At 47.3% G+C, this 57,671-nt stretch carries 46 protein-coding genes (2 of these 46 only partly in view); 8 read left to right on the top strand and 38 right to left on the bottom strand.

Annotated features, from left to right (window positions below; translation table 11 throughout):
- The 3 genes from MKY97_RS14375 to MKY97_RS14365 all read right to left on the bottom strand — a co-directional run.
- Positions 1 to 1,348: the 5' portion of a beta-glucoside-specific PTS transporter subunit IIABC gene (locus MKY97_RS14375; protein ID WP_342556075.1), read on the bottom strand. 635 nt of this gene lie to the left of the window's left edge; the window shows 1,348 of its 1,983 coding nt (coding positions 1–1,348); it begins with the start codon at positions 1,346 to 1,348; its stop codon lies off the left edge, out of view.
- Between the two features lie 158 nt (positions 1,349 to 1,506).
- Entirely contained in the window at positions 1,507 to 2,355 is an 849-nt protein-coding gene (locus MKY97_RS14370) for a PRD domain-containing protein (RefSeq protein WP_342556074.1), read from the bottom strand.
- 238 nt (positions 2,356 to 2,593) lie between these two features.
- Positions 2,594 to 3,529 (bottom strand): ArsR family transcriptional regulator, encoded by a 936-nt coding sequence (locus MKY97_RS14365; RefSeq protein WP_342556073.1) that lies wholly within the window; start codon positions 3,527 to 3,529, stop codon positions 2,594 to 2,596.
- 277 nt (positions 3,530 to 3,806) lie between these two features.
- On the opposite strand from MKY97_RS14365, the gene MKY97_RS14360 reads away from it, so the two are divergent.
- On the top strand, positions 3,807 to 5,315 hold the full coding sequence (locus tag MKY97_RS14360) for an alpha-N-arabinofuranosidase (protein ID WP_342556072.1): 1,509 nt from the start codon (positions 3,807 to 3,809) through the stop codon (positions 5,313 to 5,315).
- Between the two features lie 585 nt (positions 5,316 to 5,900).
- On the opposite strand, the gene MKY97_RS14355 is transcribed toward MKY97_RS14360, so the two are convergent.
- From MKY97_RS14355 to MKY97_RS14335, 5 genes are all read right to left on the bottom strand, one after another.
- Entirely contained in the window at positions 5,901 to 6,491 is a 591-nt protein-coding gene (locus MKY97_RS14355; protein ID WP_342556071.1) for a hypothetical protein, read from the bottom strand.
- A 129-nt stretch (positions 6,492 to 6,620) separates the two neighbouring features.
- Positions 6,621 to 7,358: a GAP family protein gene (locus tag MKY97_RS14350; RefSeq protein WP_342556070.1), complete on the bottom strand. Its 738-nt coding sequence runs from the start codon at positions 7,356 to 7,358 to the stop codon at positions 6,621 to 6,623.
- Positions 7,359 to 7,431: 73 nt separating this feature from the next.
- Positions 7,432 to 7,908 (bottom strand): hypothetical protein, encoded by a 477-nt coding sequence (locus tag MKY97_RS14345; RefSeq protein ID WP_342556069.1) that lies wholly within the window; start codon positions 7,906 to 7,908, stop codon positions 7,432 to 7,434.
- Positions 7,895 to 8,842, bottom strand: a complete 948-nt coding sequence (locus MKY97_RS14340) for a MerR family transcriptional regulator (RefSeq protein WP_342556068.1) — start codon at positions 8,840 to 8,842, stop codon at positions 7,895 to 7,897. Before MKY97_RS14340 ends, MKY97_RS14345 begins: the two co-directional genes overlap by 14 nt.
- A 26-nt stretch (positions 8,843 to 8,868) precedes the next feature.
- Positions 8,869 to 9,345 carry a hypothetical protein gene (locus MKY97_RS14335; RefSeq protein WP_342556067.1) on the bottom strand — a complete coding sequence of 159 codons (477 nt, stop codon included), beginning with the start codon at positions 9,343 to 9,345 and terminating at the stop codon, positions 8,869 to 8,871.
- Positions 9,346 to 9,683: 338 nt separating this feature from the next.
- Here MKY97_RS14335 and MKY97_RS14330 point away from each other — a divergent pair, with 338 nt between their 5' ends.
- Positions 9,684 to 10,343 (top strand): TetR/AcrR family transcriptional regulator, encoded by a 660-nt coding sequence (locus tag MKY97_RS14330; RefSeq protein WP_342556066.1) that lies wholly within the window; start codon positions 9,684 to 9,686, stop codon positions 10,341 to 10,343.
- A gap of 110 nt (positions 10,344 to 10,453) precedes the next feature.
- Complete coding sequence (locus tag MKY97_RS14325) at positions 10,454 to 11,599, top strand: choline esterase (RefSeq protein WP_342556065.1); 1,146 nt, start codon at positions 10,454 to 10,456, stop codon at positions 11,597 to 11,599.
- Between the two features lie 132 nt (positions 11,600 to 11,731).
- Here MKY97_RS14325 and MKY97_RS14320 read toward each other — a convergent pair whose 3' ends face one another.
- The 7 genes from MKY97_RS14320 to MKY97_RS14290 all read right to left on the bottom strand — a co-directional run bounded on the left by MKY97_RS14320 (position 11,732) and on the right by MKY97_RS14290 (position 20,121).
- Positions 11,732 to 11,959: a hypothetical protein gene (locus MKY97_RS14320; protein WP_342556064.1), complete on the bottom strand. Its 228-nt coding sequence runs from the start codon at positions 11,957 to 11,959 to the stop codon at positions 11,732 to 11,734.
- Positions 11,960 to 12,143: 184 nt separating this feature from the next.
- Positions 12,144 to 12,938, bottom strand: coding sequence for a MerR family transcriptional regulator (locus MKY97_RS14315; RefSeq protein ID WP_342556063.1), 795 nt, complete (start codon positions 12,936 to 12,938; stop codon positions 12,144 to 12,146).
- Between the two features lie 191 nt (positions 12,939 to 13,129).
- Entirely contained in the window at positions 13,130 to 13,936 is an 807-nt protein-coding gene (locus MKY97_RS14310) for a type II CAAX endopeptidase family protein (RefSeq protein ID WP_342556062.1), read from the bottom strand.
- Positions 13,937 to 14,120: 184 nt separating this feature from the next.
- Positions 14,121 to 15,851, bottom strand: coding sequence for a thiol reductant ABC exporter subunit CydC (cydC, locus tag MKY97_RS14305; protein WP_342556061.1), 1,731 nt, complete (start codon positions 15,849 to 15,851; stop codon positions 14,121 to 14,123).
- Positions 15,848 to 17,626: a thiol reductant ABC exporter subunit CydD gene (gene cydD, locus MKY97_RS14300; RefSeq protein WP_342556334.1), complete on the bottom strand. Its 1,779-nt coding sequence runs from the start codon at positions 17,624 to 17,626 to the stop codon at positions 15,848 to 15,850. The genes cydC and cydD overlap by 4 nt, the downstream gene beginning before the upstream one ends.
- A 108-nt stretch (positions 17,627 to 17,734) precedes the next feature.
- Entirely contained in the window at positions 17,735 to 18,748 is a 1,014-nt protein-coding gene (locus tag MKY97_RS14295) for a cytochrome d ubiquinol oxidase subunit II (RefSeq protein WP_342556060.1), read from the bottom strand.
- Complete coding sequence (locus MKY97_RS14290) at positions 18,745 to 20,121, bottom strand: cytochrome ubiquinol oxidase subunit I (RefSeq protein WP_342556059.1); 1,377 nt, start codon at positions 20,119 to 20,121, stop codon at positions 18,745 to 18,747. Before MKY97_RS14290 ends, MKY97_RS14295 begins: the two co-directional genes overlap by 4 nt.
- Before the next feature lie 652 nt (positions 20,122 to 20,773).
- Between MKY97_RS14290 and MKY97_RS14285 the strand changes: the two genes are divergently transcribed.
- Positions 20,774 to 21,349, top strand: coding sequence for a GNAT family protein (locus tag MKY97_RS14285; protein ID WP_342556333.1), 576 nt, complete (start codon positions 20,774 to 20,776; stop codon positions 21,347 to 21,349).
- Between the two features lie 271 nt (positions 21,350 to 21,620).
- On the opposite strand, the gene MKY97_RS14280 is transcribed toward MKY97_RS14285, so the two are convergent.
- Positions 21,621 to 22,535, bottom strand: a complete 915-nt coding sequence (locus MKY97_RS14280; protein ID WP_342556058.1) for a DsbA family protein — start codon at positions 22,533 to 22,535, stop codon at positions 21,621 to 21,623.
- Positions 22,536 to 22,669: 134 nt separating this feature from the next.
- On the opposite strand from MKY97_RS14280, the gene MKY97_RS14275 reads away from it, so the two are divergent.
- Complete coding sequence (locus tag MKY97_RS14275; RefSeq protein WP_342556057.1) at positions 22,670 to 23,011, top strand: helix-turn-helix domain-containing protein; 342 nt, start codon at positions 22,670 to 22,672, stop codon at positions 23,009 to 23,011.
- On the opposite strand, the gene MKY97_RS14270 is transcribed toward MKY97_RS14275, so the two are convergent.
- On the bottom strand, positions 23,003 to 24,058 hold the full coding sequence (locus MKY97_RS14270; RefSeq protein WP_342556056.1) for an alkene reductase: 1,056 nt from the start codon (positions 24,056 to 24,058) through the stop codon (positions 23,003 to 23,005). The two genes, MKY97_RS14275 and MKY97_RS14270, sit on opposite strands and share 9 nt — an antisense overlap.
- A gap of 190 nt (positions 24,059 to 24,248) precedes the next feature.
- Here MKY97_RS14270 and MKY97_RS14265 point away from each other — a divergent pair, with 190 nt between their 5' ends.
- Entirely contained in the window at positions 24,249 to 25,112 is an 864-nt protein-coding gene (locus MKY97_RS14265; protein ID WP_342556055.1) for a LysR family transcriptional regulator, read from the top strand.
- Between the two features lie 46 nt (positions 25,113 to 25,158).
- Here the strand turns inward: MKY97_RS14265 and MKY97_RS14260 are convergent, their stop codons facing one another.
- From MKY97_RS14260 to codB, 7 genes are all read right to left on the bottom strand, one after another.
- Complete coding sequence (locus tag MKY97_RS14260) at positions 25,159 to 25,461, bottom strand: ClbS/DfsB family four-helix bundle protein (protein ID WP_342556054.1); 303 nt, start codon at positions 25,459 to 25,461, stop codon at positions 25,159 to 25,161.
- A gap of 64 nt (positions 25,462 to 25,525) precedes the next feature.
- The gene (locus MKY97_RS14255; protein ID WP_342556053.1) at positions 25,526 to 26,551 is read right to left on the bottom strand and encodes a hypothetical protein; all 1,026 of its coding nucleotides are present in this window, start codon (positions 26,549 to 26,551) and stop codon (positions 25,526 to 25,528) included.
- A complete protein-coding gene (locus MKY97_RS14250; RefSeq protein ID WP_342556052.1) occupies positions 26,548 to 26,733 on the bottom strand; it encodes a sigma factor-like helix-turn-helix DNA-binding protein in 186 nt (61 codons plus the stop codon). Before MKY97_RS14250 ends, MKY97_RS14255 begins: the two co-directional genes overlap by 4 nt.
- A gap of 3 nt (positions 26,734 to 26,736) precedes the next feature.
- Positions 26,737 to 27,042 carry a sigma-70 family RNA polymerase sigma factor gene (locus MKY97_RS14245; RefSeq protein WP_342556051.1) on the bottom strand — a complete coding sequence of 102 codons (306 nt, stop codon included), beginning with the start codon at positions 27,040 to 27,042 and terminating at the stop codon, positions 26,737 to 26,739.
- Positions 27,043 to 27,421: 379 nt separating this feature from the next.
- The gene (locus tag MKY97_RS14240; protein ID WP_342556050.1) at positions 27,422 to 28,486 is read right to left on the bottom strand and encodes a polysaccharide deacetylase family protein; all 1,065 of its coding nucleotides are present in this window, start codon (positions 28,484 to 28,486) and stop codon (positions 27,422 to 27,424) included.
- A gap of 419 nt (positions 28,487 to 28,905) precedes the next feature.
- Entirely contained in the window at positions 28,906 to 30,180 is a 1,275-nt protein-coding gene (locus tag MKY97_RS14235) for a cytosine deaminase (protein ID WP_342556049.1), read from the bottom strand.
- Complete coding sequence (codB, locus tag MKY97_RS14230; protein ID WP_342556048.1) at positions 30,149 to 31,426, bottom strand: cytosine permease; 1,278 nt, start codon at positions 31,424 to 31,426, stop codon at positions 30,149 to 30,151. Before codB ends, MKY97_RS14235 begins: the two co-directional genes overlap by 32 nt.
- 497 nt (positions 31,427 to 31,923) lie before the next feature.
- On the opposite strand from codB, the gene MKY97_RS14225 reads away from it, so the two are divergent.
- Together MKY97_RS14225 and MKY97_RS14220 are read left to right on the top strand one after the other, a co-directional pair.
- A complete protein-coding gene (locus tag MKY97_RS14225; protein WP_342556047.1) occupies positions 31,924 to 33,351 on the top strand; it encodes an N-acetylmuramoyl-L-alanine amidase family protein in 1,428 nt (475 codons plus the stop codon).
- A gap of 69 nt (positions 33,352 to 33,420) precedes the next feature.
- Complete coding sequence (locus tag MKY97_RS14220; protein ID WP_342556046.1) at positions 33,421 to 33,984, top strand: GerMN domain-containing protein; 564 nt, start codon at positions 33,421 to 33,423, stop codon at positions 33,982 to 33,984.
- Positions 33,985 to 34,158: 174 nt separating this feature from the next.
- On the opposite strand, the gene MKY97_RS14215 is transcribed toward MKY97_RS14220, so the two are convergent.
- The 14 genes from MKY97_RS14215 to MKY97_RS14150 form a co-directional block, all read right to left on the bottom strand.
- Positions 34,159 to 36,432, bottom strand: coding sequence for a glycoside hydrolase family 3 N-terminal domain-containing protein (locus MKY97_RS14215; protein ID WP_342556045.1), 2,274 nt, complete (start codon positions 36,430 to 36,432; stop codon positions 34,159 to 34,161).
- Positions 36,433 to 36,765: 333 nt separating this feature from the next.
- Entirely contained in the window at positions 36,766 to 37,293 is a 528-nt protein-coding gene (locus tag MKY97_RS14210; RefSeq protein WP_342556044.1) for a DUF3237 family protein, read from the bottom strand.
- A 160-nt stretch (positions 37,294 to 37,453) separates the two neighbouring features.
- Positions 37,454 to 38,428: a sensor domain-containing diguanylate cyclase gene (locus MKY97_RS14205; protein WP_342556043.1), complete on the bottom strand. Its 975-nt coding sequence runs from the start codon at positions 38,426 to 38,428 to the stop codon at positions 37,454 to 37,456.
- 2 nt (positions 38,429 to 38,430) lie between these two features.
- Positions 38,431 to 39,060, bottom strand: coding sequence for a chemotaxis protein CheC (locus tag MKY97_RS14200; protein ID WP_342556042.1), 630 nt, complete (start codon positions 39,058 to 39,060; stop codon positions 38,431 to 38,433).
- Positions 39,047 to 39,421: a response regulator gene (locus tag MKY97_RS14195; RefSeq protein WP_342556041.1), complete on the bottom strand. Its 375-nt coding sequence runs from the start codon at positions 39,419 to 39,421 to the stop codon at positions 39,047 to 39,049. Before MKY97_RS14195 ends, MKY97_RS14200 begins: the two co-directional genes overlap by 14 nt.
- Before the next feature lie 340 nt (positions 39,422 to 39,761).
- Positions 39,762 to 41,558 (bottom strand): L-fucose isomerase, encoded by a 1,797-nt coding sequence (locus tag MKY97_RS14190; RefSeq protein ID WP_342556040.1) that lies wholly within the window; start codon positions 41,556 to 41,558, stop codon positions 39,762 to 39,764.
- A 23-nt stretch (positions 41,559 to 41,581) separates the two neighbouring features.
- Positions 41,582 to 44,359, bottom strand: coding sequence for a family 78 glycoside hydrolase catalytic domain (locus MKY97_RS14185; RefSeq protein ID WP_342556039.1), 2,778 nt, complete (start codon positions 44,357 to 44,359; stop codon positions 41,582 to 41,584).
- A 50-nt stretch (positions 44,360 to 44,409) separates the two neighbouring features.
- Positions 44,410 to 47,463: a sugar-binding domain-containing protein gene (locus MKY97_RS14180; protein ID WP_342556038.1), complete on the bottom strand. Its 3,054-nt coding sequence runs from the start codon at positions 47,461 to 47,463 to the stop codon at positions 44,410 to 44,412.
- Positions 47,464 to 47,519: 56 nt separating this feature from the next.
- The gene (locus MKY97_RS14175; RefSeq protein WP_342556037.1) at positions 47,520 to 50,567 is read right to left on the bottom strand and encodes a family 78 glycoside hydrolase catalytic domain; all 3,048 of its coding nucleotides are present in this window, start codon (positions 50,565 to 50,567) and stop codon (positions 47,520 to 47,522) included.
- 129 nt (positions 50,568 to 50,696) lie between these two features.
- Positions 50,697 to 52,445, bottom strand: a complete 1,749-nt coding sequence (locus tag MKY97_RS14170) for an extracellular solute-binding protein (RefSeq protein ID WP_342556036.1) — start codon at positions 52,443 to 52,445, stop codon at positions 50,697 to 50,699.
- A gap of 97 nt (positions 52,446 to 52,542) precedes the next feature.
- Positions 52,543 to 53,463 carry a carbohydrate ABC transporter permease gene (locus tag MKY97_RS14165; protein WP_342556035.1) on the bottom strand — a complete coding sequence of 307 codons (921 nt, stop codon included), beginning with the start codon at positions 53,461 to 53,463 and terminating at the stop codon, positions 52,543 to 52,545.
- Between the two features lie 26 nt (positions 53,464 to 53,489).
- Complete coding sequence (locus MKY97_RS14160; protein ID WP_342556034.1) at positions 53,490 to 54,431, bottom strand: ABC transporter permease subunit; 942 nt, start codon at positions 54,429 to 54,431, stop codon at positions 53,490 to 53,492.
- A gap of 244 nt (positions 54,432 to 54,675) precedes the next feature.
- On the bottom strand, positions 54,676 to 56,499 hold the full coding sequence (locus MKY97_RS14155; RefSeq protein ID WP_342556033.1) for a sensor histidine kinase: 1,824 nt from the start codon (positions 56,497 to 56,499) through the stop codon (positions 54,676 to 54,678).
- A protein-coding gene (locus tag MKY97_RS14150; protein ID WP_342556032.1) for a response regulator crosses the window boundary here: on the bottom strand, positions 56,500 to 57,671 show its 3' portion. It continues 451 nt past the right edge of the window; the window shows 1,172 of its 1,623 coding nt (coding positions 452–1,623); its start codon lies beyond the right edge, outside the window; it ends in the stop codon at positions 56,500 to 56,502.

The following is a 57,671-nucleotide window of genomic DNA, read 5'->3' as shown; positions in this document are numbered from 1 at the left end:
ACTTGAGTAATAAGGTTACCGTAAAAGAAACGACAAAGCTGATGCCTACACCGATAAGCGCATACCAGAAATTGGACATCCCACCTCTTGGATCAATGTATAATGGCAGTGACAGCAGACCCGGAACGGCAAAACCGAAACATTTTAACCCTACCGCTGTAATAAATCCACCGCCGGCTGCTCCACCGATGATGGAAGCATAGAACGGTTTTTTGAGCTTCAGCGTTACACCGTACAGCGCCGGTTCCGTAATCCCCAGAAGAGCAGATATGCCGCTGGATAGCGCAATGGATTTCATCGATTTATCTTTTGTTTTCAGGAAAACCGCTGTGACTGCTCCGGCTTGACTCATATTGGCCACAAGATTGATCGGCAGCAGGAGGACATCATAACCGAGCTTGCTCAGATTCTGTAATGTTCCCGGGAAAAATGCATAATGCATACCCGTCATAACGATCACTGGCATAAGTCCGCCCAGCACGATTCCCGTTAATGGGCCCGAGTGAGCAAAGAGCCAGGATGTACCGATCTCCAGATAGATGCCAATGTAATTGCCAAGCGGCCCGATGGCGATTAACAGAATCGGAACGGTTATCACCAGCACGATCATTGAGGTAAATATCACTTTAACCGGACCAGGAATGAAACGATCCACCCAGCGATGTACATAACTAAGGAGCCATACACCAAGAATGATCGGGATCACGGACTGGGTATAATTGACGATCGACACTGGCAGAGATAGAAAACGAATCGGCTCCAGATGATTTTCCAGGTAAGCATTCAGAATGGTTGGATATAATAGTGTGCCTGCCAGGGTCAAGGCGATATATTCATTCACTTTAAATTTTCGTGCAGACGATACAGCCAGCAGGAAAGGTAAGAAATAAAAGGCTGCATTAGCGATTGACGCCAAAATCTGATATTCACCGCTGGTCTCCTGAATGGCTCCCAGGGTAACAAGCAATGCGAGAATCCCCTTCAACATTCCGGTACCTACAATCGCTGGAAGAATCGGGGTGAAAATACCCGAGATCGTGTCCAGTACGGCATTAAGACCTCTTGAACGCGGCGGTTCTGCTTCTCTCTCCGCTGCACCAGTTTGTTTCAACTGGTCCTCCAGCTCTTCATAGACGGCTGCAACCTTGTTGCCAATCACAACCTGGAACTGATCGTTTTGGAACTGTGCCCCAAGAACACCATCCAGTGCGCGAATCTGTTCAAGATGCACTTTCTTTTCTTCACACACATTAAAGCGCAATCGAGTGATACAATGCCAGGCTTGCGTAATATTTTCCCGCCCTCCTGTTAATCGGATAATCTCTTTGGACAACTCCCGGTGATCCATGCTGCTTCCTCCTTTTTTTGGCGAAAAAAAAAACCAAATGTAAACCCGGCCCGGCAAACTCGCGGGATCGGAAACATTTGGTGGTGCCTGATCGAATCAGTAACACTCCATATTCAATTCATACCGTGATGGTACGCTTCAAATGGGTTGTATTGAGGTCAACCCGCGTCGGTTCGGGATGTCACTCTCTCGATGTGAATCATGAGGTATACCATCTCATCGGGAGTAATTACAAATCCGCGCTGCTGTTCCATCGTTTCCTTAATCTTGAGCGCGCATTGGAAGCTGTCTGGATATCGTTCCGACAATACATCGTATAAAAACTGCTGATCCTTGAATGAGAGCACTTCCCGGTTCATTTGCCGAACGATAAAGTATCTCAGATGTGTGATAAACCTGGAAAAATCGGCAGACTCCTGATTCAGCGCCCTTCCAAAATGATCGGTCATGATCCCAAGAATGTCATTGATCATCTGTGTAATCTTGATCGTCTGGTTCATACTGCCCGAATCAAATTGTGAATTCACAAAATGAAGGGCGATTGAACTGGACTCTCCAGCGGGCAGTGTAACCAGAAAAGCTTCATTGATCCTGCGTACTGCCAATTCACCAGCACGGTATTCGGCAGGATACAGATGCCGGATATCCCAGTGAAGCGGATTTTGCATATCCACTCCTTTTTTGAAACGATCCAGAGCAAAGTGAATATGATCTGCGAGCGTTAACAAAATGGAGTCATTCAGTTTTTTTCCTATAATCTCCCTGCCTTCTTCAATAATCTGATCCGTGATATCGATGACTTGCAGCGGGATATCGCTGAGAAATTGTTCAACTCGCTGATATTTATCATTCGAGCCGATCCGGAACGTTTTCTGAATCTGGCTTTGCTCGATAGGCTGTCCCTTTACTTTTTTGAAGCCTACCCCTGTTCCGATGACAATGACTTCACAGCCTTCGGCATCCTCTGCCAGGGCGATGTTATTGTTTAACGATTTCTTGAACCTCATGATGTTCTCACCCCCCAATATGCAAAAAGCACCACCATGGTCCAATACACAAGCAGAGAACTTGTGATATCCAGACTGTGGTGGTGCCTGATCGAATCAGTGACACTCCTTATTTAGCTGTATTTTATACCAGCCATGTAATCGTTGTCAATACCATTACTCTGGAGAAATTATCTATTTCGTTTAACGTCTGGCCTTGAGCAGTGTCTATATATAGATTGATAACAGATGGCATATGTTATTCATCGGACTCGTTATTTTCCGGACCATCATAATAGTATCGGATCAAAATATCCTGATCATAGTTGCCGAAACCTTTGCCAAACAGCGTAAGTCCCCCGCGGCCTGCCGCGCTTTCTTCCGGCTTCAAACCAAATGTCCAATAAGCGGCTGCCTGCGGCTTCAGGTCCGAGATGGATGCATCCGAGATTCGCTGACCATCGATAAACGTCCCTCCCTTGTTAATGCGCAGCACCTTCAGCACGCCATACTGATTAACGTCTAACTTCCACCATAATGGCGTATGTTTACCTTTCCGATCACCGAAGTCACCTGGGCTTGTCCAAGTACCCAGGTCAATACCGTTAAGGGTGAACCGAATATCGGATGGCCAGTTTTCATTGACCTTGGGTGCTTCCGAACTGAGTTCGAGTGAAATCTCAATCTCCTGAAGGTGCTGATCGTTATGCAGATAATTGGGAATCTTATATTCAAGAAAACCTCGTGCCATCCACAGAATTCCCGCATTAACCCGGTCCGGGTCCATGAAACAGGCCGGGGTATCATATTGTCCAATCATCTGGGTTGTTGTTGCGATGCCGCAGGTCGGCCATGCTTCGTAATCGGTATACTGCCCAACGGGAATAGATACTTCATAGTAAGAAGCGTCCGCGGGCACGGATGGCGACAGTTGAATGGTCATGAACTCCTGTACGATAAAACAATATTTATAGGTCCCTCCATTCTCCCGCTTCATTCGGCTGCCCACAATGCCTGCCTTCTGCAGTTTACTGACATGTGTGCTTACAATAGCTTTACTCAGGTACAGCTCCTGGGCTAGAGCATTAATATGCATTTCCCTGTTCTTCAGGAGCAGCCGTACGATATTTAAACGGGCTTCACTTGCTAGTGCCTCGTAGACAAGCAGCGAAGATGCGTCTGTTCCAAGCATCATAGAATCCACTTCCTTGATTTATTTTCAATATCACATTTGGGACCCAGCCGCTGTCCTGCAGTGTGAATAGGAGCTTATATAGCCGATTTCAGGATTCGCTATTTTGCGAACTGTGTAAAATCAACTTGCTCTGTACAATCGCATTATGATACATATTAAATAACAAATCAATGTTTTGATTTTGCTTTTAAGCGAATTCAATTCAAATTGAAACGATGATATGCACCCCAAGAGCTATGACATGATACTGCAAACTAATCTTATGGAGGTTTTCAATATGCTTAAATCCAAAATGCTGATCGACAAAGACTTTCAAATTGCTGAAGTAGACCCGCGGGTGTATGGTTCTTTTATAGAACATCTGGGTCGTGCCGTTTATGGCGGTATTTATGATCCAGGACATCCAACAGCAAATGCACAAGGCTTCCGTCAAGATGCCATCGAAGCCATCAAAGCGCTGAACGTGCCCATTGTGAGGTATCCAGGTGGTAATTTCGTATCCGGTTACAATTGGGAAGATGGAGTAGGCCCGGTAGCTGAGCGTAAGCGCAGGCTTGAACTGGCTTGGTGGACGATTGAAACGAATGCGGTAGGTACCAATGAATTTGCAGATTGGGCCAAGCTGGCAGGTACTGAAGTAATGATGGCTGTTAACCTGGGAACCCGCGGTATTGATGCAGCCAGAAATCTGATTGAATACTGCAACCACCCGTCCGGTACTTATTGGAGTGATCTGCGTATCTCTCACGGATATAAAGACCCGCATAAATTCAAAACATGGTGCCTCGGCAATGAAATGGACGGCCCTTGGCAGATTGGTGCGATGACTGCATACGAATATGGTCGGATTGCCAATGAGACAGCCAAAGCAATGAAATGGGTAGACCCGGATATCGAACTCGTGGCATGCGGCAGCTCCAGCCGTGATATGAGTACATTTGCAGATTGGGAAGCAACCGTGCTGGATCTTACCTATGAAAATGTGGACTACTTGTCTCTGCATCAGTACTACAATAACAACAAAGACAATACGTATGACTTCCTGGCGACCTCGCTGGATCTGGATCAATTTATCGATAGTGTTGCTTCGATCTGTGATTTTGTGCAGGCGAAGAAACGCAGCAAAAAGAAATTGATGCTGTCCCTGGACGAATGGAATGTATGGAAATCCATCGGTACAAGCCGTATGGAAGAACGCTGGCAGATTGCTCCTCCTGAATTTGAAGATGTTTACACGCACGAAGATGCACTGGCAGTAGGCTGTTACCTGATTACCATTCTCAAACACGCCGACCGTGTTAAAATGGCCTGCCTCGCGCAGCTGATTAATACGATTGCACCAATCATGACGGAAAATAACGGCGCAATCTGGTTCCAGACGACGTATTTCCCGTTCATGCACGCATCCAACTTTGGGCGCGGTACGGTGCTGCGGTCCATCACATCTTCACCTAAATATGATTCCAAAGCCTTCACGGATGTACCTTATCTTGAATCGATCAGTGTACATGATGAAGAGAACGGTACGATCACCATCTTTGCGGTAAACAGACATCTGGATGAGTCCATGGAGCTGAACGTTGACCTGCGCTCCTTCGGAGAAACGACTTTTGTAGAGCACATCGTGTTGGAAAACAACGACTTGAAGGCAGCCAATACCAAAGAGCACCCACGCAATGTCCTTCCTCACAATGGTGGACATACAACAGTGGATCAAGGCAAAGTACAAGCTGTGCTGAACAAAGCGTCCTGGAACGTAATCCGTTTGAAAACAAAACAAGCTTAATCGCAGCGTGATTGAAGCATTTCACACCCCGTACTGTAACTAGGTACGGGGTGTTTTGATGCAGATATTAGTAGAACTTTGCCTTCCCCCTCTTATTAATCTCCTAACCTGCAGACTTGACCTCTAACCTTGGTATGGCGCTAACGATCTCAGGTAACCTTATTTCCTTCTTTTGAGGCCAGTTTATATTCTAACGATTTCAGGAGACGCTATTTGGAACCATTGGGCGATTTTTCGCATCCAATCTCGCTTTTTGAGTGAAATAGTGTTTCTCAGAAGCGTTAAAATTTTTCAATGCTCGTTATTCTGCGGAATAGGGTCTCTGGAAATCGTTAGAGCTGGAACGGAACACAGATGCGAAACACGAAACACAAAACGCAAAATCTCTCACTCCTGCTCTCTTTATTCGTCCCCGTTATGCTGCCCTGTTTCATGACAAGGTGGTCAGCCACACAAAATACAAATAGGCCACCCTCCGCCTGAAGTACGGAGAGCAGCCTGCAGTTTCGAGTTTCACTATGGGTCATCTCTTCAACTAACGATCATTGGACTTTCTGTTTAGATGGACTTACTCTGCTTGCCGTGTTAGGCCTCCTGCTCTTCCGTTTCAGCCTCGGCTTGGGCTGCTTGAGCTGGTGACATCAAACCCTGCACAGCACCCATAAATGGCTGTATTTGTTTGATCATGCCGTACCCCATTTTCACAACAGGCACGAAACGCTGGATCATACCGAACAAGCGCATACCGCCTCCAAGCATACCTCCAATGGAACCCGCTCCGCCCAGCCCGCCGAAACCGCCTAACAACGAGCCCATCATTGGCATCAAAGACGAAACTTGAGCGCGACGAGGCGATGTACGTGCTGCCACACGAGAGCGTGTGGATGACTTACGCGCACCATTGATCTTACTCCGACTCCGGGAGGATACCGTTTTACCCGTCCGGGCTGGCTTGGATTTGCTTTTAAATGAACTACCGCTGCCGGCTGCACCTGTTGATGTTGTTGGTCTGCCCGCTGATGCTTGTGTTAGTTTTCCGCCCCCGGTAAGCACTACGCCTTCGCTGCTCACGCCAGAGATGTACCCGATGTACGTTTCGCCATTATGAAGAGTCACGCAGACCGGACGATCCTTGAACCGTTTTGCCTTAACGTGTATTTCATTGGTTCTAGCCATGGATTTCACCTCACTCGACTTGATCTACTTTAGTCTACGCGATGAGTGGACGACTTGCCTGTGCGAATAACACATCCATGTGTCGAAAACAGCAGGACACGAAAACGACTAAAACGATCCCCCCACGCCTCACTGGGTCCAACCTAGATCATAAACAGCGTTGACGGTTAACAAAAAGCCAACAATGCCGACAATCCAGGCCGCAGCACGATGGGCGTGGTTCACCAGCCAGTTATCTATTTTAGCCAAAGGTTGTTTCAAAACAGGATAGGCCAACAATCGTCCTGCCAGCAAAACTAACGCAGGTAATATCATAACGAAGCAGTACCCCAATAACAGAATTCCCGAAGTAGGCCATGCGGGTCCTTCTGTAACCAAAAGGCTGATTGCTGCAAGATAAGGCAGCATCGTTCCCAGTTCAAGCACAACCGCGGTCAGGGCAAGCCCGATAAGCACAGTGATAGACATTTTGCTGGAAACCGCATCTCCCGTAATACGTCCCCTCCATTTTAAAATAAAACCCTGTCCACTTGCTGCACGCTCCGCAGCGCGAGCACGAGATTTCTTCGTATCCATGAGCTGGCTTATGATCATTAACAGTATTCCTGACACCAGCTGCCCTAACAGAAATGGTTTTGAATCAAGCAGAAGAGCATATCTGTCCAGAAATGCATCCGCTCCGAACATCATAATGAGACCTATACCAAAGTAACAACCAGAGACGGTGAATAAATAGATTAAAAATCGATCTACCCGAACACGCCGGGGTGTCATCAGCAGCCAGACAGGAACTAAGAGAGTGCCCAAACTGGTCGAATCAATGAGTGCCAGAAGTACAAGGGTAGACAGCAGTGCTGTCAATGTCATCGTGTTCCTCGCTCTCTTCTATAGTTTATAACCTTCCAAGTGTTCATCAGAGCACAGAAACCTGCCCGTGAAGTTACCCCGGTCCCAGATGAAACTTTTTCTCACATACTGCCTTCGGCTCACTCCCTCGTGACTTATGCGACGCGACTAACTCCCCATCATACAAAATAGAACAGCTGATCCAACCCTCATCGCCTTTTGTTCCTGCCTTGACGTGAGTAGAAATCAGAGGAATAAACGTATCTTTCGGGATAACAAATTTCTCTTGGTATGGGAGTTTAATGGTATCCCAACGGATGCTTTGTGGATTTTTTCGGGCATTGATATCTACCTCCAGATCAACTGCGGAATCATGATCACTTTCAACAAGCACTTCCACAGTTATTACATCCGATTCATGCGCTGCTGCTCTTTTGGACTCTTCACGCCCCGTTTCGTTCAATGGATCTTGTGACATTCCACAAGCGGACAGCAGCATCAGCAAACCAGCCAACAAGACGAAGAGCCACAGATTCTTATTTACAATCCCGCTTTTTCTATTCTGCTTCATGGATGCCCTCCTCTCTTTGTTTCAAAAAAAAGCCAATCATCTCATCCACATAAGACATGAATTCATGATCCATCCCCATAACTACAGGTTCAGCAGGATCTTTCGGTTTCATAAGTTCCCAATATTTATCGAGCAGTTTTTCATCACGCTCAAACAGCTCCAATACCATTTCGTACAATTCGGCAGCAAGGTTCTGTGCTTCTGGAGAATATGGTGATGAAGACATCATGCTTCGTATACGCTGGAACATGGTTAATAGCTTTTCGACTCGCGGATCGCTACTGCCAAGAACAGGCAGACGATTCAATATGTCGATTTCCCTTGATGTTAACTGCAAATCATCACTGAATTCGGGTCGTATAATCCCTTCGCTCAGCGGCCGATCTTGCATATTGGAAATAATCTGCAGTAATTCCTCAAGGTCATTCATTCCTTTTAGCTGCAGGCTTTGAATGGTTGATCTGAGATAATACTGCTTACGGCTTAACTCTTGCTTTTTTTGTTCAATAAGCTCTATTTGTTCGTGTAAAGAAGCGATCCAATTGTCATTTTCGCCCATATGGCGCTGGTTCTGTAACAGCTCTTTAATCTGTTCCAACGTATAACCGATGGATTTCAACAGAAGAACTTTTTGAAGGCGTAGAATCGCATGTTCATCATAGTAACGATACCCATTCTCTGTAATAAGTGTGGGGCGCAGCAATTCAATTTGTTCATAATAATGAAGTGTTCTCTTGCTGATATTAGTTCTTTTTGCCAATTCTCCAATAAGGATCATGTGTACCACTCCTCCTTTAAACATTATAAACAATAACGTATACGTTATTGTAAAGCCCCAATTGTTATTCTTCCGGTAAGCGACCAAAGCAGGTTGCTGAAAAAGAGTCTGTGGATATAAATTTTCAGGCAAATAAAAGAACACATAACGCCCCATCGCGGATGTGTTCTTTCTTGTTCATGTTACATGCTGTTCACTGAGTAATACCTCTCGTACTCTTTTGTCATGACGTACCTGTTAACTCCTTTAGCAGCCTGCACGGCTTTCGCAGCAAACTCTTCGGCACGTTCATGATGATGCAGCTTACGTTCAATTTCGGCTAGAAGAGCATATCGCATCCAGTCTTTTTTAATGGAACTCAAATGCGCTCTGGCCCGCTCGCTCTCCCCTTCCTCTACAAGTAAAAACGTTTCATAGTATGTACGGTAATCCGACCTGCGCATCTCGCGCAGCGATTTTCTCAAGGAAAAAAGATCCTTGCGATATGCACTGTAGGCTGCCTGATAGTTTGCTTTCGCAAACTTGCTGGTAGATGTACTGCTCATCAGCTTTTCCATTGTGCGCTCTACTTCCTCATCCAGCTGATTGGCGGTTGCATAGAAAATATAAATGTACAGCGTGTTCTCCCTTTTTCGTAAAAAAGCCTCCAACCGCTCCATTCGCGTCTCCCATGCCATTGGATAAAAAATATAAATGCTAAAAAAGAGAAGTACGGCGATAAGCGATGTGCCAGCGACTAAAAAAATCGACTGTTCATTTAACAACATCACAAGCGCATAAACAAAAACAGCCGTATAAAAAACGAATTCCCCCCTGCTCACTTCCGGCTTTCAGTCCTTTCCAACTGGAGTTCTCTTAGAATGAATGATGAAATTATTATACCAGAACTACAACCTCATTTTGGAAGAAGATTTGCAGCTTTAGTTCATATTGACATGTGAATCAATTACATATATAGTGTGAATTAGTTCACACCATCTTTGAAGGAGAGTCATTTATGCCGAAAAATTCGTTCTTTCGTTTAGATGAAGCAAGGCGTGAAGAAATATCTAACAGTGCTTTGCCTTTATTTGTTGATCACGTTTATGAGGATATAACGATGAAAATGATTTTCGACTGTTTGTCTATGCATCCCGGAACATTTTATCGATATTTCGAAGACAAAGATGATCTGTATTGTCTCCTCATACGGAATGTGACCCAGAAAAGAGCCGTATATTTTAATAACAGTAACGGAGATTTACTTAACCAGTTTTTCCTTACCAGCCTATTCGGTAACGTTAACAGCTTAATGACCGAGCCGCTGAATGAGTTGGAAATCAAACTTACTGAAACCTTTTTAACTATTCCGGAGCCCGTTCTGCTTAAAGTGTATCTTCATGTGCTAAAAGGTGAGTCATTCCCCTTAATCAAGGACATTTTACGCCGAATGAGAATTGATGGATACCTCCGGCCTGATCTAGACGACGACTTGATTTCTTTTATGTTTGAGTCCATGCAGTTTAATTTAGTCATGTTTTTCAGGGAATTCGATATTAAAGATCCCCTGCTGCAGCACAAGATTAGCAGATACTTTGCTGACTTCATGGGTCATGGGCTGCTTGAAGATCATCAATATGCTGCGATCGTTAGTGATCTCAAGACAAACAAGGAGTAGATCGGATCCACCGAAGACAGAAGTCACGTTACAGCGTTTTGAAAACGATTATATATCTCAGGGCAGTGTATTCATATTCACCACTTTGATGAGTTAAGGGGGAGAAGAATTTGCAGACATATGACGCATTTCCAGAGCCCATTGGCGGTTATAAGGTCGGCAGAACGCAAATAGACTTAGAATATACAGCATCCGACCACGCCAAAAGAGAACTAACGGCTTTTGTATACTATCCGTCCGACAGCAGCGAAGGTAAGGCGACATCCACATATATGTTTCCTGAAGTCTATGCAATGTTTAATGAGCAGCCGCTTGTCACTGCATATATTAAGGGTAATGATGTTTTCTCTATAGATATTAAGACCCGGTGTTACGATGACCTCGCTCTCTCGGGAAAGGAGCGGCGCTATCCGGTGTTATTTTATGTTTGCGGCGGGGGAGGTTGTCCAGAATGGGGTACTGTGATCTGTACAGACTTGGCGAGCATAGGATATGTTGTCATAAGTATCGGCCATCCGAACAGCACGATGTATAAGCGTAAAGATGGGCGCCTGTTCAACGTATCCAAGAATTTTTCGGACGTCATTATGGCCTTTTCTGAAGATCGGGAGATGCTGGCGTTGGCTAAAACGATGGAGATGCGGCCTGATGATGAAACGGCCATTGAGATGTGTCATAACGTGCTTAGCCTGCCGATCCTTGCCGAGTTAACAGAGTATAGTGCACTACAGGCAGAAGATGTAAGGTATGCTGCCGATTATCTTGACAAACTGGACGCGGGAGAGCTGCATTCTATCTTTAAAGGCAGACTGCTGCTTGACATCGGCATGGGTATCGTCGGACATTCGTATGGAGGACCTACAACAGCGATGGTTTGCCGGGACGATGACCGGTTCGCCTGCGGGATTGGTTTGGATAGCGGTGCGTTTGGCCTTCTGGGCAGCGACATTAAAAAACCCTTTATGCTGCTGTTTAGTGAACCGAACTATAACATGAATGCGATCATTGGTGTCAACAACAGCATGGAGACCTATTACTTCTCTGTAGATCGTGCTGCGCATTTAGATTACTGCGATATTATGTTTACCGGCGTTAATAAGGGACTCCGAGGTGCACGGGATGCTGTGGAAATGCGAAATCTGGTGACCGACTATACGAAAACCTTTTTTGATCATTACATACGGCAGAAGGATGCAGCTGTGGAACGTCTGGCATACGATGGCGTACACTTGGTCAAGAAAACCAGCAGCACATGAGAACACTTAAGCAGGAAAAGAAAGTTTGAATTATACAACAGAAGAAAGTTTGAGATAACAAGAGCCTGTATCACTTAGATACAAGCTCTTGTCTGTTTGTGTATTTTTACACAACATAAGCTTTAGACATCCTCACATGGACAATCTCGTCAAAAAATCCTCGATCTCATCCATATATCCGTCAGTTGTTATACTTCTGGGAGCCAAAAGAAAACGAAGCCCCATCTTCCACTCGGACCCGGCAATAGATGTGGGTAACATGGAATGTTCCGTCTGCTGGAACGTTTTCACACGAAGCAGATCAGACGGATGAATCTCTTGACGATAAATTCGTTCCGTGTCCTTAATATCAACATTCATATCATCTTCTCCCAGCATCAGCAGTACCGGACTTTTGAAATTGTAGTCCTGCTGTGCAGCAATATATAACCCTATACCTGTGAGTAACAATATGACAATGAATAATGAAATCCGTTTTTTCGTTTAAGCCTGTTCTGTTTTGACATCGCTGTCTCCTTTGCGGGTCATGTAGTTCCATTGATGCTCATACACTTCCCGCCTCTGGATTGGAGAGATGCGACAAAAGTTCATAATGAAGCTGGTCAGGCATGAACAGGGACAAATAGGATTTTTCCACCATGACCAGCGGCCCTGAACAGATGTATCCCATCTGATCAGCGTAAGCATAGAAATGCTGGATATGTGTCTTAAGGTGTTCTTCATTCTGGACCCAAAGACTGCGGGATACATATGAACCTGCGGGCAGCATCAGATCATACGCTGCTTTTTCTTTCCGAGTATACATACCTACGATGCCCGAGTCTTGATACACATAATGAATATCCGCTTCGAACAAATTAGAGATGCTGCTGCCGTGTTTCACGAGTTTCTGGGCACTCAGACTTTCAGGAACCTGCATTTCAAACCATAGGGTGAGAGGGACTTGTTCCCGCTGCACAATCACGTACATCTCTTCGTCCGGTTGAGGCATGTGGTTTTTCTCCTCCAGCAGCTTTTCAATAAAATGTTTGGTTTCCTGAAGCCGTTGAATTGCTGCCTCTGTGTCTGATAGCGCCTGACGAATGAGCGGGATAATCTGCTCCGCAGTCAGATGTGACAGACAATCTTTGATCATCTGCACGGACAGGCCCATCTTACGCAGCAGCAAAATATGAGCGAGCCGGTATACTTCATCCATTCCGTACATCCGGTATTGATTTTCACCTGTATATGCGGGCTGCAGCACACCTTTTTCCTCAAAATAACGAATCTGATGTACCGATACCTGCATCAGCTTGGCCAGCTCGCTAATTGTAATTTCATCCTTCATACCATCCATCTTCATCTCCACCTTCGCTGTTCTGCCTGTTTACAGCATATGCCTTAGGTCGGACCTAAGGTCAAGTACCCTTTCATTTCATTCATTATGAACCAATGCATATGTACCAAAACAGCAAAAGAGCAGGTCAATACGTGACCTACCCATAACGTGTTATTTGTGTATAAAGTAAAGATCTGTACGACATTCCCTCATCTTCTGGACTGTATGTGTCCTCTACGCTGCGCGCTGATCAGCATCGGGACAGCTATGAGCAGACTAACGATAACAGGCACAATAGATGCTTCGAGTCCGAAGGTTCCACCAGTCAGCAAAGATGGTCCTGACAGCTGCACGTCAAAAAAACCTTGTGCGTCAATACCGGAGACCGGAATACCAAGCACTCCCTCAAGTGCATTCCAAGCAAAATGAAGTCCAATCACAAACCACAGATTACGCCGCCACAGAAACCCGGCTCCCAGCAGGATACCTGCCTCAATGACGATCGCGATTGAACTCCAGAGTGAGGCTCCGGGATTAGGCAGATGAGCCAGACCGAAAAAAATAGAAGTTGCCGCGAGTGCAATCCAGCTTCCGCCCCTCTTCTCTATGGCCTGCAGAAACAGGCCGCGAAATAACAATTCTTCCACAATGGCTGCAGCGATCGCGATAGCCAAAATAGAACTGACAGCATTCTCCGTGGACCATGTGAAGCTGTAACCGCCAAGCATCATGATGATCCCGACAGAAACAGCAATGAAGGCCAAACCGACTCCTGCACCTAACAACAACTCGGTCCCTGCCCGCCGAGGCTGCAGTTCCTCCACGCTGCGCACTGCGATGAATTTCATAACAAGCCCGTAAATTGCAATGGAAACGATACCTCCGGCAAGTGCCAGCATAATGGACAGGATGCCTTCCGAGTTAACCAACAGTCTTTGAGAGATGAATCCGGATATCCCCAATAGAACGCTGCCTGTAAACATCCATACGAGCGGGAACTGCATTACTTTTTTCACCTTAAGCTAACCTCCTTACATTATTGGACTAGTTACCCTTAGTATATATGTATGACGTGTTTAATGCTTTCAAGCTATGATCGGCAGTGTTTGCCATATTCCTGCATAGAAAAATGGTTGAGCTTGTGGGCCTCGCAGCGTTAAACGACAAAAAGCCGCTAAGGAGCGGCTTTTCATCGTAGAGCTAGGTTTTTGATTCTCCAATCATCTGCAGTTCAATTTGTTTCATCTCGTAAAAATAACCCTTTTGCTCCATCAATACCTTGAACGAGCCTGTTTCCACAACACGTCCCTGATCCATCACTATGATCTGATCCATATGTTCAAGGCCTGTCAGCCGATGACAGATAAGCAGCAGTGTATCTTCTGCCGCTTGTGCCAGCAGCTGCTGCAGTACACGCGCTTCTGTAACGTAATCCAGCGAAGAGGTAGGTTCGTCCAGCAGCCACAACCTTCCCCTGTGCAGCATCGCCCGAGCCAGGGCCAGACGCTGCTTCTCGCCGTCAGACAGATTTTCTCCCTTTTCATAGACGGTGTCGTTCAAGGATAGATTGAACAGCTGCACTTGGTGGAGCACATCTTCCAGTTCTGCGTCCATGTGCCCCTCCTCGCTGAGCAGCAGGTTATCCCGAATGGTTCCCCGGAAAAAATGACTTTGCTGCAGAACAACACGGGTATTTTGCCAAATGCTCTCTTCCTGGAGTTGATTTATGGGAATGCCGTTAACTTGTATGCTGCCTGAAACGGGGCTGCGCAGTTTGAGCAGCACATCCATAATGGTTGATTTTCCAGAACCGCTCGGTCCGACAATTGCCGTTTTGGAACCAGAGGGGAAATGCACTGAAACGTCATTTAACGCGCGTCTCCATTCGTCTTCGTATTGGTAAGACACGTGAGACAGATCGATCGAAACGGCTTCTTCAGGCATAGGCACAAGCCCATGAGGCTGGTCGTTTTTTTCTTCAGACATCCGTACAGTTTCGTTCAACCGTTTGGCAGCATACTCGCTGTCCAGCTTATATGCAGGTAATACGGCCATGGCAGCTGATTCCTCAAATACTGTTTGTGCAGCCAATATTAACATTGCCAGATATACTCCGGCAAACACTCCATCTGCAATGAGAAAAGAACTGAGCAGCAGTACCCCCCATGTGACCAAATAGGTGACGAAAATATGCATGGATTGCCCACGCAGCAGTTGTCCGGCATCTCTCCGCTGCCTTGATGCAAGTGCAGCTGATGTCTGCTGCAGCTGCTGCTCCCGCTGTATCAATTGTCCGTATACTTTCAGATCACGGAAACCATATAACACCTCGGTCACTTCCGTAGACAGTGCCGCCCGCTGCTCGCGAACCTGCCCATTCATTTTACGCTGCTGCATCAGCACCAGAGCTGGCACGACAAATGCCGTAATCAGCATGCCAACGACGAGCAAGCACGCAATCCAGAACGAAAAAACAGCCGTAAAGATGACTGTACACAGAAATACCATTACAACCATCATTGGCGGATACGCAACACGCAAAAAATAATGCTGCAGGCTTTCTACATCGCCAACGATACGAGCGAGCAGATCTCCACTTCGGTTTTTGTTTAATATCCCCGGTGTGACAGGAATAAGCTTGGCAAAGAATGAGGTACGCAAACGGCTTAAAATGGAGAATGTCGCCCGGTGTGAAGCCAGCCGTTCTCCGTAACGGCTGGCCGCGCGCAGAAACCCGAGCAGTTTAACCATCGACGTAAGCACAATCAACGTGTACAGCGGGGGTGCAAACACAGTTTGAGAGATGAGATATCCGCTGGCAGAAAAAAGAGCAACACCTGCTGTACCAGCTGTAAATCCGCATAAAATGGAAAGCAGAATGTCCTTGCGTTCCTGCAGCATGGCTTTGGACAGAACAGCCAACTCTTTCATACAATCCCTCCTGTTCTCTGGACTTGTACCATCTCGGCATATGCAGGCAGACGCTCCAGCAGTTCCTGATGTGTTCCGGAATCTGCAAGCAGCCCATTCGCCATAAACAAAATCCGGTCGGCCTGCTGAATCGTATATAAACGATGAGCCACCGTGATCATTACTGCCTTTTGAGACAATGCAGCGATGGAACGCTGCAGAATCTGTTCAGTGTGCAGGTCAAGTCCAACCGTCGGTTCATCAAACAAAATGATGGCAGGCTGTTTCAGGAAAGCGCGAGCAAGCGCCAGCCGCTGCTTCTCACCGCCGGACAGCCCGCGCCCGCCTTCCCCTACTGGAGTATCCAATCCTTTTTCCAGCTGCGCAATAAGTGTCTGTAGTCCCGCTTGTTCAGCGGCTCGTTCTATATCCACACGCGACATGGTCTGTTCTGCGCCAATTGAAATATTGTCAGCGAGTGTACCCGCAAAAATATAAGGATGCTGTGTAATGTAACTGATCTGCCGGAACCAGTCGGCTTCATCGATTTGCGTCAGCGGTTTCCCGTTAATTAGAATGGAACCGGATGTCGGCTGCAGTAACCCGGAGATCAGGTGCAGTAATGTGGTTTTACCTGAACCGCTTTTGCCGACAATGGCTGTATGTTCTCCAGGTTTGATCGAGATCTGTTCCGCCGCAAGTTTAAATGAGCCGGGGGCATAATGAAACTTTATATTTTGCAGTTCGATGGAAGGCGGCGCTGTGGCACGAGTTATCGCATGATTAGCTGTTGCTTCTTTCGCAGCTTGTTCTTGAACTGACTTTCCTGTTTCTTCCTTCTCGCCATCATGATTTGCTGTACTCGTGGTATCCGCTTCTGCCAGCATCTGCTCCACCTTGCGCATGGCTCCCATGCTGGTTCGACCGCTGTGAAAAGCAGTCCCTGTATTTTTAAGCAGGTTGTAGAACTCGGGCACAAGCAGCAGCACCAGAAAAGCGGTATGGAATGTCATGGATTTATACACAAGCAGCTGAATGGCAAGCTCAAGCGCGACGATGCCGATGCTTAACATCACGATGGCTTCCAGCATAAATGTATTCGTAAAGGCAATCTTCAGAATACTCATCGTGGTATCCCGAAAACCCAGACTGCTGCGTTCAATCTCCTGCTGCTGGCGGCTGGCTTTTCCAAATATTTTTAACGTAACGAGTCCTTGAAGCGAGTCCAGAAATGTTCCGGAGAACTCGGCCAACTGCGCGTATTTTTCTTCGGATTTGTTTTTGGTCTGCAGTCCGACCACGATCATGAACAACGGGATAAACGGTGCTGTGCACAGCAAAATCCAGCCCGTGTTAGCATGCTGCATAAATGCAGCAGCCAGAATCATGATCGGAATGATCGATGCTTCCATCATGCGCGGCATGTACTGACTGAAATAACTGTCCGCTTCGTCCACCGCATCGAGAGCCACACTGACCTTACCTCCCGTCTGCCCCTGCAGCGACGAGAACATAGAGGTTCGGGTCAGATTCTGTAACACTACAGCCCGCATTTGGGTTTTGGCACGTGCGGCCATGTATATGCCAACGCTGCCGTTGGCATATGCTAACAGCGTACGTACAGCCATAACGGTCAGTAATATACCAAGCAGCAGCATGATCGATGTGAAAGATGCCTTTTCTACAAAAATGCGCTGCACAGCCTCAGCCATAAACACAGCCTGACTTATAACAGCTGCACCCAGGGCCAGTGAAAAGGCCATAAGGAGCACTCTGCTTTTCCGAAGCGAAGACATTTGCTGTTTAATCAGTTCCGACTTCCTTCTGCCAGGCGACTTCCCCTGCTGCTCGGGTTGCTGCTTCGTTTGTTCTTTTCGCTGCCTTTTCACGGGACAACCCTCCTTTTATTTGCTGCCTTTGACATAGTCCGCGTCAAACAGGAACAATCTGAACACAAGAATCAGAGAAGGAATCAGCAGGCATAGTCCTCCGATAAAGACAACGACAAGCGCGAAACCCATAGCTGGCGATGTGGCACTGCTCTGAATCGTAATGTATGGATCGAGAATGTAAGGATACTGACCGATCCCGTAAGCAAAAAAGGCACAGAAAAATTGAAGCATGATGCATATAAATGCAAGACCATAACGACGTCCGTTATACAGCAGCCACATGGCAGTCATGAAGAAGGCTACCGATAAAGCGAGCAGCCACCAGAGGTCCATCATATTTTGAAAATGGCGTTCGTTGTGCTGACCCAGATATATAAATGCTGTCAGTGCCAGAATAATCGTCGGTGTGCTCCAGAACAGGGAGTAATTACGCATAAGCTTCAATGCGCCCTTATCCTCTGCCCTCGAAGCGTAGAAGGTTAGAAACGATCCGCTGATAAACAAAACGGAGACAATCGCAAGACCAACGATGCTCCAGGATAGAGGATTGGTAAACAATGCCCAGTAATCCAGGGAAATCGTCTCTCCCTGCTTCAGGATGAACCCGCCCTCGGACAAAGTCAGGGCCACGGACAGAGATGCCGGAATCAGCAATCCTGCAGCTCCGTATAAAAACAGGTACACGATGTTATTCTTGGAACCGTAATTTTCAAAAGCATAGAACGAGCCCCGAATGGCAATCAGAATGACGGCAATACTTCCGGGAACAATAAGTGCCGCACCATAATAGGAAGCCGTATCCGGAAAAAATCCGATGATGCCAATATAGAAAAAGACAAAAAATACATTCGTAATCTCCCAGACGGGTGACAGATAGCGGGAGATCAAACGGTTAATTAGATGATCCTGTTTTGTCAGGCGTGCATAAAAGGCGAAAAATCCAGCCCCGAAATCAATCGAAGCGATGATTAAATATCCATACAGGAACAGCCAGAGTACCGAAATACCGATCAACTCATAACTCATTGGTTATGTCCTCCATTCCCTGCAGCTGCAGCCGTTCGATCTTCTCTGGACTTCAACCACTTTTCCAGCTCAACCTCAGCAGGATTGTTGTTGAACAGACGCTTCAACACAAGGACACAGATCACGCCGAGCACGATGTACAAGAGCAGGAAGACAAAAAATAAAATTCGGATACTCGGGGATGAAGTGGCTGCTTCTTCGACCCGCATGTATCCACGAATGATCCACGGCTGCCGACCGATCTCTGCATAGAACCAGCCCATCTCCACAGCTAGAAAGGCAAGCGGTGCGCTGACTGCAGCAAGGCGAAGCATCCACTTGTTGAGTGGATTACGTCTCTTCCAGAGTACAAACAGAAAATATAGACCGGATATGGCAAGCAGCGCGAATCCAATGCCGGCCATCAGATCGAATAAATAATGCACAAGCAGCGGAGGCTGCTCATCCGGCGGGAATTCGTTCAATCCGGTGACCTTGGCATTAAAATCTCCAAAGGCCAAAAAGCTGAGGATCTTGGGCAGATGCAGTGCACCTATAATCTCATGTTCCGCATTCAGCCATCCGAGCAGAATCAAATCTGCGCCGCTCTCCGTCTCAAAATGCCATTCGGCAGCAGCGAGCTTCTCCGGCTGGTGTTCAGCCAAAAATTTGGCGGATACATCACCAGCGAGTGTATTGAATAAACTGAATACCAACACGACGGCCATCATCAGATTTAGTCCTTTTTTGTGATAAGCGGATACTCCTCTTCTCAACATGGCCAGCGCAGCGATTCCGGCAAGCAGAGCCGCCCCTGTTAAGTAAGCCGAGCTTAATACATGGAACACCTTGGAGAATGTGGCTGTATTCAGCATGGCTTGTACAGGGTTTACCGCAGTAAATTGACCTGCCTGCATTACAAATCCTTCAGGCTGATTCATGAATCCGTTCACGGTTGTAATAAACACCGCTGACATCCCTGCTCCCGCAACTACAGGAATGGTCAGCAGCCAGTGAATGTACGGGTTTTTGAACCGATCCCATGTGTAAAGATAGATGCCCAGGAAAATGGCTTCAAAAAAGAACGCGAATACTTCCATAAAAAGCGGCAGTGCGATAACATTCCCAGCCAGCTTCATAAAGTTAGGCCAGACCAGAGCAAGCTGTAGTGAGATCGCTGTACCGGTCACCACTCCAACAGCCACCGAGATGACAAAACCTCTTGACCACCTCTTCGCCATAAGTATGTAGTGGGGGTCCTTCTTCCGAATTCCGATAAACTCAGCAATGGCGATCATTAACGGAATCCCTACACCAAGCGTTGCAAAAATAACGTGAAATCCGAGTGTCAGACCTGTTACGAGCCTGCTCCATAAGACGGTATCGATTGCCATTTTATAATGCCTCCTCTCAAACTCCATTCATTGATTATGTTTCTTTGTATCATTTTTTAGGTCTTAACATGAGAAAAATTTCACAAAACAAATGACAACGATAGGCTGCCACTCGTTAAGCACATTTACTCCTTCTTTACTCCTTCAGATGTAAAGCGAAATCCAGCGCTGGATGCCTTATATTCTCTGATTGCGAAGCGCCTCTAGGATTGGCTCAGACCTGATATTCAAAATTATTATATCCTCAATTTTAATCAATTCAATCACTGACACGTCTTCGACCTTAAACGTTCAAGAAAGGCTCAACTCTTTCTGACAAGTTGGTGAAAAATATTAAAACCACCCTTTGGAGCTATTGATTTGCTGCACACTCACGTGTTAATAAGCTTCGCAGCCACATAAATAATCTTCATCGTTTTACCGTGAGTGAGTTCCTGAATTTTGCCTTGGAGCCAACCGAAATTCTTGGGGCGCATGAATCTGTGTTACACTTAAATGGCTTAACGGTCTGATGACACAGAAAGAGCTGCATAATTAATGAAAATGAAAGGTGTGATGTCCATGGTACATAACCGACAAGCTCGAAAACCAGTCTATTTTTTCTGCAAAATCAAAAACAACAAATCCGTACAAAGGAGATGTCACATTGAACTTGAACATTATTGAAGGTAAATTTGATCATAGGTCGGAAACCGAGCGACTGGTGATTCGACCATTACAAAACGAAGATTATGAGAACTGGCTGCATGAATTCGAAAGCCGCTTTCCCTCTCGGCATCGACATGATCCTGGAAAAATCGATATGAGTGACTGCACACCTGAATGGTTCGAGCAGCTAGTGGAGAGACATCAGGAACTTGCCCGCACCGATGCCGTATATATATTCGGTGTATTCAGAAAAGAAGATGGTACACATCTGGGCATGATTGATATTGCCACGTTGGCTAGAGAACCGTTTCAATGGGCCAGCTTTGGCTACACCATCCACAATCAGCATTGGAGACAAGGATACGGTCAAGAGGCGGTATGCGAAGTTCTCCGTATGGCAGCAGCAGACTTGAAGTTTCACCGATTGGAAGCCCATATTAATGTGGATAACACTCCCTCTATTAAACTGGCTGAACGTGCAGGTCTGGAATTCGAATGTTTGCGAAAAGGTTTCATCTTTGAAAACGAAGAATGGACGGATCATCTCGTGTATTACAAAAACCTGCCTCACGTAATTTAGGCGCTCAGTCTAATCCGTTTAAAAGGATCAGTAACATCACTGAAAAAAGCAGCGGCCTGAATGGCAGCTGCTTTTTTACTTCTTTTTCCAAACTTCCATTTTACGAGTAGACCCTAGAATCAGAACAGCGAAATACATATTACTTCCTGTTCTATAGATAAGGTCATTCTAGATGTATTAATGTGACTTTATTGAAATACAACCCTCGGGGAATTTGTAATAACACATGGATAAATGTACTAAATCCATTGTTAACTTTCACCTAAGACTGTTATACACGCTGAACGACCATTTCTCCTAATATTTGCTCGATCCGGTAAGTATCTTTTGGTAATTGTGAATGTACATAGGATTCCACATCGCCCGTATCAATGTCGTACAGCACCTCGATCTCTTTCGAGAAAAGAAGGTTCCCTTCTTGGAATGTGTGAGACAGGGCCGCGATCTTTTTGGGTTTGGGCGTCTCACCCAAAATCTGCTGCAGTGCTTGAACGTACGTTTCCAGAGCACGAGCCCCTACCACCTTAATTCCCTGCTGCTCTTTATTCACGATAATAATAGAGGGGAATCCTCGAACGCCAAGACGGGCAGTCATCTCAAAATCTTCTTCCAACAAATCCTGTGCAGCTTGCTGTGAGGATGCGTCCACGATTTCTTTACCATTCAGTCCGAGTTGGTTGACAAGTTCAATCAGCACTTCATCTTCTCCAATATTTTGATTCAATGCAAAGACGGCTTCTCGTGCTCGTCTCAGGAATGCCTGTTCCTTCCCAGGATGCATACGCTGAATCACCTTGAATACCCGAGAAGGCGGATAGGAAGATTGAATCGGCTGATCATACCATAAGGACCCGTCAATCGGCATGCGTGAGTGCTCGCCTACTTCCCTCCAATGGCCGGCAACATCGGAAGGTTTCTGAATACCGTTTGCACCATCAGAGAATCCCTCCCAGCTTGCCAGCAATCCTCCCATTTTAATCTCTACGTTAAAGTAATGACCATACTCTTCAATAAAGCGATGCAGGACAGGCTCAAGTGCCCAGCAGTGCGAACAGATCGGGTCGGTTGCATAGTACAGCGTAACTTTTTTCTCTTCCTGCTTTAGATCAATAACCTGCATCTCTTCTTCATCACTTATGCCGCATACACCCGTTTCCAGGTCACACATCATAGATTCGTTACTCATCGTTATCCCGCCTTTTTGATCTTATCGAATAGATTAGCTTTGTGTTAGTATGATTATAATATCTATAATCTTAAGAACAAGTACGATTCTTTTTCTGACTTAGTATCAAAAAGTATACTATTGGAGGTTTTCGTATGAAATACGATTTTAATTTTGATCAGCTGTGTCCCGCGACGTATGCTTTTCAGGTGATTGGCGGGAAGTGGAATCTGCCGATTCTGGCCATTCTCAGTGAAGATGACAGCATTCGGTACAATGAGTTAAAAAGAAGACTGCCCGGAATTACGCCAACGATGTTAACGAACTGTTTGAAAGACCTGATTCAATACGGAATCGTTCATCGCGAGCAGTATAACGAAATACCGCCAAGAGTCGAATATTCGCTTACTCCATCCGGCAAAGAGCTGGTGCCTTTGATCGAATCCATGGTGTTATGGGGGGAGAAAAATATACAGCGAAGTTCAGAATCACTTTAGCACGGATAAATGTTTAGTGCTATCATACACTGTTATCGGAAGTCCGGATCTCCATCTCTGTACCAGATCCGGATTGGCAATGAATGGCCGGCCAAAGGCTGCCAGATCAATTACACCGTCATTGATTGCCTCCTCTGCCCTCTCCAGATCGAGATTCCCTACGCCGATAATCGTGTGCTCCCATTGTGAGCGAACCGCCTGATGAAAGTTGAGTCCATCCGACCAAACTTCAGCATAGCTTTCGGTTGAGGGGTGCAGTATCGTGATACCTGTTTCACGGAAAAGCTCCAGATAGGCGCGGATTGTCTCTGCCTTGGAAGTCCATGCATATGACGGATCGTCATCTTTTTTCTCGGAAAAGCGGATGATGATGCGATCTGTGCTGATTTCTTTTTTCACCGCGATAATGACCTCTTTCAAAAAGCGAAGTCTCCCCTGAAGGTTGCCCCCATACTCGTCATTTCGTATGTTCGTCCGCTCATTTATAAATTGGTCCATCAGATAACCGTGGGCCGCGTGGAGCTCTATTCCGTCAAATCCCGCCAAAACTGCGCTGCGAGCAGCTAATTGGAAATGATAAACGACATCTTTGATCTCTTCAGTGGTCATCGTTTCAGGCATTTCGTAAGATTTGTGAAGTTTATGCACTTTTCCCTGTGCCTGGATGGATGAAGGAGCCTGCGGCCTCCTGCCGATCAGGTCCGAATGCGACAATCTGCCCACATGCCATAACTGTGCGATAATCGTGCCGCCGTGCCTGTGCACAGCCTCCGTTACCTTTTTCCATGAAGCAGTCTGTGCCTCTGTATATAATCCAGGTACCCCAAACGTTCCTTTACCCGAGAGCATGGGGGTAATGCCCTCGGTAATGATCAAACCGACGCCATCCTTGGCTCGTTGTTCGTAATATGCACTAATTTCTTCCGTTACCGTTCCGTCTTCGTCCCGTGCAAAGCCCCTTGTCAGCGGAGCCATGACGATGCGGTTGCGAAGGTTCCACTGCCCCAGTGCTACAGGTTTGAAAATGTTAAAAAATGAATTTGACATGTCTTTTCCTTCTCTCTTTTTGAAATTAAGGATATTGTAGAACGGATAAGACATATCGTAAAATGATTAGAATATATAGGAGTATCACTGTGAGTGATACCTCAGTTTGAAGGAAAATTGAAGATGGGATACTTCAATCTAGTCGGGGTTACTCTCTTATCTGTCTAAATTTTATATTCAGGAGGCCATCATGGAATTATCCGATATTGACATCATGCTCGCCGTTGGACGCACAGGCAAAATCTCACAAGCAGCCAAAGAGCTGAACTATGCCCAGTCCAATGTCACGACACGTATCAAAAAACTGGAAGAAGAATATCAGGTCCAGCTGTTTGACCGCTCTGCCAAAGGTGTACAGCCTACAGAAAAAGGAAAGCAGTTCCTTGATTATGCTGCACGCCTTCGCAACCTGCTGTATGATCTGGAGCAGGAAATGACGGACCCGGAAGAACCATCAGGGACGTTAAGGATCGGAATTGTCGAAACGGCAGCATCACGGCGTTTTATCGAGATATTAAATGAGTACCAGATGACGTATCCAAACGTGTCGATCTCGCTGGTGAATGCTACCTCCCCCAAGGTGCTGCGGCATAAAATTCAGTCTTCTGAACTTGATGGTGCTTTTATTAGCGGGGCATGTGTCAAAGAAGGATTGAAGGTCGAATACGAGATGCAGGATACGGTACACATCATCTCCAAACGAACGGAGACCCCGCTTGAAACATTTTGTCAACTTTCATGGGTTGTGTTTCCGCAGGGATGTCCGTATCGTGAGATTACGGAGAAGTTTCTGGCGGAAGAAGGCCTATCGGCCAAAAAGCTGATTGAAGTCAGTACTATGGAAAATCTGCTCGGCTGCGTAGAATCCGGGATTGCGGTTACGATCATGCCCTGCAGCGTTGTCCACAATCAACCTGAGGCATATACAGTGCATGATCTGTCTGATGTACTTACGCCAACCGCCACCACTTTTGTGCGGGGTGAGAACCGATATGTCAGCAGCGCTCTGCGTCAGTTCATAAATCTGCTAAACGAGAAGTGTATGACCTTCTGAACGTTCTTACGAGAAGTGAGCGCGGCGTTTGGTGAATGTCTTTTACTTATAATTGTTTCGCCATTTGTGCACATTTTTTTAAAGCCCATATGTAATGATCTGCCGTGTTAGCCGCAAAGTAACTATACAGATTGCTTGTTTTGACCCATTTATAATGCTTTTTAGCCATGATCTCTTCTTGGGTATGCTGCTGTATGAGTGACATGACTCGTTCATGGCTCAGTTCCAGTTTACGAATGGCTCCTCTTGGGAAAATAGTCTTATACCTCTTCCTTTTGGACATCCCAAAAAGAGAGCTGCCGTCTGGCTGCTCTCTCCGAATGCTGCATCTTGTTTCTCTACTGCTCATTTTTGCATATCCACGATCTCAATCTACTCATTAGAGAAGCTCTTCTTACGCCCTCCAGTTATGCTTATTTGCTTAAGCTGTTCCAAAATTGCTGAAATGCCCTCTGATCTACTTTGAAAAATACGGGAGCATAGCCGTAACGTACCATGTGTTCCTCTCCGAACAGGACAAGTTGAACCCTTGTTTTATCTTCAAGAGTCAAATAGAGTATTTTGCGGTTATCATCCCCATAGAGACGTTCCTGCAGTTCAGGACTGGCCGCTGTGGGAGCTGCTAAAAATAACTGCTCGATAAAGCTGCTCAGTGAGCCGTCGACTGAAAGTTTCTGCAGTTGACCGAGTCCGTTATTCCAGCTATCAAAGCTCTCCCACTGCGCCGCAGTCACCTGATCCTTAAGGTTAAGCTTGCCAATGAGAGCGGAAAGGCCGCTGACCGATATACCATTCGTTTTATCAAAAAATTGAGCATATCCTTGACCGTCTACTTCGATATAGGACATAATCCGAAAATCCGAATTGTATCCTTTCACGGTATAGATATCTGCCTTACCAATAGTCGAGGCCAACTCCTTGTAGTCATCCTGACTGCTCAGCTCATGGATGCCACCAGAGGTTTTGCCCAGTCTCTTGCCTCGCAGCGCCAAGGCATCTGCACCTTCCACCGTAGTCGCAGATTCGGTATAGACGTTTCCATGATAAACGACCAATCCAATCATGTCTGCCTTAACATTCTGGTTATCTCCACTGGGCAGCTCAATCTTCGGAATCTCTACAGGAACTATGTTTGAATTCTCGGTCTTGATCGCAGTGTATCCTCTGGTAACCTGATCCTTGTCCATTAATGCAGCATTTGACGCTATCTCTTTTGCAGGCGAAATCGTTCCACCCCACTGCTGCCAAACGGTTGGTACGGCAAGCCCGATGCTTGCTGCTGCGACAACGCCTGCTGCTATGTACAGTGACTTACGAGCACGCTTTGTTGTGGGGTGCTGGGCTTTCACATTCTGTTCGATTCTTTTTTTCATCTGATGATCTGTTTTCAACTGATCCACCGCTTTCTTATATCGCTGTTTGAATTCCTGCTCATTCATGGCTGTTCCTCCCCTTCAAGCTCCAGTTTTAACAGTTGTCTCCCCCGCTGTAACCTCATCTTTACTGCCGATTCACTAATCTCTAAAATCTTGCTGATGTCCCGGACTGCATAATCTTCGTAATAATAGAGATGAACAACCGATCTATATTTCACGGGTAGAGACAGCACCAGTTCGATCAAAGCCTAATCCTCAGGATCATTCGTGATCCCTAGTTCTGAAGCTTCCAGTTTGACTTCCCGTTTACGCCAGCCTCTACGGAGTAAGGATTTGCAATGATTAGTCGTTACTCGAATTAACCATGCTTTTTGATGTTCAGCATCATGGAATGCTGGCGCCTTTTCCATGAATTTAATGAACGTATCCTGAGTGGCTTCTTCCGCGTCTTCCCGTCTGCCGAGGTGCACCATTGCAATCCGGAACAGCGTATCCGCATATGTCTCATAGATACTCATGACCTGATTGCTCTTCTGGGATATGGACTGCTGCATAGGATGTTTTTGCCCCCCTTTATACTCTGAACACTCTTACGGACGACATTTGGTCACATTTTGTTTTCAACTTTTTTGGGCCGGATCGAAAAGAACACAAAAAAAGGCTATCTCTCTGACAATGCACCGCGTAGGGTACATGCCATTGAAACAGCCTTCCTTTTTCTATATAGATGATGTTAAGCGAAATTCACTTATAAATTGAACCCATACAGCTGCCAACTTACGGCGTGTCTTGTAACCCGAATCTTTTATGCCCTTTTTGCCCCCTGCTGCGTCACTTTCCCTTGACGTGCGCCAGCACGCCTGCGATAAACTTTCTGGCATGGAACAGAAATTCGGCAAAATTTTGGCTTCCTTCAGCGTTTTCAGACACCTCCTAGTGAATTTCCAAATAATCCAGATATGCATCCCATGTGCCGTCGTCAGCAGTTACAATCAATTCAATCACCTGATTTCCGGTTCCATGACTGATGTTATTCAGCGTATAAACGGCGGGGCTGCTGCCTCCATAATAAAACGTTCCTTTGGTCTGCCCGCCAATCCTCAGATCCACCCGCGCCATATTGGCATTGTTGGATGCTCCCCTGAGCGAGAATGAATGCGTTCCGGTTGAGAAGTTATGTGTAGTCCGCACGGCATCGTTATTAGCATACAGGACAACTCCGTTGAACGGAGAGCTGATGTTACCGGTATACTGACCGCTTTTGGTCATATTCTCTGTTTCGATTCTCACCGCAGCTGCAGGAGGATTGTTGGTGCCGCCATCCGGTGCAACTGCTCGTCCGGTAGAAGGTGAGATCATGCCCGCACATAGGCCGCGGCTTTTCAGGTTTTGAGCAATTTGAGGAATGGCCTGAAGTGTCGTTTGGTACTGATCATGCATCAAAATGACGTCACCGCTTGCCATGCGATTTACTGCCGCCACAATCTGGGAGGCATTCGCACCGTTCCAATCCTGTGAATCGACGTTCCATAATACTTCTCTCAAACCGTTCTGGCTGATCACCGATTTCAATGTTCCGTTCGTAGCACCATACGGCGGTCTGAAAAGCGATGGCGAAGAGCCTGTAATGGAACGAATCGTCTGCTGGGTACGTGTAATCTCGGATGCCATCTGTGTTGTATTCAGCTTGGTCATATCCGGGTGGGTATAGGAATGGTTGCCAATCCACATCCCCGCCGACACCTGCGCACGAACAAGTGCCTGATTGTTTTGCGAATTTTGTCCGGTATTAAACATGGTGGCACGCAGGCCTGACTGCTTTAAGGCATTAAGAATATTGTTTGTATTGTTCGAAGGACCATCATCAAAGGTCAGAGCCACATATCCGTTGGGACAGCCGGCATCAGCCGCACCGACGGAAGGCATCGGTGGAATGAAAAATAAAGAGCTCATAAGTGCAGCAGACATGGCGGCTTTGATTAATTTGGATTTAAACATGATTACACCTCCAGAGATTGGTTGACATAATATTTATTTTGTGTAAGTAAAATATGCTCAGTGGTTATCCTGTCCTATTCCTCCTTTCTTCACCTCAGCACAGGCTAAATATAAAGCGCTTACAAAATTAAATAAAAAAAAATTTCTCTCTCGCTGTAATCTATTCTTTCGGGTTGAATCTAGTATAAACGATGATTATATTGAAGTAAATTCAAATTATTACAATATATTCTATTTCTCTTCAAGAACTATACTTTCCAGCTTGATTTTAAAAAAAGAAACTCCTTCACGCATTGACTTTGTCTTTGTAGATGACTTGGCCCTGCATGAAGGAGAAGTATTGCTGTACAACGTTATTATGCTGCGCATTTATTTATAATTGTGCTCATTTCATGTATACAAGCACAGCCGTCAAGCATCTATTTGTTAAACGTCACTTTTTCCTTGCAGCCGTCCATAATAACAGATGTATCGCGCGGTTTTGTTTCCGCAATTTTACGCCCATCTCTGAACGAATAAAGTACCGCTGCCTGCTTGCGAACCGCTTCGTATTCATTCTCCGCTTCCATAACGATGAAGTTGGCTGGTTTGCCTTCTTCAACACCGTAACGGTCCTCAATGTGCAGCGTTTTGGCACTATTTTTCGTAATCAGGTCAATGGAATTCACAATCTGGTCGTACCCGAGCAGCTGGGAAGCGTGAATGCCCATGTGAAGCACCTGCATCATGTTTCCTGTACCGAGCGGATACCATGGATCGAAAATATCATCATGTCCAAAGCAGACGTTCAGGCCCGCTTCCTGCAGCTCCTTCACCCGAGTCAGTCCTCTTCTCTTCGGATACGTGTCAAAGCGTCCCTGCAGATGAATGTTCACCAGCGGATTGGATACAAAGTTCAGATTGGCCATCTTCAACAGACGGAACAGCTTGTACGTATATGCATCGTTGTATGAACCCATTGCAGTGGTGTGACTTGCTGTGGTACGTGAGCCCAGACCGCGTTCATACGCTTCCTTCGCAACTACTTCGATGAAGCGGGACTGCTCATCATCAATTTCATCACAGTGAATATCGATAAGACGGTCATATTTTTCAGCCAGGTCAAAGGCCACTTTCATCGAATCCACCCCGTACTCACGGGTAAACTCAAAATGCGGGATACCGCCTACAACGTCTACGCCCATTTTGAGTGATTCTTCCAGCAGCTCCGCACCATTTGGATAAGAATGAATACCTTCCTGAGGAAAAGCAACCAGTTGAATGTCAATGTAAGGAGCCAGTTCCTCCTTCACTTCAAGCATCGCTTTAACGGCGATCAGACTTGGATCTGTCACGTCCACATGGGTTCTCACATGCTGAATACCCTGCGCCATCTGCCATTTCAAAGCCGTTTTGGAGCGTGTTTTAACATCTTCGAGGGTCAAGAATGCTTTACGCTCCGACCAGCGCTGGATGCCTTCAAACAATGTACCGCTCAGATTCCATTCTGGCTCCCCTGCTGTCAGGGTTGTATCCAGATGAATATGTGGTTCAATGAACGGCGGAAGCACGAGTGCTCCGTTTACATCCAGCGTCTCTTCGTTTGCACCAACATCTGATTGTTGATCCTGCGTAACCTGTTCGAATTTCCCGTCTCTGATGATAATATTCCACAAGCCCTCTTTACCCCGCAATTTTGCGTTCTGTATAATCATGTGTTTTCCCCTTTTCTTTGGATGATGTCATGGACACGATGGCCATGATGACGATATACGCCACGGCTGTACCGATCAGCGCATTAAGCGGCGTTACTCCGGGAGCAAGCTGTGCGAATGCAACGCCGATCGCCCATGCGGCCATCGCTGCCCAGTTTACTTTTTTAAAATTCATGTCGGCGAATGGTGCATACGATCTGCGTTTTACAATGAAATAATCCGCAATAATGATGGCCCCGATTGAAGGAATGGCTGCACCCAGTACGTTCAGAAAACCAACAAAGTTGTTGTACATCCACATGGCAAACACGGTTCCGACAATCCCGTTAACGATAACAAAGAATTTTTTCGATATTTTGGTAATGTTCGCAAAACCGAGACCGGAAGCGTACAGTGCATTGTCATTGGTTGTCCAGATGTTAAGTCCCAGTACGATAATGGCCGGGATCAGCAGCCCTTGCAGGAACATCACTTCTGATATGTCAGCCAGGTTGTACGCCATTGCACCGACAGCGCCGAACAGGAACATGAGCGAGTTACCGAGGAAAAACGCAATCACCGTCGCCGTTACCGCCTGCCGGGATGTGCGGGAGAATCGTGCAAAGTCTGGTGTCAGTGTACCGCCACTTATGAACGAACCGATACATATCGTCAGAGCTGCAGCCGCGGTAAGCGTCTGTGTTGGCGTGTAGTCCAACAATCCTTGCAGCCCCCCCAGTGAGCCCGCTCCCTCAAACATGGAATATCCTCCGAGAATCGCTATGGCAGGTACCGCAATATAACCAAGAATGACAAGAGACTTCATACCGAAGATCGCTGACGCTGTCATCGCAAGTCCAAACACCAGGATCAACAGGTATACATTCCAGTCCATCGCCTTGGCAACCGGAATGGCAAACATCGCTACGCCGACACCAAACCATCCAACCTGTGTAAAGCCCAGCAGGAATGAAGGCAGATAAGAACCTTTTTCACCAAACGAATATTTCGCCAGCAGATGGGTGGACAATCCTGTCTTGGCAGCGATATGTGCCAGTGCCCCCGTATATATGCCTAGCACCAGATTTCCTGCCAGCACGATGGCCATGAACTCCATAAATGTCAGGCTGACACCGAGTGTTCCCCCTGCCAGCATACTGGCCGAGAAAAAAGTGAATCCAAGCATGACGGATAATGTTTTCCAGAAATGATTGCGCTGCGCCTTCGGCACCTCTTGCCATGAAAATTCTTGATCTTGTTTGCTCATCAGAAACCCTCCAGATAAAAGTGTTCTGATACCATAAAAAAAGCAGAAAAAGAGGCTACTCATCACGCTTTTACGCTGACAAGTAGCCTCTTTATGCATCATAACCCGCGCGAAGACGCAGAACATCCCTATGCAGGAAATGCCCTTTCTCGCGTGATTACAAAATCCGCTGCCCTTGCCAGCCTCTCTGGACTGAATTAAAGGTACCAGTATTCAATTACAATCTATTATTTTGGAAAAACGTTAAACTGTCAATGTCATTATTATCCAAAGGTCATTAATATTTTATAAACAAAAAACGGTGATATCGCACAATCCCCTACCGGGCCTGAGATTCAAAAGCACATCTAAAATAGTGTCATCGTCTGAATTTTATCCAAAAAGATATTGGTATCAGGCAGGAACTGTATGTTTATTTGTAGAATATTGTCACAAGTGCTGTTCGTTGGATGGATGAACGTTCTTATCAGAAACTTAGAATTAAACTGAGGTGTAAAATGAAAAAAATCGTAAGTGTACTCTTGTTCAGTTTGTTATTTCTGCTCGCCCTGCCGGGTACAGGACATGCTGCATCTGCTCCGCAAACCAAAATTATATTGGACGGACAGGAGCTTATGCTTCCTTCCGATGTCGAAGTTGTCAACATCAACAAAAACGTGATGATCCCGATCCGTGTCGTTGCCGAGAATCTAAAATTCAAGGTGCAGTGGAATCAGAAAACGCAAAACGTAAGTATTGAGCAAAACGCGAAGGTGCTCTCCTTAAATGTTGGCAGAACAGAAGCCAGCGTTCAAAACGAGAAGGTGCAGCTGAACACGGCCCCGAGGCTGATCAAGAATACGGTCGTTGTGCCCCTTCGTTTTGTTAGTGAAGAGATGGGGTTGTCTGTAAGCTGGAATAACAAGGACAAAGTCGTGGGCCTGACAAGCGCCGCCGTTCCTTCAGATGAACCTTCTCCTGTTCCTGCCCCTGCTGTTCCGGGGCAAGACAGCAGCACGGAATGGAGCAAAGTCAGTGATATCAGCTTCGCCAATCAGCAGCTTGTTGTATCCGTCGATACCGAGGTTACACCCCAGATCACAAGGCTGAATAATCCGGATCGGATTGTGGTGGATCTGCCGAATACTGCTTTTGGTGAGATGGGGCCAGCTCTGCAGCAGGGCAAGATGGGTAAACTGGATGTCAGCGGTATTCCTAATGTAACCGAAATACGATACTCTCTTTTTAAAAATGATCCAGCTCAAGTCAGAGTTGTTATCGAACTCAACAATCTGAGCGATGTACAGGTTAATACTCAATATGTCAGCGGCAAGCTGATCGTGGATCTGGCTCTTACCGGGATCATTGGCATTCCTGTGAGTCCTTCAGGCAGTGATAGCGGCAAAAGTGTCGTTGTTATTGATGCGGGACACGGAGGAAAAGACCCGGGTACAATCGGAATCTCGAATACACAGGAAAAGAATTTCACGCTGCCGCTCGCACTGAAGGTCCAGGCCCTTCTGCTGCAGGAGCCTGATATCGAAGTGGTAATGACACGCGAAACGGATGTTTATCCCACACGTCCGGAGCGAGTGCAGCTGGCAAACACATTGAACGCGGATGTATTTGTATCGATCCATGGAAACAGTGTGAAAGCTTCACCTCAATCATCAGGTACTGAAACATATTATTACAAGCGAAGCAGCAGCAAACAGCTTGCCGATATTGTGCATAAACATCTGATTGAAGCATTAGGCTTCAAGGATCGAAAGGTCAAAAACGGTAATCTGGAAGTGCTCCGCAACACAACGATGCCTGCTGTACTGCTCGAAATCGGGTTTCTGAGTAATCCTGACGAAGAACAAGCCATGTTCTCCGAGAGTGTCCAAAATAAAGCGGCTCAGGCCATCGTTGATGGTATCAAGGAGTTCTTGAATCAACCCTAATGAACAGCCGAACAAAACCTGAAAATGACTCTAAACCAGAAATGATTCTAAGGATAAGAAGGTGCTTGGATGAGAAAAAGGTCAACGTACACACAGCTGATCTGCCTTATGGCAGTGATGTTAATGCTCGCTGGCTGCGGCGATAAACCAGCAGTGGACCCCGGGAATGCGGAGCCTGCACCGAATCAGTCTCCTACCAATGGCTCTTCTCCCACTGCGCCAAATGTGGAGGAAAAAGAGACACAAGAGATTGAAGTAAGTTATGTGGACGCCGAAGTAACGCAGATCAAAACAAAAAAAGTCGAAATTACATTTACGGACAGTAAAGAAAAATATACGCAAGCGTTTGATATGCTGCAGCGTTCGGATGACCCGAATTATATTTCTTTATGGAGTAATATTGGACTCGAATCACTTGAGGAACAGGACGGAAAACTTACGTTAAACATTCATATTCCGGACGAAGCCAGACTTGGTTCTGGCGGCGAACTTCTTTTCCTTGATGTGTTCAAACAAACCATGTTCCAGTTTGAAGAAATCCAGAGCATTCAGCTGCTGGTGGACGGCAAAGAAACCGATAGCCTGATGGGGCATGTCGAGCTCGAAAACCCGATCCTTCGCAGCACAAAGTAAACGACAGATACTAGTTATGCCAGTGTGCAGCAGCTATTTTTGACGTTAAATGAACAAACTTCATTTCCATCTAACCTCATGAAAAAACAACAACAAAAACCTTGCTGCTCATAGAGACAGCAAGGTTTTTCTGCGTATGCCACGTGGAAAATGGATTTCATTCATCGCATATCTTTATTGGCCGGATGGCCCCAAATCAACGGGAAGTTTGCCTTGGGGTTCTCGTTGACCAAGCAATACCTTGATGGCAGCGAGTGTGTGGGGTTCCTGTTTACCATACGCCGCAAGGGCGGAATGTACATTTTGCAAATGAAGCATTTCGTAGGGATTGCCGAGAGACAGCAGCGTATAGCGCATCTGGCGCTGATTTAACTCGTTGACCAGCAGCTGCAGCTCGCTCCAGCGGAACTGACTTCCAACGCTGCGGAATTGATATGAAGCTATAAGCACATAATCTGCCTTGTTCAGCGTTTGGAAGATGCTTTTCATATCATCAGAATTATTGACAGAGGTTACCGTTTGTAAGGGGAGGTTGCCCGCTGTCTGCTTAAGCTGTCGCTGCAGCTGTGCTGCCTGCTCAGCATCGGAAGCGACAATCACCACCCGATCGCCCGAACGAATAGTCTCAGGTTTCATCCCTTCTGTCCCGGTCAGAACGGTGACAGCACGCTCTGCTATCGTACGCTCCACCTGAAGATGAGCCTCAGCACCAACGATGCCTTTCAGATCAAGCAGCTTCTGGGTGAGGGACGGAGCGGGTTCAAACAGATTGTATTTGGACTTGACTGTCAAAATACGTTCTACCGCCTCATGCACTCGTTCTTTGGACAGCTTTCCGTTATTCACCGCATGAATTAACGCCTGATGTGCCGAAGACACATCTTGCGGCATGAGAATCATATCTACCCCCGCGACAGCAGCGCGCACGACAGCTTCAGTTTCACCAAAATGCTCAGCAATACCTTTCATCGTGAACGCATCGGAAATAATGATACCTTGATAGTGCAGTTCTTCCCGAAGCAGACCGGTTAACACCTTCCGAGACAACGTAGCTGGAAGCGGCACGCGGGTACCGTCCTTGCGAGAGATGACCTGCTCATTATCAATCGCAGGGAACGCAATATGCGCCGTCATGATCATATCAGCACCCTGCTCGATCGCTGCTTTGAACGGTTTCAATTCTACCGCATCAAGCCGCTCACGTGCATGTGCAAGCACAGGCAGACCGAGGTGAGAGTCAACGGCTGTATCTCCATGCCCCGGAAAATGCTTGACTCCCGCAACAACACCTGATTGGCGCAGTCCCTCCATCATGGCAAGACCGAGCTGCGTCACCAGATCCGCATTCGAACCGAATGACCGCATACCGATAATTGGGTTGTCCGGATTACTGTTGATATCAAGGACTGGCGCGAAATTGACCTGAATACCAAGCGCTTTAAGCTCTTCTCCTGTCAGTTGGCCGGCGGCTTCCGCCAGCGACGAATCGTTCGCAGCGCCCAGCGCCATCTGTCCAGGGAGATTGGTACCGCCAGGAATGCGCCGAATCCCCCCTCCTTCCTGATCCATGCCGAGAAAGAGCGGGATATCTCCTGCCTGGCTTTGAATATGATGCGTGAAAGTGGTAAGCTGCTGCGCATCCACAATATTTTTTTCGAAAAGGATAAGTCCTCCGGCATTCTGATCCTGAATGCTGCGCTGCAGTCCCTCGTTGATCGTTGTAGTCGCCTTGCCGTTCCACTGCCTGATATCAGGCATCAGCATCTGCCCGACCTGCTCGCTAACGGTCATATAGGAGATCAGTTTGTCCCAATCTTTGGCTTCGATTGCAGCTTCACGTTCGAAACGAATGACCCGAGCCATAAATACGGCATATTCTGCCCGCGTCACTTTTTGATCCGGTCGATACGTCCCATCTGCATAACCCCCGACTAACCCGTTTGAACTCATCATCTGGATTGGGGCTGCGGCCCAGTGTTTCGCTGTATCCGTCCACGCTGCCGACTGAGGTCCTTGTTTCAGCGGATATGCACGTGTCAAAAACGCTGCCGTTTCAGCACGACTGATCGGTGCATCCGGACGGAATGAGCCATCCGGAAATCCGCCAGCCAGCCCATTCTGCTCAGCAATAGCGATCTCTCGAGAAAAAGGATGGGCTGCTGGCACATCTGTATAATTCAAGTTGTCCACCGGTTTCTCAAACTGATCAGGATAAAGCTCACGTACCATAAAGGTAATGGCCTGTCCTCGGGTCACCGGGGTTTGGGGCTGAAATCGGCCATGACCATAACCCGCCACCGTCCCCCTTTTTGCCATATAGTGAATGCCATCTTCGGCCCACTTCGAGTACTGAAGATCGACAAATTCAGTTTCTCCAGCTGCACTCCCCAGCCCGATCATCATCATACCGAAGACTGCAGCTGCAGTTATCTTATATTTAAAGCGCAAACCATTTCACTCCTGTTCCGTTTCTTAATGATAGATTAGACGCGGCTCCACGTACTTTTGTTGCTCACTCCGGTCCAATCCGTCATGGGGCAGCCCTCCCATCTCTGTAGTCGCAGAACGTAAAATGATATGTTATATTCATTAAAACTGTATTTATAGTTTATTTCAGGATTTTTTAGGAGGTTTTAACGTTGATCTCAAGTGTAGGTTTACCGGGAATGTTATTTGTGATCGTGCTTCTGATTCTTGTCATTATGCTGATTCGGCGAATATTACGACGCTGATTAATAAACTTATTATCCATTAGAACTGCTGTCATTTCGTAAAAGTACATCAGGATTTCACTTTGAAAATATGAATACTTATCCCCTCTGCTGCGGGGCAGCCCTCACCAATCAGCGCCTCTGTGTTCAGATAAGACAAAGCTTTACTGTTTGTGATGATTCGAGGAGATGTGCGAAACAGTCTGTTCCCCTTCGTCTCACCGATGTATCCGTTATTTTCGATGTATATTTCACAGGGCTGCCCCGTATAATCCTGTCCCTGCAGCATATAACGAGCCGACAGGCTGTGACGTCCTCCCTCTTTTCCAATGACTTGTGTATCCACCCCTCCTTCACGCACAGTGCCTTCGAAACAAGTTCCCGTAACATGTCCCCCGAACATAATCATGACTACCGATTCGCCATCCGTATTCTTAAGCTCAATTGTACGTTCAATCTTCACATGTACAGTGAATAATTCCTCCAACTCTAACTCAACCATAATTCCCTCATCCTCTCCATCCATTAATTTCGTAATGATTAGATCAATCATCAACCATTCCGTTCTACTTCGATAAATATATACGTACTCCTGCATGATGGCCCACTCCAGAGGGGCAGGATAAATACAGCACAAAAAAAGCTGCCTTAACAGCAGCTTAAGCTTGAACAGCAGAACTATTTTTATTTCGAATATAATCCGTAAGAAAGAAAAGTGAAGGCTCGAGTACACCTGACTTGTCCGAACCAGCGCTGCATCACCAGACTTGATCAAGTTCAGGATGAAAGAAGGCATAACCGCGCTTTCCGTTTTTCTTGATGCGATACATCGCCATATCTGCAAGCTTGAGAAGTTCAGTCGGATCTTGGCCATCCTTAGGAAAAAGACTGATGCCAATACTTGCTGACAAGTGGATCTCGATCGCGTTCACATGAATCGGTATTGCAAATGCTGCCGTCAGGTTCCGAGCAACAATCTCCGCGTCATCATCCTGCTTAAGCTGGTTCAGAATAATGCTGAACTCATCTCCACCCAGTCTTGCCACGCAGTCCGTACTGCGGATGTTTCCCTTCAATCGCCGGGCGACTTCCATTAACACCTGATCTCCTATTTCGTGACCGTAAGTATCATTAATCTGTTTGAATCCGTCAGTATCGATATACAGTACGGCAAAACGCGTCTCACTTCTGACCGCATTGCTAATAGCCCATGCAAGACGGTCCTTGTAAGCCAGCCGATTAGGAAGACCTGTCAAGGAATCATGGAGAGATAGATGTTTGCTGATCTTCTCCGATACTTTGATCTTCGTATATTCTGTCTCCAGTTCTTTAATCAGATTTTTAAGCTTGTACACCCGAGTACTCGTATTGGTTGTATCGCTAATCTGCAGCAGTGCATAACTGTGATCATTCTCATAAAGCGGTTCAACATGCAGATTCTGTCTGTAAAAGCTCTCATCTCCTCCATCCTTCGGCAGGATAAAGTTTTTATGTAAAGCGCTGGAGCAGAATCTGCTCTGCCCGTGATACAGCGCATTTTGTAATATATTCAGATACATATTGGCCTTGAATCTCGGGCAGATCTGCAGCAGATTTTTTCCCAACACATCTTCGGCAGACATACCTGTAAAACGTTCAAGCCAGCCATTCCACACGAGAATTTTCAATTGTCTGTCGATAATTATAATCCCCATCTTTGTTTTGTTCAGTGCCTGTACAACGAGATTATCCATGGTTATCCTCCCAGCAGAGCATCTATTTTATTCAGCAGACTGGAGATGGAATCCATGCTCAATGCAATAACAATAATTCCTTTTACATCTGTATCCGCCAGTAAAAAGGAGGTGTGCAGCACCAATATGTATACTTCGTTTTGAAGCAGAATTTGCGGATCAGACCGCGTAACATGAATCAGTTCAATATCCGGAAGGACATATTCCAGTTTCATTTCAAGGAAGTTTCCAAATTCACCGATAATGGCATTAAGCAGCACATTGCTGACTTCCTGCAGCACATCGAGATCGGTATCCATCAGGTGGCAATTATTCGCATTGAGGTTCTCCGTAAGCTCTCCAAGACACATGTTCGCCAGCACTTTTGCCTGTTCGGCAGGAAACATGAGGAACGCTTTGCCTTGAAACTGATGTCCGAACTGCAGCGACGACCTGAAGAGATGACCTTCCGCGAATAAAATATTATATCTCCGATCCTCCGGGTCAACTTCAGCAATAGAGATGAGATCAACTTCAGGGATACTGAGTACAATATGCTTGTCTACAATCTCCGATAACATGTTTGCTGCTTGTCCAACATATACGTTCACCAGTTCGGTCAGCAGATCTTTCTGCAGCTCATTCAGCATCATGTGCCACCTGAATCATCTGCAGCAGTGTATTTGCTTTTTCTGCTGTTAGCGGCTTATTTAGAAATCCTGTGATACCCAGCTCTTCCACTTCTTCACGGGTAGCTTTCTGAATATCCGCTGACAATATAATAATGCGGACGTTCTGATCTTTTTCCCGAATCAAGCGAAGCATATCCTGGCCGTTAAGTCCAGGCATCAAAAGATCCGTCGTGATCAAATCAGGCTTGAAATCCTGATAAAGTCGATATCCCTCTTCACCGTTGGTGGCTGTTCGAATTTCGCAATTCGGAATATGATCGCCAATCAACTTGCTCATCATTTTCTGCACAAACATTGAATCTTCCACAATTAATACTTTCATGATTCTACTCAGTCTCCTCGATAAATATTTAAGGGCGTAGGATATCAGGCGCTGTAGACAGTTCTTGAGAAGGAGCTTCGCGCACAGGTGGAACCCCTTAAAAGTGACTGACGAATAAAACAGGCAAAACCATATAAATTATAGTAACTAAAAAATTAGATTGTCAACAATACTTAAAAATAAAATAGAACGTAGTCCTTTGTCAATGGAAGGGGAATCCCAGCTTATGCGTGTGGTATCGAATCAACTTCGATCCGCAAAAAAAGACAAAGCAGTTCAGGAGATGCCATGTTGGCACTTCAATGATGATCCTGCTTTGTCTTTATGATTTCGTTTATGTTTAAACTGAACCATACAGCGGGCCATATGCAGCACAAGCGCGGTAGTCTGCGGCCTCCAGATCTTTCGTTCCAAATGCAGACCAGGCGCTGGGCCGGAAAATGCGGCTTGAATCCACATTATGCATGTTAACCGGAATGCGAAGCATACTGGCAAGTGTAATCAAGTCTGCACCGATGTGACCATAACTGACGGCACAATGATTGGACCCCCAAGCTGCCATTACATTATACACATCACCAAAAACAGGATCATCTTCCACCAGATTTGGAACAAACCATGTTGTAGGCCAGGTTGGGGTTGTTCGCAAATCCAACTGCTGATGCACCTCTTCCGGCAAATCCACCGTATAACCTTCGGCCAGTTGAACCACGGGTCCCAGACCTGCGACGAGATTGATACGTGCCATCGTCACCGGCATCTGCCCGCGCGTTGTATAGTCTGTAGAATATCCGCCTCCGGCAAACTGATCCATGTAGGTTGGGCGCCATCTGACAGCATTTAGGCAGGCCTGCACTTCCTGCGTTTCAATCTCCCAATGCGGCTTCATTACAGGCTGGCCGTCACGCTGCTGCTCCCCTGTTCCGTCCAGTGCTGCCGGACCTGAATTAATCAGATGGATGAAACCATTCGCTGTTAACCCGTCTGGCTTCCATCCCGCGGCTCGCTCTACAGCTTCCGGGCTCCAGTAAGCACGTACATCGGCAAAAATCTGAGCGGTATACGACAGATAATGGTTAAACAGCATGGTGATCGCGTTGAGATTATCATTCTCGGTGGCGATCATATACGGCTCTCGAATACCGTTCCAATCGAAGGAACTGCACAGGATGGCTTCGAGCACATCAGCGCTTGGCTGGTGATCTGTCCATTCCCGCTGCCCCTGAAATCCGGATGCAATGGCGTTATAACCGTACGCTTCTTCCTCATAACCCATCTCCGCCAGTCTGGGATTGCCAATCATCAGATCTCGTACAATCAACGTCATACGGATCGAGGTTTCCCAGTTTTTCATTTTGTTCTCCGGGCTGATCCGGACCGATTCCGGATTGGGGTCGGGCCCTTCTACGCAGTGGCGTGCGGCCCAAGCCATGGCGGTTACGAATTCCTGCTGGTCATAGATGCGTTTGTCGAGTCTGCGGCTGACTTCTGTCATATCAACATAAGCATTTTTCATGCCGAGATAACGCTGGTAGAAATATTCATCGACAATGCAGCCAGCTATGCCCATCGAGACAGAGCCAATGGACAGATAAGACCTGCCGCGAAGCAGAGCTGCCGCCATTCCCGCACGAGCGAAACGGATTAACTGATCACGTACGTCCTCGGGAAGCTTGCGTTCGTCCTGATCCTGAATGTGTTTCCCGTAAATTTTGAAGATCGGTAACCCCTTTTGGTTGTGTGCTGCATGCAGCGCAGCCAGATAGACAGCACCAGGACGTTCAGTGCCATTAAATCCCCAGACAGCATGCGGCAGTGTGGGGTCTGTCTCCATCGTCTCCAGCGGATAACACCAGCCATTCGACACGGTGACCACGACACCTACGCCTTCCTTGCGAAATTGTTCAGCACATCGGGCAGCCTCCGTCATTCCGGAGATGCAGGGTTCAAAGATAATGACCTGCACGGGCGAGCCGTCCGGATTTCGAAGAACTTCCGTAATCTCAGCCGCTGCTTCACGAGCGAGTTCCATAGTACTGTCAGCCAGCGCCGCCTTTACAAGTTTGCGGCGATCCACGATCGGACGAATACCGATCTTGGGAAAGCCGCTGTCATAACGATGTGTATCCTGATTCATCGGTATCTCTCCTTCACTGATTTTTACAAATTCCTCTCGAACGGAAGAGAGAAGCTGTACTTTCCAGGGTTCAACTCATGGATACGCGGCAGTTTTGCTGCCGTAACGACAGCGGCGGGCATAACAAGTGTGCCTGTCGTTCCTTCAGGAACTTCTACCTGTATATGCAGCCCTGCTTGATCCTTCTTCCAAGATGAAGTAATGAGACCATATGCAGTCCTTAGGGACGCACTAACCTTATTCAATTTGCTGGGGATAAAAGGCTCAATCCATATTTTTTCATAACCTGGTGAGTTAGGCCTTATGCCTGCCAGCCTTGTATAAAAAGAGACGCTGATGCCGCCAAACATCGCGTGATCATGCGAATGCATGCCTCCTTTCTCACTCCACTGCTCCCATAGCGTCGTTGCTCCGCGTTCGATCTGATAACCAAACCCGGGGTATTCCTTTTTGCTCAGCAGCTCGTAAGCTGTATCAATGTGTCCGTAATCTGCCAACACGTCTAACAGATATCTTGTACCATAGATGCCTGTGTGAAGATGTCCGTCTTTTTCGGCGATAGCCTGCACCAGCCGGGCTGCGGCAGCAGCGCGCAGTTTGACTGGTACCATACCGTAGGCAAGCGGCATGAGCTGCGCTGTCTGAGAAGCGCTCCCATAGATGCCGTCACCTGTGTGAAACTTGTCCTGGAAGGCTCGATTGATGTCACCAGCCAGCTTCAGATAGCGATTATAGTCTGCATGTATTCCTAATATGGATGCCGTTTCGGCAGTAATTGAAGTGATTTTGTAATAAACACTCGTATTCACAAGTTCAACTTCATGGAAATAGTTCTCCCAGCCATCGTCATTCGGAGGACACCAGTCTCCAAAGCCCTCCTTCACTATATGTTCAGGCCACTTCTCATGCAGATGGTCAATGTATGTGTTCATAGACGGGTAACTGCGGCGCAGCGCTTCCAGATCGTTATAATGCTGATAAAGATGCCATGGAAGAGAGACTTTGTCTCCGCTCCAATCCGGATTAGTCATGCTGTCCTCAATATCCTCCAGCCATTTGCGGTAATAACGCTGCATATTGAAATGGTGCATGCCCGCCTCCTCAACAACAGCGGAATCCATGAGGCAGGGAGTGCGTTCATCACGCTGACAGCAGTCTGTCGGGATGCTCGCCAGGTTGTTCAGATAGGACCAGCGAATGTTACTGTAAAGCTGGTTAAGCATCTCATCCGAGCATTCAAACGTGCCTGCCGATTCTACATCGGCATGAACCGGAACAGCCTGAATGGAGATCCAGCAGGAACCGGCGCTGACTTCAACATAACGGAAGCCATGATATGTGAAACGTGGTTCATATTTTTCTTCACCTTCTCCACGAAGAATGTAAGTGTCTGACGCCTTGGCGTTTCGATTCGTCCATGGATCAATACAGCCTGATTCATCGATCAGTTCGCTGTATTTCATCCTTACTTCACTCCCTGCCCGGCCCTTAACCTGAATTCGGGCCCATCCCGAGATGTTCTGCCCGAAATCGTATACATTTACGCCGGGACGCGGATGAAAGACTGCTGTCGGTTCCAGCGGTTCAAAGGGCACAACCGGAGGTTGTTGATTTTCCTTCAGTTTGCCTGCAGGGGGCTCAGCGCTCACCACGCTTGACCAGTCGTTATTTTCAATAAAACCGGGTTGGCTCCAACCAAGCTGCTCCAGCCTTGCATCATAGGACTCCCCATCATAGATATCATTGACAAGAATAGGGCCTGCCGCAGATGACCAGGAAGAATCCGTCGTGATGCTCTGTGTACTCCCATCCTCGAACCGGAGGTCCAGCTGCAGGATCAATGCTTTATCTCTGTTCCATTTCCAGCCCCAGCGTGAGTAGTTAAAATGGTACCCGTTCCCCAGCCACACGCCCAGCACATTATGCCTTTCTTGAATCAAATGGGTTACGTCATACGTGTCATAAAGCATGCTGTGGTTATACGGTGTGTTCGCCGGAGCAAGTACGCGCTCATCCGCACGATTTCCATTGATATGAAGCTCATACCACCCAATCGAATAGATGCGTAATCTGGCTTCAATCGGGAGGAGAGTCAGGTCAAATGTTTTACGAAACAGCGGACTATCTACCGGGAGTGGTGAGGTACAGATCGACAGCATATTTCCTTCCAGCGCCAGCCCATTACCTGAAGCATGAATCGAACCTGCTGTACAGTGCGTCGTTTGTGGATCGTAAAAACGGTTGGAATACAGCACGCGACCGTTCGTGCCCGTGAGCTTCAAGTCGCGAAAGACCGCTTTTTGTCCTTCTTTCGTGCGAAATCCGACTGTTCCTTCATAAGAAGCTGCCCTGCATGAACAAATCCGCTGCTCATTCACCATCACGTGCCATACTTTGTTTTCTGTGTTTACTTTGAGTTTGATGGGCGCTGCCTTTCTTTCAAGTAAAGACACCGCAACCTCATCCAAGTTATGACGTATACCTTGTTTTATATAGTAAACGGACATGAGACAGGAGTTCACAAGCTGATCATTCCCGGGTTCCTTTTGATTCTCAGCGAATTCGATCCCGCCATGATTGTTTTCATCCTGATAACCGAAAAGAAATGAAGCTCCATCTGCTTCGATATGCAGAACAACTTCTGCCTGATATGCAGTCCAATCTTCACATGGTTGTGCCTTGCGAGTTATCCACTCCGCAGCCCATTGATCCGATTTCATTACAATTTGATTGTCCGTCCGTTCAACTGCTTCATCAATCGGGTCGATCCGTTCTGACTCGCTTCTCTTCATTGATGTCATACTGCTGCTCCTTCCTGTAAGTCAGCTTGGCTTCTCGTCATATGTGCATACTATGGCTGGGTACGCAGCGTCACCTCAGGTGCATTCCAGGCACTGACAGACAGTTTGTCTAATCTAATTTCGAAGCCGGATTCATAAGCAATATGTCTCTGTTCTCCCGGCAGGAGACCAAAATCATTGTCATCCAGATAACAGCTCCAATCATCGGGAAAATGGTGAATGATTACCCGGATTGCGGGCACCATACCCGAATTGTGGATCACAATCGTTCCACCCGTCCTCCCCTTCTCACCCTTGTCAGCTGACTGGACATACCATTCAAGCGTGGTAGAGGGAAGCTCGCGCATTGGAGCATTGGGTAGTTCCCCGTACAGCATAAAGGCATGCGCTGCCTCATGATCCGGGTATTCGTTTGAATGGTGTCTGTGCTCCTGCTCGAAGGCCAGCAGTTCGGCAGTTTTCGGCTGGGCGTTATACCAGTACCAATGATCGGAGAGCCGTCTTCCATCTTCTGAATGGAGCGTTACTGCAGCGAGGAAAGGCTGAATGGCTGAAGCTTCCGGCAGGAGCTTTTCCAGTGATGCAATGGGATAGACCCGTCCCGGAGACACGGTTAAACCCGGATAATTCCAAGTCATCAATTCCGTTAATTGGCTGCTGAACATCGTGACTCGAACAGTCACGTTACTAAGCGTTTCTCGCGAGTCGTTCACGAGATGCAGGTCAGCCCGGAACACTTCCCCTGCCAGCCAGCCTTCCAGTTTACCGGCGGTGATGAAAGCATTCTGTGGACGTGAAGCCTGCTTGGCTCGATAATAGGAAAGCTTGGCTGTGCCGTAATAATCAATCACTGCCCAGGAATGTCCCGGGAAACAGTCGGTGAATTTGTAATACCAGAATCCGCTCTTGTCCTTGCCGGTTCCTGCACGCTGTAGATCAGCGACCAATCGGATGGCATCCCCCTGAGCGGTCTGTGAATATATGATGTAGTCCTCCCAGCTCTGGATAGGTCCGTATGATGCGTAGCGCATTACTTTAATAACATCCTTCAGGCTGAATTGATGAAAATGAGCCTTCCAGCCCCTGCTTTCTTCGGTTGGCGGAAAAGAGGACAGTGCCTCCTCCGGCATATAACGCAGACAACTGGAGATATTGGTCTGGCTCGGAATGCCGAATTCCCCGTAAAATACCGAAGGCATTGCCACAACTGCTTCTTCCAGCGGTTCACCGCCGTGATACACGTTCCAGTTATGGACGCTGCCTCCCCAAGGGTCCGTTCGGTGAAATGGACGCGACGGATCAAACTCGCGGCATCGTTTTCCAACCAGAAAAAGTCCTTCATCTGCGCCTCCATGAGCTCCGTTCTCATTGCCTCCACCCCACATGATCAAAGAAGGGTGATTCCGCAGCCGTTTAACGGAAAGTGCCGTTTGACGGTCAATCACGCCAAGATCTGTTACCGGAGCATCAGGCGGGCCCCAGCAAAGCGGGAACTCCTGGTATACCATAATGCCTTTTTGATCACATAAATCATAGAATTCATCACTTTCCACTAATCCGCCGCCCCATGCCCGCAGCATTTGTACATGACCTCTGCGTGCCAGCTCCAGTAGCCGTTCAATCTGACCTTCCTTTTGCGTCAGCATGACGTCAGGCCAGCACCAATTGGCTCCTTTGATAAACATCGATTCGCCATTAATCACAAACTGCCAGCGATAGTCGGTTTCCGGCACCGCCTCCGTCATGGGCCTCATTTCAACAGTGCGGATTGCAAATGAAGTTCGAATCTCACTTACGTTAACAGGCTTCGTGTCGGCATATCCGCCCACTGATCCGGGCAAAGATTCAGGCGCTGACTCGCGGGACAAACCATCGATGTCTGGTGCACCTTTATGTTCACAGCTGCCGGAAGCAGACCTCAATATAAGCTCATAGATTGGCTGCTCTCCATAACCTGATGGCCACCATAGGTTAGGACGGCTTAGTTTAAACACAGTACTGAATTTGCTTCGCCCACGGGGCACTTCTATAGAACAGATAAAGCCGGTGTCAACACGGCTGCCCCTTTCATCCGCAGTCGATTGGACTGCACTCGTTGGATTCCTCCAATCATCCCTGCTGCTCTTCTCCGTTTTTAAACAGATAAGGCCTTCAATTGTTAAAGAGGTCCGCTCTGTAAGGCTGCTCTCTGTCGTAAATTCCAATTGCAGCAGGGCTTCATCGGAAGTGCAGGACATGGTTACTAGATAGGGATCAAGCAGCGCAATATCCGGCTGAACCGTTACCCATACATCCTTCCAGATGCCAAGTGAGATGAGATGGCCGTAATGCCAGCCAAAGCCCGGACTGGGTTTCATCAGCCCATTCCAGCTTTGCGGCGCCGGGTCGATTCGAACGACGAGCACATTGACCTCATTCCATTGAACCAGCTCTGTAATATCATGGACCGGACCGCCGAACATACCCTGATGATGTCCAAGCGAGACACCATTAAGAAACACTGTGCCTGAGTAGTCGATACCGTCGAACGTTAAGGAAAGCCGTCTTCCCTCCCACGTCTCGGGTACTTCAAACGCAGTGGCAAACCACCACTCCCTGCATTCCACACGCGTTCTGCGAAACCAGAGGGGAGTCTCTTGAGGCGTCCCGTTCTGTTCCAATTCATCAAAGGTGTTTGTGTTCCAATGCGGATCAGCCATTAATTCCAGATCGACCAGCGCCTGCTGCACCGTTGTAGGAACTTTGACTTCAAGCCAGTCACTCCGATCATGATCCGGATCATACCAACGATCGCGCATTCCTTCACTCGGCTTGGCTTTTCGTCCAAACCAGCCCGTCGCCGGGGCGGGATCACCATGATCCGCCGGTTCGCTCCCCTTCATACGCCAGATGCCGGAGAGCGGCATGGAATCCTCTGACTTCGAGCTGCTGGTATGGAAGCTTGACATCGTCTGAACTTCATTTGGAATAGAGAGAACAGGAATGCGGCTGTCCATCTCCACCCATGCGTCTCCATGAAGAGGAGAGCGGGCATAAGCCTCGTCCTGTACTTCATCCAGAAAACGCTTACCTTCAACAGGATAATAATACGAGATGTTTGTCATTTTCCTAACACTCCATTCGTGTTCTGCGAACCTCTGCCGACACTACATGCACTGTTTCAGTATGTTCTGTGTATGAGCAGTGGCCGATATCCTTCGGGAACTTCCATCTCCACCGCAACTTCTTTTGGTGCGACGACCTCCAATTGAAAAACGGAATCACCTGATTCCTTCCGAATCTCCCACTTCACGTCAATTCTTCCGTCCTGGGGAAGAGGCACCGCCCCTTTGGCCCACTGCAAATCGCCTGGCTGCGGGGCTATCCGAACGGCTGTCCAACCGTCTGCGGCAGGACGCACTCCGAGAACCACAGCACCTAAAAAATATCCCGGTGCAGCTGACCAGGCATGACAATGACTGCGTGTCAGATCCTTGGGGTTCGCTCTGTTCTCGGTAAATCCCGGGTACATTTCCCAGCAGGTTGTAGCTTCATGTTTCACCATCTCACCGAACTTCTCACGCATATCCTGCAGCATTCTATCGATCTCACCATGCATTACCAGTGCTTCATAATAAAAGAACGTCATAAACGGACTGCCTATCCCTACAAAATGATCAGGTGGTGAAGTTAGATAAGCTGCAAGTATCTCCTTACGCTCATCTGCTGCCGCTCCAGTAATCAAAGCCGTCACCTGAGTCTGCATGCTGAATGTGCTGGAAGGAGAACCATCGGCATAAATGCAGTCAATAAAAGCCTGATGCTCTTCACTCCAGAGATGTTTGTTAATGGCATAGATTAAATGCTGTGACCTGGCATCGTAATATGCCGCTTCTTCTGCACATCCTGCCAATTCAGACAACCGAGCTGCGTCTGCCAGCGTGCGTGCTAATATGGCATTCTGATGCGTAACTGTCCCGTCATTCGGCTGCTCGATCGGAGCCCAGTCGAGCAGATTCCATGCGTGAATGGTCAACAGGCCCTGCTTATCCAAATGCTGCAGATAATGATCCAGCGTGAACTTTACTTTTGGCCAAATCGCTGCAGCAAACGCTCCGCTTCCGGTATGACGTGTGTATTCAAGGCAGGCGGTTATCCAGAAAAACGTCCAGTTCGGAATCACACTGCTCCAGCCGCTGGGTACCTGATCCGCATAAAGCGGGGTCTGACTTCCTGAGCCAGGCACGAGCTGCAGACAGTGTTTAACGATATCCAATGCACCGAATACATAATAGTTCACCAGAGCTTCATTACGGCTGTCACCAACCCAGAAAACCTGTTCATAAGCCGGACAATCCACAAAGGTGTCTTCCATACACAACCGGGTCGTATGTTTGCTGATCTCCCAGATGTCATTCAAGAGCGGGTCGGAGCAGTGAAAGCGGCCAATCTCTGCCACCGGATAGCTGCTCTGCACCAGAGTTACACCGAACAACCGCAGAGGTTTCATATTCCCGTGGATCGTAAGCATCAGATATCGCAGTCCGCGCCGGACAGGCGATTCATAGCGTTGTCTGCCTTCACGGCACACATAACGCAGTGTATTATCCACGCCAAAGGTATCCTGCCGGGAACCACCGTCCATATACTCAAATCCGTAAGCATCCAGTATGGTGCCTTCAGGTGCCTCGATCTCAAATCGCAGGAAGCCTGACCATTCGCGTCCAAAATCCAGAATCAGCTCGGTACCTCTACCCGTCGTCGCTGCGGGTATGATGGCCGGTATCCGGTTGGCAAGACAGATCTGCTGTAATGGCGCAGGAACAGCCTTCGTCTGTTCCGCTCTCTTCCATATGCTGGATACAAATATCGAAGCATCGGAGCTGAGCAGGTCGGGGAAGGGTTTAACCCACCTACGATAAAGGAGGAGCTCTCGGATTGTAGACAATGTCCTGCACTGAAGATAAACATCAGCATCCTTGAAGGCGTGTATGTCCAAGGACTTCTGACCTCCGAAACCTTGATACTGACGAAGTGCATCCGGGTTGGGCTGATGATCAATGTGAACAAGTGAAGCAAACGGACCGATAAGGGCAAAGGGTGCTGCGCTCACGGTTTCTTTATCAAGAAGCGGTGACACAACCCTAAACGCAGCCTCACAATCGATACCCAGATGCAATCCGCCCCCATGATCCTGACCAGCGAGCTCGATAAGCAGCAGATTGTCACCCGCTTGGAGCTTGACTTGCTGCAGACGGCGCGGCCTTTCGCCTTCCATTGCTGACACAGGATAATAAATCCCATTAAGGGTGAATCCGCGCAGGGCATGGAAAGCACTGAAAAATCCGATGACCGCTTCGGCTTCGCGGCTTGAGTGAACGACTGCGGCAGCATAACCGGCAAAGGATACCGGATTGGCGTGCATTCTGCTGCCTGGGTCCATCGCTTCACGAACATCAAGCACATGAGTCCAGGAGATGGGCACTGCCTCTTTCAAAGACTCGACCCGTACAGGCCAAACTTCCTGCTCGGTCAGTTCAGGAATGTCACTGGGAATCAGCTTAACCCAAGGTGCGTCTCCTGCCTTTGCGATGACACGTGCGGCTGTCCAGCCTGACTCTTCAATTGATGCTGCATGCTCTGCTGCTCCAAACCATTCTCTCTTCCACTGCCTCGCATCCACCTGCTCTGTAAATCCAAGCTGACAAGACATACGTGAAGCTCTTCGCTCGTATCCGGCATATGGAGTGGTGCACCACGAAGCATCGGTAGCAGCGATCAACTCTCTTTGCTGAGGCGTTCCATCCGTATCAAGGTGTACCTGCTCCAGCTGCGCCAGAAGTCCGCCTCTCCCAGGCACATAAGAGAAAGTCGCCGTACCATAGCTCATGACCAGAACAGCCAGTGTATTAACGCCCGGCCGAAGTAAATGCCCTACTTCATGCACATGATAATTCAGTTCAAAGGGCCAGGAACGACTGGGTCCTCTTCCGCACAATACACCGTTCACGTACAATACGTATCTGGCATCTGCCGTTATCGTGATCTCAGCACTTTCGTGCTCCCACTGCCGCAGCGTAAATGCTTTTCGGAAGCAGCGCCATTCATTACGCGGCCAGTCCTCACTGCCTCCCCAAATCCAGGAAGCCTGCCAGACAAAGCGATCTGTACTGCCTTCCTTTTCTTTGATCGGCAGTTCCCTCCCGCCAGCTGTAAGAGTTTGATCCATTTTCAAGTCAACTCCTCACTTCAATGAATTGTGGGTTTTTCTTTAGATGCATGCTGCATAAGAAAAGGAGCTAAAACTTCACAGCTTCAGCTCCTCTTCCAACGCTCTACTCGCTTCAGTTAAGTCAGTTTACAGACCGTGAGCTTGACGAAGCCGCTGTACCTCACCGTTATACCAAGCGGTAAATTCATCTGCTCCGGCTTTTTTGAACGCCGCAAGTGCAGCTTGTTTATTGGCCTCGAAAGCCTGCTCATCTTTGGAAAGAATGATTTTTGCGGCTTCGCGTGCAGCCAGTTCTTTCAATTCAGCTTCCTGCTTTTTCAGTTTGTCATCCAGCGTTACACCTGGAACAGTGTTGCGTTTAACGATCTCCTCGTCGTCCATGCCGTTCATCCAGGTAGTAAATGTGTTGAGCTTACCTTCATCAATCCGCTTTTTGAACACTTCTCCCGAGTAAGAAGCGCCATAATGCTGTGCAAAGTCTTTTTCGAGCGGTGTGGCTGCCTTGGATAAGGCTTCCTCCGAGGTGAAGAGGTCTACTGGCATTTTGTCATTGGGATTAACCATGTCTCCGCCCAAACCGATAATGTTACGATCCAGAGAAAGCCCTGTTGCTTCGTAAGGTGCTCCACCTGCGGCTTTCAGCGCCAGTGTTTCATCCGTCAGTGCCGGTTTACCATCCGTCATCTTCCAATGTTTTCCCTCTACGCCGTTGTACATCGTACGTGCACCCTCATAAGAGTAAATATAATTCAGGAACTCCATTGCTTTTTCCGGATTTTTGGATGTTTTGGAGATGCTGTAGGCTTTATCCTGCCATCCAAGCGGGTTCACTGCACCTGTCCAAGCCAGCTTACCAGCCGGAACAACCAGATATCCTTTGCCTTCGCCTGCGTGCTGGGCATTGAAATCACCCATTGCCCAGGTTGCCGGACCCACAACAATCTGTCCTGCCGTTGCTTTTGCCATGTAGTCATTGTTTTTCATCGTGAGGGAATCGGGATCAAGCAATCCTCGACGCTGCGCTTTGTTATAAAAGTCCATCGCTGTCCAGAAGTTGGAAGATTCATCGGTCAGATTGCTGATGAACTCGCTGCCGCCCACTTTGGATGCTGTCAGGTCACTTGTAGCACTTACATTTTCAGTGAAAATAACCGGCGGAATCGTATAAGGCCACAGCCCCCAGTCCTGCCACATGGACACGCCGTACACTTTCTTGCCGTCTTCGGTCTGCGGATGTTTCTCCACGATTTTGCCTACAACGTCCAGCAGATCGTCCATCGTTGCTATTTCAGGTGCACCGACCTCTTTATACCAGTCCCAGCGAATCGTTGGTCCAATGGTGATCGGTGCAATGGATGTACCCGGCTTGGATTGTACTTGCGGAGGCAGGAAATACAGTTTTCCCGTCCCGTTACTCCAGTTCTTTATACTGTATTCGACAACGGTAGGAATATTAGCGGTAATATCTTTACCGGATTTGGCAAGCATGTCGTCAAGCGGAACGATCAGGTCGCCTTCAATCAACTGCTTTTGATATTTATTCACGTTGGTCCTTACCAGGTCGGGCAGATCGCCGCCAGCAAGCAGTACATTGAATTTATTCTCGTCTGCTTCAACGTACTCGATTTTGACCCCGATCTTCTCGGCAATGGCCTGAGCTACCTCGTTGTTCTGCTGCGTATTCCATTTGGAGCCGGTTTCCATGATCAGAACACGAAGTGTTACCAAATCTTTGTTGGAGCCGTTGTCTGACGAGCCGGCTTCACCTGAACCGGGCTGCCCTGTTCCCGAGCCTCCGCTCGTACAGGCTGCAAGCAGCATAGACGTCATCATGAGCATGGCCATTACCCGGCGAAACGTTGTTTTAGTTCTCATGTCATAACCCTCCTGTTTATCTTCTTCTATAATTATCGGCATTTAACCGGATAATCCAATCTGCTTGCGGCATATTTGACTTTGCGGCTTTTTGGCTTTAGCCTTTGACGGCGCCCATCATGATACCTTTAACAAAATACCGCTGCAGCATTGGGTACACCAGTACAATCGGCAGCGTAACCAGCATCGTGATTGTCATTCGGATGGACTGAGGTGTGAGTGTCCGCACAACATCTCCCCGCGTCAGCTCCTCCGTGCTCATATTCGACAGGTTGCTGGACTGGTTCAGGAAGTTATAGAGCACGAGCTGCAGTGTCTGCAGCTTCGGGTTCTCAACGAGGAAAAAGTTATCAAACCAGGTATTCCACTGTCCTACCGCAGAGAACACGGCAATGGTGGCGATAATGGGCATCGAGAGCGGGAAAATAATGCTGCGATAGATACGGAAATATCCGGCTCCGTCGATCTTCGCGGATTCCTCCAGAGAAGCGGGAAGCTGTTCGATGAACGTTTTGATCAAAATAATGTTAAAGCCCGACATTGCACTCGGGATGATGTACAGCAGGAAATTATTCTGTAAACCGTATGTCTTCATGGTCAGATACCATGGGATAAAACCGGCGTTAAAGTACATCGTAATCAGAACAAAACGGTAGATCATTTTACGATACGGCATCTCTTCTTTGGTAATCAGATAGGCAAAGAATGAACAGCTGAACACGGTAATTAAAGTACCCAGCACCGTTCGGGAGACGCTAACCAGAGCAGCATCGATAATACCCGGCAGTTGTACCGTTGCCTTGTATGCTTCAAGTGAGAAGCCGGCTGGCCAGAAATAGACCCCTTTCTGAACATCAATTGGATCACTGATGGAATAGATGAAGATGTAATAGAACGGATAGATTGTAATAATAACAAGCATGGACAGCAGGATGTAGTTAAACAAAGTAAACGTAAAATCCTTCCAATCGATGTGGCGGACGGAACGAAGCGTCTGTCCTGAGGGCTGTGTGCGCATATCTTTTTTGCTCCTTTCCCTGCGAGTCAGACGATACCTTGACCGCGAACTTTCTTGGATAGAATGTTGACACTGAAGAGCAGCAGTACACTGATAACTGTTTTGAAAATACCTACAGCTGTTGAGTACGAGTAGTCACCTGTTACAAGACCAAGTCGATATACATATAGGTCAAGTACCTCAATCCGGTCTGCAATCATCACATTGCTGAACACCAGATATTGTTCAAAACCTGCCGAGAGCAGGTTGCTGACGGAGAGCAGCAGAAGCACAATAAAGGTTGGCATGATGCTGGGCAGTGTAATATGCCAGATGGTACGCATGCGCCCGGCGCCATCCACCTTCGCTGCATCGTACTGCTCACTGTCTATGCCTACGATGGCTGCCAGGTAGATAATGGCGCTCCATCCTGCCGATTTCCACAGCAGGAGCAGGGTCTGAACGGTCCATACCCGGTCAAAGTTCCCGAGGATATCCACGGGGGGACTGCCGATGCCGGTTTTCATCATGATGGAATTGACTGCGCCCTCCGTACTGAACATGCTGAATGCCAGAGAGAAGACAATAATCCAGCTGATATAATTGGGCAGCGTGGATACGGTTTGCACCAGCCGTTTAAACCAGCCGGAGCGGACTTCCGAGATTAGAATCGCAAGCAGCATAGGTACAGGTGCTGTTGCTATGGACAATAAGCTGAGTGCAAGTGTATTCGCCAGCACGGGTCCCATCCGTGGATCATCGAACATATTGCGAAAGTTCTCTAATCCCAGAAATGGTGTCTGGTGCAGCGGAATGCCCGGTTTGTAATCGAAGAATGCATAGATCCATCCGAATAACGGAACGTAACTAAAAGCTAAAGTAAATAGTACAAATGGCGCGGCCAGCAGGAGGAGGTGAATACCGTCCTTGCGATTCAGCTTGCCGGCTTTTTTCGTTATGGAACGTGTCAGAGTTTCGGTTCGCTGCATATGAATTTCTCCTTTGTTCGGTGCTTTCGTTTTGGGTTAATCAATTGGCATATTCATATGATAGCGCTTTCTTAAAGGCGGTTAAATGAACGTTCCTCTGATCTCCTTGAAAAAAACAGGGCTGTTCCCCGAGCGGACTTGAACCATTTTAAGATGTTTCTTGAACAATTTATCAAAGACTTGCCGCTCAAAGAAAATGCTCTCATGCGCCGCCTCTTGGGCGAGCTCATGAGAGCATCCAATGTTATATTCGGCGAACCGGCAGGGTAACAATTGCCTTTGCTCCCTGCTCCGTTGGGGCAAAATGAATGCCGAAGTCTGGACCAAAATATAACCGAATCCGTTTGTTAACGTTATTAAGACCGATCCCGCTGCCGCCAACAGTCGATTTAGGTGATTCTCCTCCAGCCAGCTTTTCATTCAAAGTTTCGAGAGTCTCCTTGTCCATCCCTGCCCCGGAATCCGTAACGCTCAGGATAAGCCGATCTTCATCTCCAGCTGCACTGATTCCGATTTGAATGGCAAAATCTTCACTCTGGCGGCCTGATGCAATAGAATTCTCCAGCAGCGGCTGCAGCATAAAGCGCGGTACCTGACAGTTCATCCAGTGCTCATCCACGTCCATGGTGAACGTAATATTGTTGTTGAATCGCATGTTGATAATTTTTAAATAGTTGTCCAGGTACGACAGCTCATCGCGAAGCGTGCACATGGGATCTTTACTGGAGAACACGGGACGCAAAATATTGCCCAGCGCAACAATCGTATTCACGATGTTGTCAGCCTTTACAATGACAGCCATCCAGCGGATCATGTTCAGAGTGTTATAGAGGAAATGCGGATTGATCTGATACTGCAGCGCCTCCAGTTCCAGTTCCCTCTTCTTCTCTTGAATTTCATTGTTCTTCTCCACCAGTTCCACCATGCTGAGTGACATCTCGTTAAAGCGGCGGATCACGGTGCCAAGCTCATTATTCGGAACGTGATCCACGGTAACACCAAGTTCACCGCGGCTCATATCTTTCATTTTGCCCGAAAGCTGGTTTAACGGTTTAATGATTTTCCGCAGCCAGAAGTAGGAAGCAATAAAGATTGCCAGCACACTTATTGTAAAAACCAGCATAAGCATGCGCTGCACGCCGATAATCTGGTCTGAATACTGACTGAGCGGAATCTCTTTCAGCAGATACCAGCCGCCGTCATGAAGCTTATAATAGACCACCTGCATACTTCGTCCGGCCTTTTCATCATCTAAACTGCCATAAGCACCTTCTGCCAGCTCTGTCCCCGGCTTGAAATAACTTCGAGTCCCTACCCGGCCCTCCTCACTGGCCGATATCACTGTTCCGTCCGCACTTGCGATATACATATCGCCTTCTTCCCGGTTCAATGCCGTAGAATAGATCGATGACAGATAACGTTCATCAATATTAAATATGAGTGTAGCGCTCGTGGTTGGATCATAGATGGCACGCGTTCCCCGCATCAAACTGATTAAATAACCATCATCCTTACCGGTTAGATACGGGTTGTAGAACGATTTCTTGATTCCGGAATGAATAATCAGCTGCGGATACTGTTCAATGGTCTGACGAAAAGGCTCGGAGGTGAAAAAGCTCTGCTGCCATGCATCCCGATCATATACTAATGTCCGTTTCTGGCTTCCGCCTACAGCACCCAGATTGTTTGCTGTGATATAGATGGAATCAATATAATTGTAGTTATCGATGAAATCCGCAACGACACGCTGCACATCATTTTTGGATTCCAGAAATTCTTCTTCTGTTTTCTCTGATATTTTGTATAAAAAGCGCTGGATATGATCATCCCGCAGAAACAGCATCGATAATCGATCGATCTCCTTTACTAAACCTCCGATGTTGTGGTCCAGCTGCTGGAACTGCTGATAGAGCAGGCGTTCATTCTGGATCTTGACCATATTCTGCATAAAAGAATAAATAAAATAAGAAGCCCCCGCCATGACGGCGAGGCTGATGACCATAATATAGAGAATAAGCTGGGTTCGCAGCTGTCTGGAAGTGAAAAGCGATAGGAGGGTTTTCTTCATTTAAGGCACCCTCTTGTCTTTGAGTGTTGTTTGCCTGCGGTATTCATTTGGATTAAGTCCCGTAATTTTTTTGAAAACTTTACTAAAATACGTATACTCCGGCGAAAAGCCAACCAAGGCTGGTACATCGGAAGAACGCAGCTGGTTCTGGGCAAGCAGTTCTTTCGCACGTTCGATGCGGTATCGGTTAACGTAATCAATATACGTAATCTGCAGCTCCTTACGGAAGAGGTTGCTGAGATAACCCGGACTTAAACCCACATAGTCCGCGACCATCTGCAGACTGATATTTTCTGTATAGTGGCGTTTGATGTATTCAATCGCACGGGTGATCTCATCACTCATTTGTAAGCGCTTGCGAACCAAATCAACTAGAGTGTTCATGTATGTGAGGACCTGGTCAAGCATATCGGGCATCGTATCACAATTCTCCAGTTTTTCGGTCATGCTGAGCAGCAGCGTCTTTTCATTGTTGTGATCATATACATTTGTATTAATCCACTGTACAAACTGATACACCGTAATCTCCAGTGTTTTGCGATCTTCACACATCCCACATTCGATCTCATCCAGAAACTCATCATACTCTCTTTGTTTCAGTTGTGGGAGCAGCTCCCTTATGTCGTTATGGTTACGAATTCGTTCAACTCGTGCAAGTACACCGGTTCGGTCGGCACGCCCTGTCCCTTGGTGCTGCTGTCCTGGGCCGACAATAAATTTGCGCTGCAGCGCCCGCTGGGCTTCGGCATATTGTCTAGGGAGCGAATCATACCCTCCATTGACACTGCTGATTCCGAATGAGACCGTGCAGTTGAAATAATGACGAATCGTATCTTGAATATGTTCAAGCAGCTGCCGAATCTCCTGTACAATAGCTTGTTCAGACAGCATATCGGCAAAGTGCAGTACAATCGCGTAATGACGGTCGTTAATCTGGACAGCTTCTCCCCGTTTATACCCCGACATGATCTCGCTTAGAATATTCAGCATAGACATCTTGACCAGATGACCATGCTCATCACGAAATCGCTCTTTGAGCGAAAAGTAATGGTCCACTTCCATGACGCATACGACAAGGCGAACAGGAGATAATCTCAAGCCAAGTTCTGTAACGAACCTTGAGAACTCATCTGTAGAGAAAATCTGATAGAACATAAAGTCCTTGAACATTT

The organism is Paenibacillus sp. FSL R7-0652, from assembly GCF_038595045.1.
Classification (GTDB): Bacteria; Bacillota; Bacilli; order Paenibacillales; family Paenibacillaceae; genus Paenibacillus.
The sequence above is the reverse complement of the archived record's forward strand: the minus strand, read 5'-3'. Positions and strand labels throughout refer to the sequence as shown.

Coding starts and splice junctions, on each gene's coding strand:
- MKY97_RS14245 (WP_342556051.1), bottom strand. CDS start 27,042: ATGCAGCAGTCCATATCCCAGAAGAGCAATCAGGTCATGAGTATCTAT.
- MKY97_RS14180 (WP_342556038.1), bottom strand. CDS start 47,463: ATGACAAACATCTCGTATTATTATCCTGTTGAAGGTAAGCGTTTTCTG.
- MKY97_RS14255 (WP_342556053.1), bottom strand. CDS start 26,551: ATGAATGAGCAGGAATTCAAACAGCGATATAAGAAAGCGGTGGATCAG.
- MKY97_RS14350 (WP_342556070.1), bottom strand. CDS start 7,358: ATGACATTGACAGCACTGCTGTCTACCCTTGTACTTCTGGCACTCATT.
- MKY97_RS14315 (WP_342556063.1), bottom strand. CDS start 12,938: ATGGATGGTATGAAGGATGAAATTACAATTAGCGAGCTGGCCAAGCTG.
- MKY97_RS14270 (WP_342556056.1), bottom strand. CDS start 24,058: ATGTCAAATTCATTTTTTAACATTTTCAAACCTGTAGCACTGGGGCAG.
- MKY97_RS14165 (WP_342556035.1), bottom strand. CDS start 53,463: ATGCGCACACAGCCCTCAGGACAGACGCTTCGTTCCGTCCGCCACATC.
- MKY97_RS14330 (WP_342556066.1), top strand. CDS start 9,684: ATGCCGAAAAATTCGTTCTTTCGTTTAGATGAAGCAAGGCGTGAAGAA.
- MKY97_RS14200 (WP_342556042.1), bottom strand. CDS start 39,060: ATGATGCTGAATGAGCTGCAGAAAGATCTGCTGACCGAACTGGTGAAC.
- cydD (WP_342556334.1), bottom strand. CDS start 17,626: ATGTCTTCGCTTCGGAAAAGCAGAGTGCTCCTTATGGCCTTTTCACTG.
- MKY97_RS14275 (WP_342556057.1), top strand. CDS start 22,670: ATGAAATACGATTTTAATTTTGATCAGCTGTGTCCCGCGACGTATGCT.
- MKY97_RS14335 (WP_342556067.1), bottom strand. CDS start 9,345: ATGGAGCGGTTGGAGGCTTTTTTACGAAAAAGGGAGAACACGCTGTAC.
- MKY97_RS14355 (WP_342556071.1), bottom strand. CDS start 6,491: ATGGCTAGAACCAATGAAATACACGTTAAGGCAAAACGGTTCAAGGAT.
- MKY97_RS14345 (WP_342556069.1), bottom strand. CDS start 7,908: ATGAAGCAGAATAGAAAAAGCGGGATTGTAAATAAGAATCTGTGGCTC.
- MKY97_RS14195 (WP_342556041.1), bottom strand. CDS start 39,421: ATGAAAGTATTAATTGTGGAAGATTCAATGTTTGTGCAGAAAATGATG.
- MKY97_RS14220 (WP_342556046.1), top strand. CDS start 33,421: ATGAGAAAAAGGTCAACGTACACACAGCTGATCTGCCTTATGGCAGTG.
- MKY97_RS14160 (WP_342556034.1), bottom strand. CDS start 54,431: ATGCAGCGAACCGAAACTCTGACACGTTCCATAACGAAAAAAGCCGGC.
- MKY97_RS14280 (WP_342556058.1), bottom strand. CDS start 22,535: ATGAGTAACGAATCTATGATGTGTGACCTGGAAACGGGTGTATGCGGC.
- MKY97_RS14265 (WP_342556055.1), top strand. CDS start 24,249: ATGGAATTATCCGATATTGACATCATGCTCGCCGTTGGACGCACAGGC.
- MKY97_RS14240 (WP_342556050.1), bottom strand. CDS start 28,486: ATGTTTAAATCCAAATTAATCAAAGCCGCCATGTCTGCTGCACTTATG.
- MKY97_RS14260 (WP_342556054.1), bottom strand. CDS start 25,461: ATGAGCAGTAGAGAAACAAGATGCAGCATTCGGAGAGAGCAGCCAGAC.
- MKY97_RS14295 (WP_342556060.1), bottom strand. CDS start 18,748: ATGAGTTATGAGTTGATCGGTATTTCGGTACTCTGGCTGTTCCTGTAT.
- MKY97_RS14225 (WP_342556047.1), top strand. CDS start 31,924: ATGAAAAAAATCGTAAGTGTACTCTTGTTCAGTTTGTTATTTCTGCTC.
- MKY97_RS14175 (WP_342556037.1), bottom strand. CDS start 50,567: ATGGATCAAACTCTTACAGCTGGCGGGAGGGAACTGCCGATCAAAGAA.
- MKY97_RS14185 (WP_342556039.1), bottom strand. CDS start 44,359: ATGACATCAATGAAGAGAAGCGAGTCAGAACGGATCGACCCGATTGAT.
- MKY97_RS14340 (WP_342556068.1), bottom strand. CDS start 8,842: ATGGGGCGTTATGTGTTCTTTTATTTGCCTGAAAATTTATATCCACAG.
- MKY97_RS14370 (WP_342556074.1), bottom strand. CDS start 2,355: ATGAGGTTCAAGAAATCGTTAAACAATAACATCGCCCTGGCAGAGGAT.
- MKY97_RS14190 (WP_342556040.1), bottom strand. CDS start 41,558: ATGAATCAGGATACACATCGTTATGACAGCGGCTTTCCCAAGATCGGT.
- MKY97_RS14235 (WP_342556049.1), bottom strand. CDS start 30,180: ATGATTATACAGAACGCAAAATTGCGGGGTAAAGAGGGCTTGTGGAAT.
- MKY97_RS14320 (WP_342556064.1), bottom strand. CDS start 11,959: ATGAATGTTGATATTAAGGACACGGAACGAATTTATCGTCAAGAGATT.
- MKY97_RS14210 (WP_342556044.1), bottom strand. CDS start 37,293: ATGCAGGAGTACGTATATATTTATCGAAGTAGAACGGAATGGTTGATG.
- cydC (WP_342556061.1), bottom strand. CDS start 15,851: ATGAAAGAGTTGGCTGTTCTGTCCAAAGCCATGCTGCAGGAACGCAAG.
- MKY97_RS14170 (WP_342556036.1), bottom strand. CDS start 52,445: ATGAGAACTAAAACAACGTTTCGCCGGGTAATGGCCATGCTCATGATG.
- MKY97_RS14365 (WP_342556073.1), bottom strand. CDS start 3,529: ATGATGCTTGGAACAGACGCATCTTCGCTGCTTGTCTACGAGGCACTA.
- MKY97_RS14290 (WP_342556059.1), bottom strand. CDS start 20,121: ATGGCAATCGATACCGTCTTATGGAGCAGGCTCGTAACAGGTCTGACA.
- MKY97_RS14155 (WP_342556033.1), bottom strand. CDS start 56,499: ATGAAGAAAACCCTCCTATCGCTTTTCACTTCCAGACAGCTGCGAACC.
- codB (WP_342556048.1), bottom strand. CDS start 31,426: ATGAGCAAACAAGATCAAGAATTTTCATGGCAAGAGGTGCCGAAGGCG.
- MKY97_RS14205 (WP_342556043.1), bottom strand. CDS start 38,428: ATGGATAATCTCGTTGTACAGGCACTGAACAAAACAAAGATGGGGATT.
- MKY97_RS14360 (WP_342556072.1), top strand. CDS start 3,807: ATGCTTAAATCCAAAATGCTGATCGACAAAGACTTTCAAATTGCTGAA.